General features: G+C 49.8%; 49 protein-coding genes and 1 tRNA gene (1 of these 50 running past the window's edge). 30 read left to right on the forward strand and 20 right to left on the reverse strand.

Features of this window, described 5'->3' with window-relative positions:
• Positions 1-77 precede the first annotated feature (77 nt).
• The gene (ttcA, locus tag PN498_RS12400; RefSeq protein WP_272063115.1) at positions 78-929 is read right to left on the reverse strand and encodes a tRNA 2-thiocytidine(32) synthetase TtcA; all 852 of its coding nucleotides are present in this window, start codon (positions 927-929) and stop codon (positions 78-80) included.
• Positions 930-1,099: 170 nt separating this feature from the next.
• On the opposite strand from ttcA, the gene PN498_RS12405 reads away from it, so the two are divergent.
• The 4 genes from PN498_RS12405 (at position 1,100) to PN498_RS12420 (ending at position 4,061) form a co-directional block, all read left to right on the forward strand.
• Positions 1,100-1,705, forward strand: a complete 606-nt coding sequence (locus PN498_RS12405; RefSeq protein WP_272063116.1) for a DUF3177 family protein — start codon at positions 1,100-1,102, stop codon at positions 1,703-1,705.
• Between the two features lie 315 nt (positions 1,706-2,020).
• Positions 2,021-2,323, forward strand: coding sequence for a DUF7734 family protein (locus PN498_RS12410; protein WP_272063117.1), 303 nt, complete (start codon positions 2,021-2,023; stop codon positions 2,321-2,323).
• A 373-nt stretch (positions 2,324-2,696) separates the two neighbouring features.
• Positions 2,697-3,272 carry a YdcF family protein gene (locus tag PN498_RS12415; protein WP_272063118.1) on the forward strand — a complete coding sequence of 192 codons (576 nt, stop codon included), beginning with the start codon at positions 2,697-2,699 and terminating at the stop codon, positions 3,270-3,272.
• Between the two features lie 111 nt (positions 3,273-3,383).
• On the forward strand, positions 3,384-4,061 hold the full coding sequence (locus PN498_RS12420) for a Mo-dependent nitrogenase C-terminal domain-containing protein (protein ID WP_272063119.1): 678 nt from the start codon (positions 3,384-3,386) through the stop codon (positions 4,059-4,061).
• 210 nt (positions 4,062-4,271) lie between these two features.
• Here the strand turns inward: PN498_RS12420 and PN498_RS12425 are convergent, their stop codons facing one another.
• From PN498_RS12425 to PN498_RS12435, 3 genes are all read right to left on the reverse strand, one after another.
• The gene (locus PN498_RS12425; RefSeq protein ID WP_272063120.1) at positions 4,272-4,604 is read right to left on the reverse strand and encodes a P-II family nitrogen regulator; all 333 of its coding nucleotides are present in this window, start codon (positions 4,602-4,604) and stop codon (positions 4,272-4,274) included.
• A gap of 137 nt (positions 4,605-4,741) precedes the next feature.
• Positions 4,742-5,914 (reverse strand): sodium-dependent bicarbonate transport family permease, encoded by a 1,173-nt coding sequence (locus PN498_RS12430; RefSeq protein WP_272063121.1) that lies wholly within the window; start codon positions 5,912-5,914, stop codon positions 4,742-4,744.
• A gap of 1,126 nt (positions 5,915-7,040) precedes the next feature.
• Positions 7,041-7,283 (reverse strand): hypothetical protein, encoded by a 243-nt coding sequence (locus PN498_RS12435; protein WP_272063122.1) that lies wholly within the window; start codon positions 7,281-7,283, stop codon positions 7,041-7,043.
• Positions 7,284-7,639: 356 nt separating this feature from the next.
• Here PN498_RS12435 and PN498_RS12440 point away from each other — a divergent pair, with 356 nt between their 5' ends.
• The 8 genes from PN498_RS12440 to PN498_RS12475 all read left to right on the forward strand — a co-directional run bounded on the left by PN498_RS12440 (position 7,640) and on the right by PN498_RS12475 (position 16,616).
• Positions 7,640-9,442: an FAD-dependent oxidoreductase gene (locus PN498_RS12440; RefSeq protein WP_272063123.1), complete on the forward strand. Its 1,803-nt coding sequence runs from the start codon at positions 7,640-7,642 to the stop codon at positions 9,440-9,442.
• 89 nt (positions 9,443-9,531) lie between these two features.
• Positions 9,532-9,879 carry a hypothetical protein gene (locus tag PN498_RS12445; protein ID WP_272063124.1) on the forward strand — a complete coding sequence of 116 codons (348 nt, stop codon included), beginning with the start codon at positions 9,532-9,534 and terminating at the stop codon, positions 9,877-9,879.
• A gap of 394 nt (positions 9,880-10,273) precedes the next feature.
• Complete coding sequence (gene hetR / locus PN498_RS12450) at positions 10,274-11,209, forward strand: heterocyst differentiation master regulator HetR (protein ID WP_272063125.1); 936 nt, start codon at positions 10,274-10,276, stop codon at positions 11,207-11,209.
• Positions 11,210-11,370: 161 nt separating this feature from the next.
• Complete coding sequence (locus PN498_RS12455) at positions 11,371-12,189, forward strand: phosphodiesterase (protein WP_272063126.1); 819 nt, start codon at positions 11,371-11,373, stop codon at positions 12,187-12,189.
• Between the two features lie 82 nt (positions 12,190-12,271).
• Entirely contained in the window at positions 12,272-14,467 is a 2,196-nt protein-coding gene (locus PN498_RS12460; protein ID WP_272063127.1) for a PAS domain S-box protein, read from the forward strand.
• A 202-nt stretch (positions 14,468-14,669) separates the two neighbouring features.
• Positions 14,670-15,083 (forward strand): hypothetical protein, encoded by a 414-nt coding sequence (locus PN498_RS12465; RefSeq protein ID WP_272063128.1) that lies wholly within the window; start codon positions 14,670-14,672, stop codon positions 15,081-15,083.
• A gap of 234 nt (positions 15,084-15,317) precedes the next feature.
• On the forward strand, positions 15,318-15,698 hold the full coding sequence (locus PN498_RS12470; protein WP_272063129.1) for an ArsR/SmtB family transcription factor: 381 nt from the start codon (positions 15,318-15,320) through the stop codon (positions 15,696-15,698).
• 306 nt (positions 15,699-16,004) lie between these two features.
• On the forward strand, positions 16,005-16,616 hold the full coding sequence (locus tag PN498_RS12475) for a cation transporter (RefSeq protein WP_272063130.1): 612 nt from the start codon (positions 16,005-16,007) through the stop codon (positions 16,614-16,616).
• A 449-nt stretch (positions 16,617-17,065) separates the two neighbouring features.
• Here PN498_RS12475 and PN498_RS12480 read toward each other — a convergent pair whose 3' ends face one another.
• A complete protein-coding gene (locus PN498_RS12480; protein WP_272063131.1) occupies positions 17,066-18,829 on the reverse strand; it encodes an Rqc2 family fibronectin-binding protein in 1,764 nt (587 codons plus the stop codon).
• A gap of 473 nt (positions 18,830-19,302) precedes the next feature.
• Between PN498_RS12480 and remA the strand changes: the two genes are divergently transcribed.
• The 4 genes from remA (at position 19,303) to PN498_RS12500 (ending at position 21,692) form a co-directional block, all read left to right on the forward strand.
• Entirely contained in the window at positions 19,303-19,563 is a 261-nt protein-coding gene (remA, locus tag PN498_RS12485; protein WP_272063132.1) for an extracellular matrix/biofilm regulator RemA, read from the forward strand.
• 108 nt (positions 19,564-19,671) lie between these two features.
• Positions 19,672-20,583 (forward strand): oxygenase MpaB family protein, encoded by a 912-nt coding sequence (locus PN498_RS12490; RefSeq protein ID WP_272063133.1) that lies wholly within the window; start codon positions 19,672-19,674, stop codon positions 20,581-20,583.
• 70 nt (positions 20,584-20,653) lie between these two features.
• The gene (locus PN498_RS12495) at positions 20,654-21,088 is read left to right on the forward strand and encodes a SufE family protein (protein ID WP_272063134.1); all 435 of its coding nucleotides are present in this window, start codon (positions 20,654-20,656) and stop codon (positions 21,086-21,088) included.
• Between the two features lie 25 nt (positions 21,089-21,113).
• Positions 21,114-21,692 carry a Uma2 family endonuclease gene (locus PN498_RS12500; RefSeq protein WP_272063135.1) on the forward strand — a complete coding sequence of 193 codons (579 nt, stop codon included), beginning with the start codon at positions 21,114-21,116 and terminating at the stop codon, positions 21,690-21,692.
• Between the two features lie 47 nt (positions 21,693-21,739).
• Here PN498_RS12500 and PN498_RS12505 read toward each other — a convergent pair whose 3' ends face one another.
• Positions 21,740-21,976 carry a hypothetical protein gene (locus tag PN498_RS12505; protein WP_272063136.1) on the reverse strand — a complete coding sequence of 79 codons (237 nt, stop codon included), beginning with the start codon at positions 21,974-21,976 and terminating at the stop codon, positions 21,740-21,742.
• A 1,082-nt stretch (positions 21,977-23,058) separates the two neighbouring features.
• Between PN498_RS12505 and PN498_RS12510 the strand changes: the two genes are divergently transcribed.
• Positions 23,059-25,224 carry a pentapeptide repeat-containing protein gene (locus PN498_RS12510; RefSeq protein WP_272063137.1) on the forward strand — a complete coding sequence of 722 codons (2,166 nt, stop codon included), beginning with the start codon at positions 23,059-23,061 and terminating at the stop codon, positions 25,222-25,224.
• A gap of 46 nt (positions 25,225-25,270) precedes the next feature.
• Here the strand turns inward: PN498_RS12510 and PN498_RS12515 are convergent, their stop codons facing one another.
• Positions 25,271-25,696, reverse strand: coding sequence for a GNAT family N-acetyltransferase (locus tag PN498_RS12515; RefSeq protein WP_272063138.1), 426 nt, complete (start codon positions 25,694-25,696; stop codon positions 25,271-25,273).
• Between the two features lie 429 nt (positions 25,697-26,125).
• Here PN498_RS12515 and PN498_RS12520 point away from each other — a divergent pair, with 429 nt between their 5' ends.
• The gene (locus PN498_RS12520) at positions 26,126-27,439 is read left to right on the forward strand and encodes an ATP-dependent DNA helicase (RefSeq protein ID WP_272063139.1); all 1,314 of its coding nucleotides are present in this window, start codon (positions 26,126-26,128) and stop codon (positions 27,437-27,439) included.
• 88 nt (positions 27,440-27,527) lie between these two features.
• Here PN498_RS12520 and PN498_RS12525 read toward each other — a convergent pair whose 3' ends face one another.
• Positions 27,528-28,205: an MBL fold metallo-hydrolase gene (locus PN498_RS12525; protein WP_272063140.1), complete on the reverse strand. Its 678-nt coding sequence runs from the start codon at positions 28,203-28,205 to the stop codon at positions 27,528-27,530.
• A 243-nt stretch (positions 28,206-28,448) separates the two neighbouring features.
• Here PN498_RS12525 and PN498_RS12530 point away from each other — a divergent pair, with 243 nt between their 5' ends.
• Positions 28,449-29,924, forward strand: a complete 1,476-nt coding sequence (locus tag PN498_RS12530; protein ID WP_272063141.1) for a site-2 protease family protein — start codon at positions 28,449-28,451, stop codon at positions 29,922-29,924.
• A gap of 53 nt (positions 29,925-29,977) precedes the next feature.
• The gene (locus PN498_RS12535; protein ID WP_272063142.1) at positions 29,978-30,403 is read left to right on the forward strand and encodes a hypothetical protein; all 426 of its coding nucleotides are present in this window, start codon (positions 29,978-29,980) and stop codon (positions 30,401-30,403) included.
• Between the two features lie 78 nt (positions 30,404-30,481).
• Here PN498_RS12535 and PN498_RS12540 read toward each other — a convergent pair whose 3' ends face one another.
• The 4 genes from PN498_RS12540 to PN498_RS12555 form a co-directional block, all read right to left on the reverse strand.
• Positions 30,482-31,027, reverse strand: a complete 546-nt coding sequence (locus PN498_RS12540) for an alpha/beta hydrolase (RefSeq protein ID WP_272063250.1) — start codon at positions 31,025-31,027, stop codon at positions 30,482-30,484.
• A 2-nt stretch (positions 31,028-31,029) separates the two neighbouring features.
• Positions 31,030-31,749: a hypothetical protein gene (locus PN498_RS12545; RefSeq protein ID WP_272063143.1), complete on the reverse strand. Its 720-nt coding sequence runs from the start codon at positions 31,747-31,749 to the stop codon at positions 31,030-31,032.
• Between the two features lie 231 nt (positions 31,750-31,980).
• Positions 31,981-33,225, reverse strand: a complete 1,245-nt coding sequence (locus PN498_RS12550; RefSeq protein WP_272063144.1) for an urease accessory protein UreH domain-containing protein — start codon at positions 33,223-33,225, stop codon at positions 31,981-31,983.
• A 6-nt stretch (positions 33,226-33,231) separates the two neighbouring features.
• Positions 33,232-33,996, reverse strand: a complete 765-nt coding sequence (locus tag PN498_RS12555) for a tetratricopeptide repeat protein (RefSeq protein WP_272063145.1) — start codon at positions 33,994-33,996, stop codon at positions 33,232-33,234.
• 366 nt (positions 33,997-34,362) lie between these two features.
• Between PN498_RS12555 and PN498_RS12560 the strand changes: the two genes are divergently transcribed.
• Positions 34,363-34,956, forward strand: coding sequence for a GIY-YIG nuclease family protein (locus PN498_RS12560; RefSeq protein WP_272063146.1), 594 nt, complete (start codon positions 34,363-34,365; stop codon positions 34,954-34,956).
• A 234-nt stretch (positions 34,957-35,190) separates the two neighbouring features.
• Here the strand turns inward: PN498_RS12560 and PN498_RS12565 are convergent, their stop codons facing one another.
• Positions 35,191-35,784, reverse strand: a complete 594-nt coding sequence (locus tag PN498_RS12565; protein ID WP_272063147.1) for a helix-turn-helix transcriptional regulator — start codon at positions 35,782-35,784, stop codon at positions 35,191-35,193.
• Between the two features lie 945 nt (positions 35,785-36,729).
• Here PN498_RS12565 and PN498_RS12570 point away from each other — a divergent pair.
• The 4 genes from PN498_RS12570 to PN498_RS12585 all read left to right on the forward strand — a co-directional run bounded on the left by PN498_RS12570 (position 36,730) and on the right by PN498_RS12585 (position 39,917).
• Positions 36,730-38,544, forward strand: a complete 1,815-nt coding sequence (locus tag PN498_RS12570; RefSeq protein ID WP_272063148.1) for an aspartate kinase — start codon at positions 36,730-36,732, stop codon at positions 38,542-38,544.
• Positions 38,545-38,681: 137 nt separating this feature from the next.
• Positions 38,682-38,753, forward strand: a tRNA-Lys gene (locus PN498_RS12575).
• Between the two features lie 277 nt (positions 38,754-39,030).
• The gene (locus tag PN498_RS12580) at positions 39,031-39,414 is read left to right on the forward strand and encodes an ArsR/SmtB family transcription factor (RefSeq protein WP_272063149.1); all 384 of its coding nucleotides are present in this window, start codon (positions 39,031-39,033) and stop codon (positions 39,412-39,414) included.
• 59 nt (positions 39,415-39,473) lie between these two features.
• Positions 39,474-39,917 (forward strand): ArsI/CadI family heavy metal resistance metalloenzyme, encoded by a 444-nt coding sequence (locus PN498_RS12585; RefSeq protein WP_272063150.1) that lies wholly within the window; start codon positions 39,474-39,476, stop codon positions 39,915-39,917.
• 118 nt (positions 39,918-40,035) lie between these two features.
• Here PN498_RS12585 and PN498_RS12590 read toward each other — a convergent pair whose 3' ends face one another.
• The 3 genes from PN498_RS12590 to PN498_RS12600 all read right to left on the reverse strand — a co-directional run bounded on the left by PN498_RS12590 (position 40,036) and on the right by PN498_RS12600 (position 44,953).
• Entirely contained in the window at positions 40,036-41,034 is a 999-nt protein-coding gene (locus PN498_RS12590; RefSeq protein WP_272063151.1) for a hypothetical protein, read from the reverse strand.
• Positions 41,035-41,272: 238 nt separating this feature from the next.
• On the reverse strand, positions 41,273-41,947 hold the full coding sequence (locus PN498_RS12595; protein ID WP_272063152.1) for a hypothetical protein: 675 nt from the start codon (positions 41,945-41,947) through the stop codon (positions 41,273-41,275).
• A gap of 699 nt (positions 41,948-42,646) precedes the next feature.
• Positions 42,647-44,953 carry a hybrid sensor histidine kinase/response regulator gene (locus PN498_RS12600; RefSeq protein WP_272063153.1) on the reverse strand — a complete coding sequence of 769 codons (2,307 nt, stop codon included), beginning with the start codon at positions 44,951-44,953 and terminating at the stop codon, positions 42,647-42,649.
• 340 nt (positions 44,954-45,293) lie between these two features.
• On the opposite strand from PN498_RS12600, the gene cobN reads away from it, so the two are divergent.
• The 3 genes from cobN to PN498_RS12615 all read left to right on the forward strand — a co-directional run bounded on the left by cobN (position 45,294) and on the right by PN498_RS12615 (position 51,506).
• On the forward strand, positions 45,294-49,136 hold the full coding sequence (gene cobN, locus PN498_RS12605) for a cobaltochelatase subunit CobN (protein ID WP_272063154.1): 3,843 nt from the start codon (positions 45,294-45,296) through the stop codon (positions 49,134-49,136).
• Positions 49,137-49,215: 79 nt separating this feature from the next.
• Positions 49,216-49,581, forward strand: a complete 366-nt coding sequence (locus PN498_RS12610; protein WP_272063155.1) for an ArsR/SmtB family transcription factor — start codon at positions 49,216-49,218, stop codon at positions 49,579-49,581.
• 590 nt (positions 49,582-50,171) lie between these two features.
• The gene (locus tag PN498_RS12615) at positions 50,172-51,506 is read left to right on the forward strand and encodes an ImmA/IrrE family metallo-endopeptidase (protein WP_272063156.1); all 1,335 of its coding nucleotides are present in this window, start codon (positions 50,172-50,174) and stop codon (positions 51,504-51,506) included.
• Between the two features lie 223 nt (positions 51,507-51,729).
• Here PN498_RS12615 and PN498_RS12620 read toward each other — a convergent pair whose 3' ends face one another.
• The 4 genes from PN498_RS12620 to PN498_RS12635 all read right to left on the reverse strand — a co-directional run bounded on the left by PN498_RS12620 (position 51,730) and on the right by PN498_RS12635 (position 56,185).
• Entirely contained in the window at positions 51,730-52,674 is a 945-nt protein-coding gene (locus tag PN498_RS12620) for a bifunctional helix-turn-helix transcriptional regulator/GNAT family N-acetyltransferase (protein ID WP_272063157.1), read from the reverse strand.
• A gap of 144 nt (positions 52,675-52,818) precedes the next feature.
• Positions 52,819-53,505, reverse strand: a complete 687-nt coding sequence (locus PN498_RS12625; RefSeq protein WP_272063158.1) for a GerMN domain-containing protein — start codon at positions 53,503-53,505, stop codon at positions 52,819-52,821.
• A gap of 70 nt (positions 53,506-53,575) precedes the next feature.
• Positions 53,576-54,376, reverse strand: a complete 801-nt coding sequence (locus PN498_RS12630; protein ID WP_272063159.1) for an LmeA family phospholipid-binding protein — start codon at positions 54,374-54,376, stop codon at positions 53,576-53,578.
• Between the two features lie 15 nt (positions 54,377-54,391).
• Entirely contained in the window at positions 54,392-56,185 is a 1,794-nt protein-coding gene (locus PN498_RS12635) for a proline--tRNA ligase (RefSeq protein WP_272063160.1), read from the reverse strand.
• A gap of 414 nt (positions 56,186-56,599) precedes the next feature.
• Here PN498_RS12635 and coaD point away from each other — a divergent pair, with 414 nt between their 5' ends.
• Together coaD and PN498_RS12645 are read left to right on the forward strand one after the other, a co-directional pair.
• The gene (coaD, locus tag PN498_RS12640; RefSeq protein WP_272063161.1) at positions 56,600-57,079 is read left to right on the forward strand and encodes a pantetheine-phosphate adenylyltransferase; all 480 of its coding nucleotides are present in this window, start codon (positions 56,600-56,602) and stop codon (positions 57,077-57,079) included.
• Positions 57,061-57,671, forward strand: partial view of a DivIVA domain-containing protein gene (locus tag PN498_RS12645; protein ID WP_272063162.1) — the 5' portion only. Its footprint extends 154 nt past the window's final position; only the first 611 of its 765 coding nucleotides appear in the window; its start codon is at positions 57,061-57,063; its stop codon lies off the right edge, out of view. The genes coaD and PN498_RS12645 overlap by 19 nt, the downstream gene beginning before the upstream one ends.

The following is a 57,671-nucleotide window of genomic DNA, read 5'->3' on the forward strand; positions in this document are numbered from 1 at the left end:
CCCCCCCCCCCCCCCCCCCCCCCCCCCCCCCCCCCCCCCTCCCATGTCATCTGCCGTGTAGCCCTGAATATTCTGTTTTATGCGATTGGAGAACGATCGCCTTCATCCATTTCTAAAACCTGAGCGATCGCCCGTTGATCCTCCAATGCTGTGAAATCAAACAAATTCACGTCGGCGAGGTGAGAGGCAGAAACGGTTTGTAAGCTGCGAAAAATAGAGTCTGTGCGTCCTGGAGAGTCCCGCTCCCACTGGGTCAGCATCTGCTTAATCTGCACTCGCTGTAATTTTTCCTGAGAACCACAGAGATTGCAGGGAATGATGGGAAACTGACGCTGCCGGGCATAGCGGGCAATCTCTTTTTCTGGGCAGTAGGCCAAGGGACGAATGACGATATGGCTGCGATCGTCCGTCAATAGCTTGGGCGGCATTGCCTTCATGCGCCCACCGTGAAACATATTCAAAAAGAAGGTTTCTACAATGTCGTCGCGATGATGGCCGAGAGCAATCTTTGTCACCCCTTCTTCCGAGGCAACTCGATACAGCACGCCTCGCCTCAGTCTGGAACAGAGTCCACACATCGTTTTTCCGTCTGGAATGACGCGCTTCACTACGCTGTAGGTGTCCTGCTCCACAATGCGAAAGGGGACGCCGAGAGCCGTCAAATAATCGGGCAACACATGAGCTGGAAAATCGGGCTGTTTTTGGTCCAAGTTGACGGCCAATAGTTCAAAGTGAACCGGGGCATTTCGTTGAAGGCTCATTAGCATGTCTAGCAGGGTGTAGGAATCTTTTCCCCCCGAAAGACACACCATAATCTTGTCCCCTGCCTGGATCATGCTGTAGTCGTGAATGGCTTTTCCGACTCGCGATCGCAACCCGGCCTGTAATTTTTTGAAGGTTTTAGACGTCGGAGGAACAGCAGCAGTCATGGGTGCTTGGATAGAAGGACACACCCTATTCTATGAAACGAATGACTGGATTTTGTGACGGCAAATTATCTGCCATCGCTGCCCTTGGCTTATGCCGTTTCCACAAACGCAAGTGATACCCTAATTAGGGCCTCTCTTCTTCTACAACCATGCCAAGTTTTTTCTCTGCCATGACTACTGAACTAGCCAACGTGTGGACGCTGGAAAAATTTGTGTGGGCAGATTATCGGTTAGCTGTTCTGTTTACTGTCCTTGTGCCGCTGGTTTTAACGGTATGGGCATTTGTAACAAAATCACCGGGCATTCAGATGTTGCTGACAATTTACTGGAGAGTTGCCAGCCTACTGATGATTACCGTGTATTTGATGATTGGAGGTCTGACGTTTAGCTTCATTTCAGGGTTAATGGCACGGGTGTTGATTCCGGTCAGTCTTTGGTTCTGGGAGGATCTGAACGAAGAAATTCAAGAACAGCCTAATTCGCCTTTGCGGTTCGTCTTTGTGGCATGGCGCTGGGCTGTGACTGTTTACAGCGCGGCAGGGGCAGTTCTTATAGCGTTCTTTTTACCCTGTGCATTTTCGAGGGCAAGGTTTGCAGGAGAAGCCTGCCAAGTTTGGTTGAAACCGCCCTTGCTATATAAGGAAATTCTGCACGGCGGCTATACCCACAGTTTTCTGGCTTTCTTCGGCGTCGTTGGGCTGATTGTTTATTTGCTGGCACTAGGATACTTCGTGTTTGTTCGTCTGGGACGGCAGGGTCGCTCCGCTATGAACTAGCCATGAACTAAGCCGCGTAGCAGCATAAGAGCAAAGCATCGCCTTTAGTGTTGTGACCGTTGCCAGTTCCGTTAGGACAAGACAGTGAGCCATCTGCCTATTCGCTTAAAACTCGATGCCATTGAGTGCACAAGTCTAAATGGCCAAAGCTATATCTATGCTGCCGCAATGGCCTGTAAAACCCTTGTTTTTGGCATCGGCGGTACTTTAATGCAGTACGGGATACTGTCCTACTTTTGATACCTCCTAATCGGTCCAGAAGTCTCTAAAATAGCCACAACCTGTTTAGATGACCGTGACTAGGGAGCAAGCTGCATGACTGATCAACCGCCCATTGCCCGCCTGGAGCAATATACTTTTCGTGTTCCCCAAGAAGTTTTACTGGTAACTGCTCGTGTGGATGATGATGAAGATTACGTTGTAGTTTTTCGGGGCTTTTCAAGTTCTCTGGTCAATCCCACAGCACCTGACCCGGAAATCCCTGTTTTGCCGGCAGAAGCTGTAATCGAATCGATTGATCGGCTGCAAGGACCCTACACTCCAGATAATCCTCAATATCTTGAGCAAAATATCGATTGGGAAGCGTTTAGCGATCGCCTTGCACAGATGGGACTTTAAGCAATGTGGAGTACCGCAGAGTTTCTTGAGATTTGGCTGTGCTAGAGAGCTAAAACGTTATTCTAAAGTAACCTGAGTAGCATCGCTTTTTGGGTATTTTATAGCAGTCTATTGGGGTGCTTCCCAGTTTTGCAATTTTGTCCTCATCCCCCAGCCCCTTCTCCCAACTTTGAAAGAAGGGGAGCCGGAGAAAGTCCCTTTCCCAATCCCGGGAGGGGATTTAGGGTGAGGGCTACAAAGGTCGGATGCACTCGTCTATTGTCCTAATAGGACAAGGCTGTAGGGTATTGGAGTCCTAGGCCAGGTATCAGAGTGATGCTTGCATTGGCTCAAAATAGCCCCACTTGTAGTTTGGTGTTAGTAAGGTACGTCGATGGGGAGAAGGCAACGGCAGTCCAAGCGGTCTTGGCAAACATGGCTAATGCTATTGATTATTCCTTTTGCCTGGGTTGGACAAAGCCAAGTTAAAGCCAAATTGCGGGAACCGCAGGCTATTTTGGTGCTGGGCGGAGCGGCGGAACGAGAACATTTCGCGGCTGATTTTGCTAGACAACATCCCGATCTAGAAGTGTGGGTCTCCTCTGGAACTAACCCTGAGTACGCTCAATGGCTGTTTCAAGAAGCAGATATTGCCTCTAACCGAGTCCATCTCGACTATCGCGCGGTGGATACCGTTACCAACTTCACGACTGTCGTAGAAGACCTTAAGCAGGACGGCGTTGAGAGCGTGTATCTCGTCACCTCGGACTATCACATGCGTCGAGCCGCCATCATTGCTCAAATTGTTTTAGGCCGTCATGACATTGCCTTTCAGCCGATATCGGTTCCTTCTGGAGAAAGTCAGTCTGAGCCATTGGTGCGGGGGATTCGGGATGGCGCAAGGGCCGTGTTTTGGGTATTCACAGGACAAACGGGTTCCTCTTGGCGAGAAATGTTGAGCAAACGTTGATGCAATCGCCCGAATTGTGATCGATCAGTTAATTTTCCACGTTCAACGGATGAGGAAGATACAATTAAGTCGCATTCAAAGGATGTATTGCTGTTCAGCTGATATTGTCTTATGGCATCTTCTACGATCGAGTCTCCGTATACGCCTGAACAGATCAAGATCTGGCTGAGGGGTTTACTTACCATCGCTTGGGCCGATGGGCATTTTGACGAAGAAGAGAAAAGCCTAATTACGGCGATGACTCATGAAGAGTTTGCGCCTAACCTTAGTTTTTTTGATGCATTAGAACCAGTTTCCCCAGAAGAAATTGGGCAGGTCCTGGGCACTCAACCAGAGGCAGCTGAGGACTTTTTGAGAATGGCAGTAATGGTCGCACTTGCCGATGGGGTCTATTCCACTGAAGAAGACCAAAAGCTACAGGGATTCTGCTCAGCACTTAATCTTGAGGATCAGATCCTAGAGGCTTTTCGAGCCACCGTTTACGATCGCAACGCCGGCGTTTCTGACGGTGAGCTATCCGAAGACCACCCGATAGAGCCCCTCAAGCCTGCTAGAGAATGGCTGGATCAGCTAGACGTAAAGGATCCACGCCTTGCCCGCTTCATTTGTAAGCTGGTCCCTGCTCAATGTCCTTTCGAGCGAGACGTCACCCTCTTTAAGCGCAAGATCGTTCATATCCCGGCTATGTGTAAATTGAATCCTCTGTATGATCAACTGGTCGGGCTGCGTTTTCGGGCCTTGTCTTACTTAGCAGACGATTGTGGCGAAGACGTCACGCCTTACATTTAGGTTGGCAATGCCTACAAGCCAAGACTGAAATTTCGCTGTCTCAGACTTCATTGTCTCTCGGCAGGGCAGTATCGCTGATGCAGTCATAGTCCACAAAAGCTTTCAGGAACTGAGTTTCTATATGCCCCTTTGTCAACAGAGGGCTTAATCCTTCCTGGCCATTAAAAAGCCGGGGGCATGCCCCCGGCTTTTTAATGGCCGTATTTCAATTCAACAGCCGTCTGGTCCACAGAATTTGTGCGCATACAGAACCTCCGCGTCACAGATGTAGGCAATGCCCGAATAATCGTCGAAAAACTCCAGTGCGATTCTGTCCGAAATCTTCAGAGCCATATCCCGATTTTCAGTGAGCACTTCGAACTTGATGTTTGCCTGGGTGTCGGAAACGCTAGGTTGTCCCGACGAGCGCACGTTGCGACTGCCTTTACCGCCAGTTTCTAACACCGTATAACCAGTCGCTCCGGCTTGGTCGATGATGTCAGCAATCTTTTTCAGCAGCAACTTTTCCGTAATGATAACAAGCTTGCTGGCTGGCTTAGCCATATTGGTTACCTCTTAACACGTGTATTCGTTGAACAGATAAAAACTCAGGAAAACGGCATGACCAAATATGATGCAGCCGATCTAGCCGCCGCGTTGGTCGCCGGGTCAGGGCACCGGCAGACCACGGCCTGCCTGAGTCAACCCCCACCCATCGTTGCTTGGGCAAGCCCAATAAAGAATGGGATACAAACAGCTAGGGCGATCGGGGTACCAACAGCTGTAGACGAGCCGATGTAGGCAGAGGGATTAGCTTTAGGAATACCGGCACGTAACGTGGGTGGCCCGGAGATGTCTGAGCTAGAAGCAGCGATGACAGACAACAGTACGACGCCGCCAGGGCTGAATCCCGTGGTGATGTGAGCAATGTAGCCTAGACCGAAGCCAATGAACCCATGGAGCAGCGGCGCTAACACGGAGTATAGAATATACCACTGACCGACCTTGCGCAATTCGCCCAGTCTTGACCAAGCTTCCATACCCATCACCAGCATTAGAATTGAAAGCAGGCCGCGAAATGGGGGATCGAAGAAGCCCTCATAGACTCGCTCAGGTTGAGTTAGAATCCCTAATGCCAAACCGAGTAATAGAGCTGAAAGAGCAGATCCCTGAAGACTTTCTTTGACGATAGGCCAGATCTTAACTCTGCCACTTGAAGCACCGCTCGATGGAGTAGAAGCTCCGCTTCCAGCACCGCCAGATTCGCCATGTCCACCTGACGCACTACGTGGAGCGACATTAGAGTATCCACCTGCGGCAACAGGCTGCATGCCGCTATATTCTTCCTTCCTGAGGTACTCCTCGTTTTTGATATATTTGTCGCGCTTCTGCTTGCCAGCGTAAATGCTAGCCAAGACGATCGCGGTCACCAGTGCTGGAATATCCATGAAAGGATAGAGAGCAGCAGACCAGGGTTCGTACTGCATGCCTTCCGATTCCAGCAGGGTGATGCCGGCTGCGAGAGTAGAGCCACTCACGGCACCGAACAAGCCTCCGGTCGCAATGGCATCTACAGTTTTGACGCCTGGCATTTGGGCCAACGTGTAGCGCGCGATGAACACAACCAGGATGCCGATAATCACAGCGAACACTGCGGGCAGCAGCATCTCTGCCAGATTGGCGTTGCGGATAGCAACGCCGCCGCTCAGACCAACCTTGATGAGCAGCATAAAGACAATGAACTTGTAGATCGAATCAGGAATAGTCAGCTTGCTATTAAGGGCAGCAATGACCATACCGCCGATCAGAAAGCCGAGCGTTGGGGACTGCAACTTTCCTATAAAGAGCGTAAAGAATTCGGACAAAAAATCCATATTGTAATTCCTCCTTGAATTCAACCCTTAAGGGGTCAGAACGGTAGACAAGCGGTGATATCGGCGTATGTTAAAACCGGACAACCGGAAGCACCCTGCACCGAGCGGTTAAAAAAAGCTAGAACGATTCAGGTCAAACACCATTGCACTTACCCAAAGCCGCAAACCAGGTGAGGACTGAGGGAAGCATGGCCAACCAGAGACCCAGATAGAGCCAAGTGTGGAAGCCCCTGCGATGTGCAGGCATTCCAGCGAGATATGCGAGATCAATGTGCGATGGGTTACCTCCTTTAATTTCCAGCAGGGATTTAACAAGTGAATGGTGGTAAGTGAACTAAGAAAACAGAGGTGAAGCGCTTCACCCCTATAAGGTCAACAGGTGTAACGCGAGTTCCTATCGATAGGGTGTTTAGAGGTGGCCGTCTTCCTCTAAACGAACAAAAGGCGACCGCGATTCAAATCGCCTTTCATAGATTCAGATCTATTGATTTCTGAATCTCTATGCGTATAAGTCTATCCTGAAAAGAAGGTGAAAATCCGTCGTTTTCTATGAGTTGTTAATAGATTAATCTATCCACAAGATAAGTTTTTCTTTTATCTTAGCGAGGTGGCCATATTTTTACTTGATGTGAATTTGCACTTATGGCCGGTATTAACTACCCCCATAAGTCAGAAATCTCAAAGAATTTTGGCGAAACTTTGAGTTGCGGTTTACTTCAATCCATCTTCAATCGCAGACTAACGGGACCCAATTTACAGTCACGTTCCCTCCGGTTAGGGCCATTACCAGTTTCGTTAGAACAAGGCCGCAAGCCATCTGGCTCCGGGCTAAGCACTAGATGCCATCGGGTACATAGACCTAAACGGCGACCTAGATGGCTAAAGCTATAAATCCGGTTATAGCAATAGAGAATTTGCCACAACTCATTCAACTTAATTTGTGGAAGACTGAATATTTGCGATCGCACTGTCCAGTCATGTCATAGATCGTTTGTTTGTTCTTGCCCCTTAAACACAACACCACCTCGTACCATTCGAAGCAACGGCGAAGCGCTGAAGTTGATAGCAAGAATTAACCCCTCACGATGTGAAATCAGAGGGTAGCGATAGTCACTATCGGGCTTTGTCAATCAACTTGAAGTTTAGGCGCTTCGCCAGGAGGTGTCGGCTCGACAGGTGGACTGTAGCGGGATATGTTGATCCAAAAAATGGCTAGAAGTAGACCCACACCTACACCCATCACAAACATCCATCCGTGTGACGGTTCTAAAACGCAGAGTAGGCGACGGTTACTGCCATAGACCTGGACAATCCAGCCTTCGTCTTTATCGGTTTTCGGCTGAGACTGCTTAGGCTCGAACTTATTCATAGTTTCCGTTCCATGCTTGTGTAGTTGTCGAATATCGCTTAGAGGTTCAGACCTGCAACTTACGGAAACACCTGTGAGGTTTATTCACTTGCAATGCAGTGCGTTACTACTGCGGCGGATTCATGGATTCCAATCATCAGTGATATCGCCTCACCCAGATTAGAATCTATGGATCTCCCAAGTTTCATATTCTTAAATTTATATCTCTTTTTGGTCAGCCACCTACCCCCCAAGCCGTAAAAATCAGCCCCGAGGACCTTTGAATTATTGAAATCGTTCGATAAGTCAACATTATCGCTACAAGACTTTTTGTTCTATTGTTGAATCCCCGTCAAGTAGAAGGACGTTCCAAAAAAATGATAATGCTAACGGCTGATGTGCTGGTTGTTGGAGGGGGAACTGGGGGAACCGCAGCAGCCATTCAGGCAGCACGGCGTGGTGCAAAAACCATCTTAATCAGTGAATTTCCTTGGTTAGGAGGAATGTTGACCGCAGCAGGCGTAGCGGCGCCCGACGGCAATGAGTTGTTAGCCTTTCAAACAGGCCTCTGGGGCGCCTTTTTAAGTGCGCTCCGGCAGCGGCAGCTGGGAGGATTAGATAATGCTTGGGTCAGCTTCTTCACCTATGAACCGAAGGTGGGTGCTGCTATCTTCCACGATTGGGTCGAGGCGCTGCCTAATTTGCAATGGATTTGTGGCAAGGTGCCCAAAGCCGTTGTGCGGGAGGGCGATCGCATTTCAGGTGTCCGGTTTGATGACCTTACGGTTCACGCGAAAATCACTCTAGATGGAACCGAATTAGGCGACCTGCTGGCCTTGGGTGACGTTCCCTATCGTTGGGGATGGGAGACTCAAAGCCAGTTTGAGGAACCCAGTGCTCCAGTCTCTTTGGACGATCCGAACGATCCGCTGCATGCCACCGTGCAGTCTTATCCGGTGCAAGCTCCCACTTGGATCGTCATTCTAAGAAACAATCAGGACGGTAGTCCCCCCATTCCGCACAGTCCCAACTATGACGCCAGCGTGTTTCAGGAGGCTTGGCAGGGCTATGGTAGCGAACGATTTTTGACCTATGGCAAGCTGCCCAACCGGCAGTTCATGATCAACTGGCCTCAGCGCGGCAATGATTATGGTGTTGGGCTGGCGCGATTGATTCAAGGAGAAACGGCATGGCGGGAATGGGCCGAAGAGGCGATCGCCCATAGCCAAAACTTTGCTCACTTCATTCAGTCCCAACTGGGACAGCATTATGAGTTGGCAACGGATGCGTTTCCCAAAGTGCAGGATCAGCTAGGTGGCGGGGCCTTTGCCCTGATGCCCTACTACCGAGAAAGCCGACGATTGGTTGGTTTAACAACGCTGACAGAATTGGATATTTTGCCGGTGCTCGGTGGTTTAGCGGCAGCGTTGCCCATCAACGAGCAGGGAGTGATGAGTGCGATCGCGATCGGCAACTATCCCAATGATCACCACTATCCTGGCTTCAAAATGCCGCTGGCTGCTAAGTCCGTCCACTGGGGCGGTCGCTGGATGGGAACGCCGTTTGCAATTCCTTATGAAGCGTTGATTCCCGCTGAGGTGGACGGACTGCTAGCTTGTGACAAAGGCATTTCAGTTTCGCACATTGCCAATGGCGCCACTCGGCTTCAGCCTGTCGTGCTCAACATTGGGCAGGCCGCAGGTATGGCGGCAGCATTGTGCCTAGAAATAGGCTATGAGCCACGCGATTTGCCGGTTGGAACACTACAAGCCGCGCTGTTGAACGAACCAACTGCACCCGCTACTGTAGTGCCTCTGCTGGATAATCTGCCCCAAGATGAGGCGTGGCGATCGCGACAGCAGCACTATCAAACTCACCCATGGGACTATCCCAAAACGGGACAGGTTAGCGAAAAAAATTCCCCTCCCGATCATTCAAGCATCTCCACTGCTGAGGCCCCTGAATTTCAAGGTTTGCTTCAATTCACTCAAATGGGAGAGACCTGGCAAGCTCAGCTGCGACTATCTGATGTCCGGGCTCTGTCTATCGTGACGCTCCATCCAAAAGTTCATGGCAGCTTAAAAAAACTTGAAACCAACCAGATGATTACGTTGCGAGGGTACCCTAACTGGTCGGCTGGGTGGATTCAGGCAGTTGAGATCAGCACTAGTTCACGATAATCAGAAGTTTTACGCACTTAACTTTCCTGAATATCAATTGACCTCTCTGAAACAGGAGATAGAAGCACCATAGAGGGGTCTCTAACACAATGGTTTACATACAAGGTTTTGCTAAATACTTTTTGACGATCAGCATCCTGGGATATCTCAGCGCAACAGGGGCATCTTTTAGTAGTTCAGAATACGTTAGCGAACACTCCGAAGGAAGTGAGACAAGTCACAGAGGCAGCGGACGTCTGGTAACTCAGGCACCGCAAGAGACTTTTGATACCCTACCGACCTATCGAGGAACGGGACGTGCCAAAGAGCAGGACGATCCGGCTCTTTCTCATCGGGGTAGCGGGAGAGTGCGTATTCACGTCGTTGACATGGACACAATCTCTTATCGGGGAAGCGGTCGAATTTCTCCTACACATCTCGATGTCGATTTTGCTTAAAACAGCTTCACAGCTTGTTCAACGCCCGTTTTGACCTATCAGGCTACCTACATAGCCGACGGAATGATCAGATGAGTTCTTGACTAGCGAGTTGGATTGCTGAGAGCAACGTTTAATGTCCGACGAAGACCCTTCGGTTTGTTTTCAGAAGACACTTATAAAAAACGTCATTTTCCTCCAGCAGCATCAGAAAGCATTGAAATTCTAAGAAGAGTCGCCAAAATACCTTAGGGATAGTAGCATCGTTAGCGATTCTACAATTAGGCTTTCTGATACCTCCATCTTTCAAGGGCTTAGAACTTTTCTCAAGCTGTTTAGCCATAAGCAACTGCTGGCCTTTGCCTGTAAGAGTTGTCTTTTAGTTAAACCTACTGGTGGTATTGGGTTTCGCGTTATGTTTAATGCATCGTATTCTGCCGTAAACAACGATATGGATTTAGTTCGCCAGCTCAGTCCCAGTGCGATTGACCAAATTTTGTTGTACCTAGCCTTCAGTGCCATGCGAACTGGGGGGCATCGGCACGGAGCATTTCTCGATGCTGCGGCGACTGCAGCCAAATGTGCGATCTATATGACTTATCTGGAGCAAGGCGAAAACTTGCGTATGACAGGTCATCTGCACCATATTGAACCGAAGCGAGTTAAGGCCATTGTCGGTGAGCTGCAAGAGGCGCTGACAGAGGGACGACTTTTGAAGCTGTTAGGGTCACAAGAACCCCGATATCTGATTCAGTTTCCCTATGTGTGGCTGGAGCAGTATCCCTGGCAGCAAGGGTCATCTCGGATTTCGGGCACCAGTCTCACGTCAGAAGAAAAGCGGGTTATTGAGAAGAAGCTGACAACAAAAATTCCAGATGCTCAGCTGATCAATGCCTTTCAATTTATGGAGTTGATTGAATTTCTGCATGAGCGATCGCAAGAAGATTTCCCAGAAGATCGCCGCAGTCAACTTAGCGAAGCACTAGCCGAACATATCCGGCGCCGACTCATCTATTCCGGCACCGTTAGTCGCATCGACTCTCCTTGGGGAATGCCGTTCTATGCTCTGATGCGTCCGTCCTATTCACCGCAAGATCAGGAAGAGCGGACGTTCATCATGCTGGAAGATACCGCTCGCTATTTCCGCATGATGCGAGAGTGGGCCGAACGTCAGGGCAAAACCGTTCGCATTTTAGAAGAACTAGACATTCCTGCCGACAAACTAGCAGATGCGATTACAGAGCTAGACGACACGATCCGAGCCTGGGCCGACAAGTATCACGAAACAGGCGGTCGTCCAATGGTGCTCCAGATGGCAGTCGGTTTGCAGGAGTCCGAAATCTCTGAATAGGGTTTACCAGCAAGGTCCTCAAAGAGAAACCTTCTCCTTACGTTTGTCGTGCATTCGCACAGAAATAGACCTAGGGGAGACGCTTGGTATGGCAGATGATTGTCTGAAAATTGGGCAAGCGAGTACGCTGGCGATGGCAACCTTGAGAGTGAGACCTAGGTATGATCATCGCGCAGATTTCTGACCTGCATGTACGACCTGAAGGGAAAAAGGCTTACGGCATCGTTGATACCAACTCTTTTCTGAAAGCCGCGATCGCCCAGCTAAATCGATTGAAGCCCCAGCCAGATATCGTAATCGCAACAGGGGATTTGGTTGATGAACGAACTGAAGCCGAATACAAAATGCTGCAGCAGATTCTAGCTCCGCTACAGGCACCTCTGTATTTTGCAATGGGTAACCACGACGATCGCACCGCCTTTCGCAATGTCTTCTCCAATCTGCCCTACATGCCTTCAGAAGGCTTCGTTCACTATGTGCTGGATGAATATCCCCTCCGGATCATCGTGCTAGATACCTTGGTGGATGGTGAAGGCTACGGCAATATAGACGCCGAGCGACTCCAGTGGCTTGCAGCTCGTCTGGATGAAAATCCGCACAAGCCAACCGTCATTTTTATGCACCATCCCCCGTTCTCGACCGGATTGATAGGGATGGATACCCTGCGCTGTCGCGGTAATGTTGCCCTGGCTGACCTTATCGCTCGATATGACAACGTGAAACGCATTGCTTGCGGTCATCTGCATCGCTCGATCCAAACCGTCTGGGCAGGGACGCTGGGCAGTGTTGCCCCGAGTGTGGCTCATCAAGTTGCACTCCGACTCACTGAAACCCAGCCATCCGCCTTTGTGATGGAACCCCCTGGCTTTCAACTGCATCTTTGGCATGAAGAGGCGGGTTTAGTGACCCATACTGCCTTTGTTGGAGATTTCGACGCCTATTCCTATCGCACAAAAGCGGCGATCGCTTTATACGTATAAAATCTGGTTTTTAGGAGGTCTATATGCATAAGGCAGGATGACACGACTACAATAAACCCCACGAGTTTTCTAGAAGTGAACGATGCCATTCAGTCGAGGTTGGCCGAAATTTCTTGCTAGCTTGTGGCAGGCGCGACTGTCACGGCGCATCGTGTTTTGGGTGTTTGTCAGCATTGTAGTGATTGAGGCGATTATCCTCGTCCCCTCTGTGATGCGCCGTGAACAAGAGCTGCTTAACTATTTGCGCTCGCTTTCTGCGGCCCAAGCAGAGGGCATTCTCAGCGTCAAGATAGATCTGGGAGCAGCTTCGGATGACCAAGTGATGGATAGCTTGGAATCTTTGCTGAGCAACGAGGTCATCCTGGGTGGGGCGTTATATCGAGCCGATGGCACCCTTGTAGGAACGTTTGGGGATGCTCCGGAGCTAACGGCTGCGGCAGTGATGGCTAATAGCAACCAGGATTACTTCTACAACCGTCGAATTCAGCGCTATGACGCTCTCTGGCAAATGTCGCCGCTGGAGGGTCGATATCACCTCATCATCCGCCATGATGCAACTTGGGTGGGTCGAGAGTTCTATGCCTTCATTGGGCGAATTTCTGGGTTAGTCCTAATTATTTCCGTGTTTGTGACCGGGGCAACCATGATAGTGCTAGAGCGGCTGGTGATCTCCTCCGTGCTAGCATTGCGGCAAGATTTGAGGCGGGTGGGTGATACGCTGCGGCAAAACCAGGATGCCCGATCGCTCTCATTTGCATCGGTGCGAAACGGTGCCCTACGCCAAGACGAATTGGGGGATGTCATCCTCACGTTTGAGGAAATGGTCAATCAGGTAGGGGCCGCGATCGCTGAACGCAACCAAGCCGAACTGGATCTGCGCCTATCAGAAGAGAAGTTTTCTAAATCTTTTTACGCTAGTCCCAATCCGATGAGTCTCAGTGTTTTGGAGACTGGAAAACTGCTAGACGTCAACGATAGCTTCCTAGCCCTCTATGGCGCGGCTCGCGAAGCCGTCATTGGTAAAACAGCAGCTAGTTTGAGTCTGTGGGATGACCCGAGCGATCGCGCTGAAATGTCAACTAGGCTCAAGTTACAAGGCTATTTGCGGAACCAGGAGTATCGCTTTCGGACAGCCCAAGGAACTCGCCGCACAGTTCTCTACTCGGCTGAGATCACTCAGCTCAACGGTGAAGCCTGTATTCTATCGGTCGCCAACGACATTAGTGAACGAAAGGCTGCGGAAGAGGCCCTGAGCGAGAGTGAACAGCGATTTAGGACGCTAGTTGAGCAGGCAACGGATGCTCTGTTTGTGGTTAATGCCGACCGGCAGTTTATCGATGTGAATCAAGAAGCTTGCCACACCTTGGGCTACAGTCGCGAAGAACTCCTACAGCTTTCCGTTCCAGACGTTCAGAAAGCGGTGTCTATCGATGATTTAGCCAGTGACTGGAAGCTGCCGCCAGGACAGGCAGTGACTCGTGAAGGCATTCATCAGCGCAAAGATGGCAGCCATTTCCCAGTGGAAGTACGACTAGGACGCATTGAGATTGGGGGGAAATCGGTCTTGTTGGCGATCGCCCGCGATATCACAGCCCGCAAACAGATGGAGCAGGCCCAAGCGCGGTTAGCGGAAATTGGTGAACTCGCAGCCATGATTGTGCATGAGGTTCGCAATCCCCTGACGACGGTCCTTATGGGACTGCACTCCTTTGAGCAAATGGACCTGCCCGAGCGGGCTAAAATGCGCCTCTCCTTCGCGCTGGAGGAATCTGAACGGCTACAGCGGTTGCTCAACGAGATTTTGATGTATGCCCGCGACCAACATCTCGATCTCGAACCGTTGGAACTCGGCCCATTTCTGCAATTGTTGTGTGATGAGTTTGGTCATCAGCCTGTTGCTGAAGCACGATCGCTGCACACGTTAGGACTAGAGCGGCCTTGTAAAGTGATGGGCGATCGCGATCGGCTGAAGCAGGTGTTCATCAACCTCATCAGCAATGCCTGCGAAGCTGCTCCAACTGACGGTACAGTGACGTGTTCGCTAGCTGTCGACGCCCATTGGATCACGGCCAAGGTCCACAATGAGGGTGAGCCGATTCCTCCAGATATCTTGCCGCAGCTAATGCAGCCTTTCTTCACCACCAAATCCACGGGAAATGGGCTAGGTCTAGCAATTACCCGTCGCATCATCGAAGCTCATGAAGGCACAATTCAGTTTTCATCCTCATCTGAAACAGGCACTACCGTAACCGTCCGAATACCTCGTCATGTAGATTAGTTGGTTCTAGACAATCAGAGCTGAGTTACATAACGAATCTCCAGGTGAACGTGAGCGATGCCCGGTGCGTCGGAAAAATCAGCCTTACGAATCAATAAAGAATGCATATGAGGTCTAACCAATAGCGTTCAATGGCAGCAGTCACTTTTGATTCTGATTGACGGCTGACTCGTACCCATCAAAGTATTGCAATCATTGTGCTATGGCTTTAAATCATTCGTTGACCAATGGCATCGAAACCGCTCTGCAGCAGCCCTGGACCTCGCGTTATGCGAAGCTGCTAGCTTTGGTACTGTTCTACGGAGCCACGGTTCATATTGGCAATATGGCTGGACTAACGGGAAACCCGTGGTTATCGACGCCCCTATTGTGGCGAGCGATGGATGTGGTGCTTTTGCTGTTCAACGCGCTCACGGCTATTGGGTTATGGCGGGGTACGGTGTGGTCGGTGTGGACCCTACTGGGTGGCATGACGCTCCTTCAGTTTTTGCCCTATACCCTGCTGCGATCGCACTTCATCCTCAATCCTGAAGATGCTCAAACATTGAATGGTCTATTAATCACAGAAGCCTTGCTTTTGGGCGTTTTTGGGCTGCTTATCTGGCTCAGAAAGTAACTCTGTTCCTGGCCCAACATGACTATTCTATGCCAATGCAAAACGGCTACGGACAAACAGTCATGTCCGATGAAACGTGTTTGATATAATCTTGAGAATGATTATCGTTGCAGTTTTCCCGTCATGCTAGAGGTTCAACATCTATCTGTCAGTTACTGAAGCGTTAGTACCCTAGAAGCTGGAAGAAGCACTGGTCATGCATCATAGTTGAGTCATGACCTCCTTGGTTTATTCGTGAACAAATCCAAACCCAAAGATGTATGTCAAGTTCGGTGTTTTAATACCGAGTTAGTTGCTCACGTTCAAAACACTCTGCCCAGTGAAGATATCCTTGAAACGGCTCAAATCGTCTTCGGAGCCTTGGCAGACCAATCACGGCTCAAAATCTTGTACGCTCTCAGCTACGATCAGGAGCTTTGCGTCTGCGATGTTGCGACCCTGCTAACCGTTAAAGTGGCGACAGCCTCCCATCACCTCCGTAAGCTGCGTGATCTCAAAATTCTTAAGTATCGCAACGATGGCAAGCTCGCCTACTACTCATTGCGTGACCAGCGGGTTGCTGACATCCTTCATCATGCTTTGAGGCAATTGGTAGGAGAGGAGATTCAGGTTTAGGTCTGAGATCTCAGTTTGAGTTCTGAAGACTCAGAGGTCTGGGCTTTGACCTGCACCCAATGCCTCATGCCCCGGACTCCTGGAAATCCTCCATATTCTGCACACTCCATACCTTTGGCGGTATGTATTTGAGTCAAGCACACCCCATTCCTCGTTCCCTATTCCCTGCTCCTCTAAGACACTGAGATGTACTTAATCAAGCTGCACAGGGACAAATCCCATCGTTCTTTCATTTAAACACTCAAATGAACGTCATAATGACTTACGCTATATTCAAACATTCTTTTGAGCGTTTGGATGAACGTCATGGCCGATCACTGTTGTCAACATAAAGAAGCAGCTCTGGTAAAGCTGAAACAACGGCAAGCTAGGGTGCTCTGGATCGTTTTAGCAATCAATCTGGCAATGTTTGTGGTGGAGTTTGGGGCGGGATTGCGAGCCGATTCTCTCTCGCTAACGGGAGATTCTCTCGATATGCTGGGAGATGCCTTGGTCTATGGCACTAGCCTCTATGTCATTCATCGCAGTGCAAAAGCACAGGCCGGGGCTGCCCTGCTGAAGGGTGTGATTATGTTTGGCTTTGCGATCGCAGTCTTCGCCCGTGCCCTTTACCAATTTCTGACTGAGGCTGCACCCACGGCTGAAATCATGGGATCCATTGGTTTGCTTGCGCTGACGGCTAACCTGATATGCCTGTTGTTGCTCACTCGCCATCGCCAAGACAATTTGAACATGTCTTCTGTCTGGCTCTGCTCTCGCAATGACATTGTTGCCAACACATCCGTCTTGGCCGCAGCGGTGCTGGTCTTGCTGACTCAGTCTCCCCTACCCGATTTGTTGGTGGGTCTGCTGCTCACTGTGGTTTTTGCTCGTTCTGCTGGAACTGTTTTGTCGCAATCTTGGCGGGCGATCGCATAATCACACGACTACCGCAGCCTAACGCCTTAGCTGTCTCAGGTCATTTCTTTTTTTAGAATTCTCCTAAACACCCGGATGCTGTTGAGTGCACAAGCCTAGAGGGCTAAAGCTGTCAATCAACGGGCATTAGGAGCAATGCGGCCACACCACAGATTCCAAACGAGACCAACAAATTCATAATAAAAAGCCGACCTCGGCAGAAGTCGGCTTAATTAAAATTGTTGCTCTCTCAAGTTGGAGAAAACGGTATCCTCAAAGAGGTACCAATGAAGCGGATTTCCCGTTTCTTCTCTCTCCACGTCGCATTGTATCAAGCCACACAGATTTTTTGTTATAAATCTTCAGGTTTTTCCTACAGGTTCCATAAGTACTTTTTAGAAAACAAGCTTCTTCGGTTCATTTTCTTGATATGCCGTTATGGAACGGTGACATGGGTGACCGCGAAAACGCTATGTATTTACTAAAACAGGAGCGGGAGGACTGGGGTGAGACTGGTCGCGGAGGGTGGTGGGCTGTCCCCAAAGGACGGTCTCGTGAGTATAGGTCACCATGCCAGGAAGCGCCCCCTTCGGTTTAAAGAGGTATCGCGGCTGCGTATAGACCACGGGCACTTGGTCAGCTTGTCGGGCGCGGCTGAAATAGGCTGCAACATCAGCAGTGAACTGCAAGTCTTCATCCGTGGGCACCTGACCTGCGTCGAGTCTCAGCAAGACGTGACTGCCGGGAATTTCTTGGGTATGGAACCACAGATCATAATCGGTGGCAGCTTGAAAAGTCAGCAGATCATTCTGGCGATTGTTCCGACCGACCCACACGTCAAAACCACTCGGTGTCAGGAACTTGCGAACGTTGAGGCTATCATCAGAGCGGCCTTGGCCTGGGCGATAGGTGGGGTCTTCAAGATAGCCCTGTTGAATCAGCTCATCGCGGATCTCTTGCAGCGCAACCAAATCGGCTTCCGACTCATACTGCACCGTCTGCTTAACGGCAGCATCCACTTGCTCCAGATAGGCGACTTCTGACTGAACGGCTTCGAGAAGCGGCGTGATGGCTTGGCGCGATCGCTTCAGCTTTTGATGTCGCTTATAAAGGGCCTGGGCATTTTGAATGGCATTTTTTTCAGGGCTGAGGGGAATTGTGACCTCTGCGCCTGTTTCAAAATCCTCTAGGCGGATTGAGTCCATTCCAGGTTGCCACTGATAGCTATAGGCCATCAGCAGGTCTGCCTGCTGCCGATAGTCGTCTGCCTGAACCGCTTGTTCTAAACGAGCAAGAAACGTATTTTCTTTCTGCCTGAGTTTCTTTAGAAGGGTTTTCAGTCGTTGGGTTAGCTGATTGTTGAGTCGATCAAACGCCTGCTGATTCAATTGATTGGTGTAGTACTCACGCAGCAAAGCCTGCACGGTCTCGGTTCCTGATTCCGTCTGGACCAAGACCGAGTAGCCCCTGTCGAAAAAGCTAGACTGGAACGTCTCAGATTTGAGACACCATAGCCAAGACTGCCACTGAGCAAACAGCCGCTCCCAATCGGCGGCTGTTAGAGAATCGACAGGCTGACCCAAATCCAGCCCAGCTTGATAAACCAGGTCTCTCACTAAAGCGGAACTGAGACCGCTGTAGGCTTTGAAAAAGGCCTGCTTGAGGGTGGTGGGAATAAGCAATATCCGCTCCTGCCAGCGCTGTTGAGATTCCTCTAGATTGGGAAAGGAACCGACAATGGCGGGCGGCAGAACGTAGGTTGAGCCGGTCGAAATGGGACGAACGCTAGATTGCGATTCAGAGACCTGATGAGCCGCAGTAACAATCTGGTTGTGGGCATTGACTAGAACCACATTGCTATATTTGCCCATCACCTCGACATATAGGTGCCACTGAATGGGATCTCCGGGACGACGGGCAAAGCCTAAATCTAGCGCTCGTTCCCACGGGGCGACGGGTTTGATTTCCGTTAGGGCGAAGCCGTTGAGCTGGTGCTTGAGTTGCTGACTGAAGGTGAAGGTATCAGGAACGCGGGGAGGTGGGTTGTCCATGTGAAGGCGAGCGGCTTGGGGATGCCAAGAAATGGTGAGCCAACCTCGCTGTTGAATGGTGCGGAGGGCGATACAAATCGTCGTGCGATCGCGCTGCACAACCTGCTCACAACGAGCTGGAAGCCAGTCAGACCGAAGCTCGGCACATACTGCCATCAAAGTTGTAAAATCCACGGGTTGCATGACTGGTTTTCCTTTCCTGCTGAAACTCGACGCTATCAAAACTCGGCAAAACTTACGCAGTTGAATCCGGCTTAGCCCTTTCAATCCCACATTGGGGAAAGCCGAATTTAATGTCTCCTAAAATGGGGGGATGCAGGGGATAGGGGTAAGTCCAATTGGCATCTTATGGAAGTGTGCCTTGACTCTTTAGATATGTTACAAGTTCCACCCAGCTCCCGCTGTTTCGGGCGCAATCCTAGGTTTTCGACATTTTTTTGCCTTGTTGCTCAGTTTTTTTATGGCTAACATGTGATCAACTTTCGAACTCTTTCGAACTCTAAGGCTTTCTCTCCTTAGCATTTATTCAGTCCGTGATTCTGCAGTCAGCCCACTGAGGATTGCTTTGTCTCCGTCGCTTCACTGACCCTTACCTGTGGCAAACCGTTACTGACGAGATTACTGCCTGATTGCCCAGTCGTCCAACAGGAGTCGCCATGGATATAAAGCTGCTCAACATTGGTTTTGGCAATATTGTCTCAGCGAATCGAGTGATTGCCATCGTTAGTCCAGAATCGGCTCCTATCAAGCGTATTATCTCTGACGCTCGCGATCGCGGCGAATTAGTCGATGCGACCTACGGTCGTCGGACTCGCGCCGTTATGATTATGGACTCTGGACACATCATTCTGTCAGCCATCCAGCCCGAGACAGTAGCCCATCGTTTTGTGTCTCATAAGGAACCTCAAAGCGCTTAATATTAGCCGTGTATCTGTAAGTACTCAGTGAAGCTTTCATAGCTCTCCGGAGCTTCCTAGCGTGTCGGCGGAAGAAGAAGCAGAGTTCTTCTTCGCAGTTGCTGCCTTATGAACACGCCTCATATTTCCCCAACCGCAGGATTACAGCAGGCCCCAGATGACTCTGCTGCTATCTGCCGTAGGCTGGCGGGCTTTGATTTCCCTTGGGAGCTGAACCGCGCCCTTGAAATTGCCATTCTTAAGACATTTTGCGTGCCTCGCATTTCCCATTTGCTACATCAAACGGGTGAATTTGAACGACGTCCTCAAAAGCGATATGACGATACCAGCCTGATTCTAGGCAACATTGTGAAATGGGGATATGACAGTCCCCGGGGGCGAGCCGCGATCGCGCGGATGAATCGTATTCATCAACGCTTCGATATCGACAATGAAGACTTTCTCTATGTTCTCTCTACATTCATCTATGAGCCGATCCGGTGGAATCAGCTTTTTGGTTGGCGTCCTTTTACGCCAGAGGAAGAAAATGCTCTCTTTCAATTCTGGAGGGCGGTCGGACATCGGATGAATATTCAGGGCATTCCTGATACGTCCGCAGCCTATGAGCAGTTCAACCAGCGCTACGAAGCTGAGCATTTTAAGTATCACGCGGACAATGCTGCGATCGGTGAGGCCGTGGTTGCTTTGATGAAAGGTTGGCTGCCCTCAGCTGCGGCTCCGGTGGTGCCCGTGGTCGTCAAGGCGGTTGCTAGCGATTCGATGCGGCGGGCGATGGGGTGGTCCAAACCGTCGCCGTTGGTGAGTCAAGCCATCTTCCAAGGGCTCAAGCTGAGACAAAAGCTGACTCAGCAATTGCCGGAACGAGAAGAGTCTAACTTCATTGTGGATACCCCGAATACGACTTATCCCGATGGCTATCAGCTCGAAAAACTCGGCCCGGATGCTCCTACGGTTCAAACAACGTCTTCTTCGAAGTGTCCGTTCATGCGAATGCGGGCTTTCCTAAAAGCCGATGCCTAACGGGCGATCGCTCCTTACAATGTAGGAAACACTCTTGAGTGGATTCTGTCGTTTGGTGCGATCGTCTGTCATGTCTGCCTCTTCTCCTGCTCGTCCCGCCTCGATTGACAAACTGGTGCAGCGCTTTCAAAAAGTGTCTGATCCCAAGCGTCGCTACGAACAGCTGCTGTGGCTCGCCAAAAAGCTAGATCCGTTCCCAGAAGCGGCTAAACAAGACGACAACAAAGTGAAAGGCTGCGTCTCTCAGGTCTACATCATTGCAGACCTGGAGGATGGCGCCGTGAAATATCTTGGCGACTCGGATGCTCAGATTACTAAGGGCCTGGTGGCCTTTCTCATTCGCGGGCTGAACGGTCTCACGCCGCAGGAAATCACCAATCTGTCTCCCGATTTCATCAAGGAAACGCAGCTAGACGTGAGCCTGACCCCCTCGCGAGCCAACGGGTTCTACAACATTTTCAAAATGATGCAGCAGAAAGCCTCAGAGCTAGCAGGCACAGAATAATTCATCCCTACACCCTGCCAACGCAATGACCGCCTCACCTCGTACCTTACTGACCGCTGATGACTATCTCAATCGGGATGATGGGATGGATACTCGGTATGAGTTGGTGGATGGCGAGCTTTTAGAAATGCCGCCAGACTCTCCTGAAAATCAGACTTTAGCCCGTTTTCTGTTGATTCAACTTTTACAGCATTTTCCGCTACAGCAGGTCGTTTACAATACTGAGGTTGAGGTAACGGGTCGCCTAGCCCGGTATCGAATTCCTGATTTGCTGGTTCACTCTGAAGAGTCTTTGGCTGCTCTGAGGGGGGCAGTTCGGTCTACTCTCACCCGTGATATGCCTCCACCTGCACTGGTGATTGAGGTTGTGAGTCCAGGGGAAGACAATCGCAAACGCGATTATCGCTACAAGCATACTGAATATGCCGCTCGGGCGATCGCGGAGTACTGGATTGTTGATCCAGAGGTTGGTCAAGTCACAGTATGCCAATGGCTTGAGGGACAATACGAAGATAGGGTCTTTAAAGACAGCGATCGCATTCCATCCGCGATCGTCCCAAACCTAAATTTGACCGTCCGGCAGCTCTTCGACTCGGCTCGGTAGGGACGTGTAGATCACGTCCCTACACAAAAATCGCGTCTCTATTGCCGTCAACCCGCTCTGCGCCTGCGGGTCATGACGCTGATGTATTCGCCGCTGCGACCGGTGGGCAACGGATCGCTCCAGGCGGTGCGATCGCAATAGCCCAAGGCAGCCAAGCGCTTCATCACCTCAATCAGCGCCGCATAGTCACCTAGCAGAATGTGACGCACGGTCTCCTGATTAAAGGACGGCAGGTTAAATGCAGTTGAGACCGAGGTGGTCTCTCCGTCAGTAGATTGAAACATCAACTTCTCCGTTTTCGGTAAGGAAAACGGGAAACTATCCAGCTCCCTAGGGCGCGTCATCAACCCCTGCCAGAGACCTTGGGGAAAAGCATGAACGCGCCCGCCTCAGATGCATAAACTAGGGGCTGAAACCCTCATCACTGAAGCATTGCAGATCTGAATGATGACAGTCCCTAGTTTGAAGGGCAAGATAGTTGGGTACGATAATCCCAGTCATCTCGACTTACCTGAGCTAAGTTTCGGGATGATTAGGGGATTTGAGAAGTTGCAGCTTCTCTTTTCCCCGCCTAGAATTGTCTCCCGCAAAAATACGGTATAGGATGCCGGGTCAGAGTTCAACCGTATTCAAGAGAAAACCTTGATGTAAGGGGTTAGGCTGTGTAGCAGCGCCATAAAACCCGTAGGGTGGGCACTGCCCACGCCCGACACCACCTTTAATAGCAATCTGGTTACGTTTTTAACGCTGGATTTTGGTGGGCAATGCCCACCCTACGGGGCTAGATGACTCCCGCAAAAATCGGTATAGGATGCCGGGTCAGAGTTTAACCGTATTCAAGAGAAAACCTTGATATAAGGGGTTGGGCTGTGTAGCAGCATAAACCTGTAGGGTGGGCACTGCCCACGCCCGACACCACCTTTGATAGCAATCTGGTTACGTTTTTAACGCTGGTTTTGGTGGGCAATGCCCACCCTACGGGGCTATAAGCTTTTGTCTCGCTTTGTGGCGTAGCCTGCACTCTAGGTTTTGGTGGGCAATGCCCACCCTACGGGGCTGCCCACGCCCGACACCACCTTTAATAGCAATCTGGTTACGTTTTTAACGCTTATTTTGGTGGGCAATGCCCACCCTACGGAGCTAGATGACTAAAGCTATATAGGGTGGGCACTGCCCACGCCCAACACTACCCTTCAAAATTCGCACTCCAACATCCCAATGCTCCTCTAGGTAGCCTCACCCGCAAAGGTGAGCTTAAATAGAAGAAATTTGTTGAGCCATGATCCGTAGATGTCGGGTGGGCACCACCCACGCCTAACATCATTGTCTAGAATTCAAAACTCAGAATTCAAAATTCAGAATCCCAATGCCGTCCAAGTACGCCCATCAGCGTCTCAGCACCAAAGATGTTCTGCGCCTCTACGCAGCCGGAGAGCGCGACTTTAGCGGTGCTATCCTACGGGGCTGCAATTTTCGGGGTGAAGACCTGTCTGGGGCTAATTTCAGCGGTGCAGACATTCGTGGCACCCTTTTTACTAAAGCAAATCTAATTGAAACTAACTTCTCAAAAGTTCATGCAGGTATCGAAACAAAATGGTTCTTTCTACAGGCATTTCTACTATTAGCTGGATCGATAATAATTTCGTATGTGTCTATAGTTGCATCAACTTTCTTACTTACAGAATTCTTGAATTACACAAAGATAAATTCTTGGTCTAATATTATTCCTGTAGTAACTCTTTTATTTTTCAACTTGCTGATATGTATGCATCTTGTAATTAAAGGTGCCACGATGCATACGGCTGGGATTATTTTGATTTCGTACACGGCCACAGTTGCTGTATCAATAGTATATTTAAACATGCTGAACGAGCAAATTAGTTCAAGCTATACAATTTCAGCCCTATCAGCTTTTACGGGTATTGGTACTATTACTGTCTCTTTTCTATATGTAGCTGCCGTCCCATTTACTGCATTATTTTTGACAAATAGAAGTCTTGCTTTGCTACCGCTTGCGATCACACCAACAATGGTATTTTCAACAGCTGGGATAGGAATAATCACAGTGATATTTTCTATCCTTTACTTGCTCTCAACTATTGCTATTGGGTGGCGTTCTCAAAATATTTATACATTTATTAGTGCACCTTTAGGTTTTAATTTGCCGCTAGCGATTGCCATTAAATCCATTCTCGGTGGAACATCTTTCAGGCAAGCAAATCTTTCTAGAGCAAAATTTGTAGAAGCAAGGCTTTCAGGAGCTGATTTCGCTGGTTCTCGAAAATCCGAAAGGGCAAATTTAACTCATGTCCGTTGGCATAAAGCAAAAGGTTTACATCTATCAGCATTCTCAAATTACTTACAAGTGAGACATCCTAGATTTTTTAGGCTTATTACTGAATTGGACGGTACAGAGCAAGATTTCTCATTTTTCGATTTAGAAAATCTCAATATTGCTGGAGCAAAATTCCACAAGGCTGTTTTGAAAGGAGCTTCTTTAAGCAATTCGATCTTAAAGAATGCAGAATTTCATAGCGCTAATCTCACTGAAGCCCAATGTGTCGGCACCGACCTCACCGCCGCTCAGCTCACCGGAGCCTGCCTCGAAGCTTGGAACATCGATGACACCACCATCCTCAAAGATATCGACTGCCAGTACGTGTTTCTGAAAGAGAAAGAGAATACGTTGGGGGTGCGTGAACGTTTACCTCACAACCCAGATAAGTGCTTTGAACCGGGTGATTTTGAAAAGTACTTCCGTGAGGTGATTGATGAGGTCAAACTTTTGATTAAAGGAGGTGTTGATCCTCAAGCGTTTAGAGCGGCATTTCGAGAATTGATGCAGCAGCACCAAATTACTCCGGAATCCGTTCGAGGCATTCAGCGCAAGAGAGCTGATGTGCTGGTCAGCGTTGCCGCGCCCCCCGATCAGCCCAAGCCTGAAATTGCCCGCACGTTTGACACCGCTTACGAGAAAGCGCTGCCAGCCTCGACTGCTCAAGCTCTGTTGGCATCTGAGCAGCGCCATAACCAAGACCTCATGTCCATCATTCGATCGCTTAAACCCTCAGAACAGTCGGCTCCAAATCTCACTATCCATACAAACGCCATGACGAATAGCAACAATCCCAGCATCTCTACGGGTGACGGCAGTTTCTATGCCGGACGCGACGCGAACATTACTAGCAGCACGGTCAATTTGGGCAAGATCAGCGGTCAGGTCAGTAATCAGATCAGTCAGATTCCTGAAAGTGCGCCCAACTCCGAGCAGCCCGACCTCAGAGAGCTGCTGACCCAGCTCCAAGCCGCCGCTGAAGCTGACACTGAACTCAGCGATGACGAAAAGGCTGAGGCGCTGGGCGAAGTGGCGAAACTGGCAAAGGCGGGCACCAATCCGCAGGAAAACGCCATGCAGCGGATGGCAAAGCGAGCGACCGTTACGTTGAAGTCCATCACCGAGCCGCTGACGGAGGCGTCGAAGTTGGCGACGACCTGTAAGACGCTGCTGCCAATCATTTTGACGCTGTTTTAAGCCGTGCCTGATGTTTTAGTGGGCACTGCCAGTCCTACGCCTCCTGTTAGCCATGTTCGGAGAACGAGCGTATTTGTTCTTCTGAGCGAGGCCATATATAGGCTGAGCGCTGTTTATGCCAACCTAGTTTTTCGTAAAAGCTGCTTTTCCCGGGTGCGGCTGTCAACATCGTAGTGAGAAAAGGCTTGAGGTCGTTTTCAAGTTCACCAAGAATTTGAGAGCCAATCCCATTCCTTTGATATTTGGGCAGCACAGCTAAATCCACTATCCAGCCATAGTAATAGCCGTCGTCAACTGTTCTACCGACACCAACCAATTCATCACTGATATAAGCAAAGCGTTTAAAGGAGCTTCTTTCGAATGAAAGTTTAACTTGTTCCGAAAGCCTTTCTCCCCATCCGACAGCTTTGAATATATCGGACACTTCCTTCCAGTTTATAGTTTCTATTGAAGTTGTATACCTGACGTTCATGTCAATACTTTTTAATCGCTAACAGTGCAGTTGTGCAGCGGCAGATAACCCTGCCCTCTAACCGATAACCTCTGTATCCGCCCGTACCAATGTAGTGTTAGGCAACGGCCAACTCAAAATTCTTAGGTCGATCGCATTATTTACGGAGGTCTTCCCCCCTTGTATTGCTGAAGGTGTGGCAGACTGTCTCCCCCTTGGTTGATGAAACCAGGAAAAAGCTTGGGTCGCCACACCTGTACAATCCTAGTAACTCCAACAATCGCCTGAGCTTCGAGCCCGCATTTAGTAAGGACGTGGGCAATGCCCACCCTACGTCTGCCGATGATTTTGGCGCTATTTTAAAAGCCGTGCTTGGATGTTTCGGTAGGCAAGTGCTCACCCTACTTTTGGCTGGGCTACCCTAACCTATAGACCCTTCAGGGCTGATTGATGCCTCAGCTTCAACCCCAATCAACCGCGATCGCCCCTGAGACGTTGACACTCACGGCGGAGCAGATTGCGGCGTTGGATGCACTGAATGATTTTGTGCAGAGCCAGGAAAAGCTGTACCTGCTGACGGGTTATGCCGGGACCGGAAAGACAACGCTGCTGCAAATTTTTATTGATGGGCTACGAGATCAGGGGGACGATCGCGCCATTGTGCTCAGCGCCTTTAGCAATAAAGCGACCAAAGTGTTGGCGGCGATGGCGGCTCGTTGGCAGTTGGAGATTGACGCCATGACCTGTTGCAAACTGCTGGGGTTGCGCCCGGTGGTGGATGAAGACAGCGGGAACCAAGTCTTTCAACCTGATCGCAAACAGGCCAGCCAAATTGATCGCTATCGTCTGGTGATTGTTGATGAGTGCTCGATGGTCAACGAGGAGCTATGGCGATTGCTGGTGAGCGCCGTTTCTAATCTGTACCGCAGCACGCAGATCCTGTTTGTCGGAGATCCGGCGCAGCTCCCCCCTGTCAATGAATCGGAGTCGGCCTGCTTTCGCGAAGTGCTGCAAAAGTCAGAACTCACCGAGGTCGTGCGTTACGGCGGCGCGATTGGGGTGATCGCTGAAGACATCCGGCGAAATTTGGAGCGCGATCACCTGCCGCATTTTCAAACCGATGCGAATCGCGATCGGACCGAAGGCTGCTTTGTGTTGCCGCGCCAGGCTTGGGAGCGGTTGCTGCTGAAGGCGTTTACCAGTGATGCCTATCAGATGAATCCCGACCAGGTGCGAGCACTGGCCTACACGAATCGTCGCGTCGCTCAGCTCAACCAAAAAATTCGTCGTGCCATTTATGGCGCTACGGCGCTACGGTTTGTTCCGGGGGAGCGGTTGATTGCCGTCAACACATGCCTGGACGAGGAGAACGTTATCTTACCCACCTCCGCTGAATGCGAGGTGCTAGAGGCCCGGCGCGGGCGAGAGGGCGAATGGCCTCTGTGGATTTTGCAGGTCAAAACAGAGGAAGCGGAATTTAGAACCCTGCGAGTGCTGCACGAGTCGGGCGAAAGTGAGATGAAGCTCAAGCTCGACCAGCTGGCCCGTGAAAGGCGGTGGATGGAGTTTTGGGATTTTAAGCAGCTGTTTCACGATGTCGATTACGCCTACAGCCTGACGATTCATAAAAGCCAGGGATCAACTTTTCAAGATGTTTTTGTTGATATTCCTTCGATGCGCGTGAATCAGAATGTGATTGAGCGCAACCAGCTTTGCTATGTGGCGCTCACTCGTGCCGCTCAGCGCGTCTTTCTATATCAGTAGGTGAGCTGGCCCTGATGCAGGTGCTTTATGGAACAGCGCCCACCATAGCCCCGCAATTTGAATCAGGTTGATTCATTGTAGAGAGAACCTACAGTAGGGCGATCGCGCCTTTTATGGCCTCAACATCAATGGCGGCTAGCTGCGCGTAGGCATCTTTAGCAATGGACTGACCCCGTAGGAAGCCTGTATTTGCAGCAGGACAACCGTAAGCCAGAGTTTTTTGGGAAAACCGAGCCTGTAGCTTTTCGACGTTGCGAAGTTGACGGGGCCAGTGAAACGTTTTGGCGAACCGCAGGGGCTGGAGTTGACCATCGCGATCAGGCAATAGGTGACGTCCTGTAAACAACACCCCACCCTGCTGGGCCCAATAGACGCAGGCGGAACCCGGCGAATAGCCGGAGGTCCAAAAGACCTCGCAGTCTGAACCCAGCGAATAGCTATCTCGATACGCGATAACGTTGGCGACTTCTGGAACAAGATAGGCTTCTTGCTCTTGGATAACCACATCGCACTGGAGAGCCGCTTGCAGAGATTTGGCCTCGCCGCTAGCATCGCGATGCGTAATGACCCACTGGCGCACTCCACCGTGCTCCGCAATAAATTGCAAAACTTCTGGAGTATTGGCAGGCGCATCAATCAAAAGATTGGCTGGATTACCCGTCTGATCCTTCTTTACAATGAGATAGGACGTTCCACCTAGCGTTGCCCGATTGGGGGAAAACGAGTATATACCTTCTAAGATGGAACGAGGTTGCTTGAAAGACACGGCAGGCTGTCTGACTCAGTAATAAGAATAGGGCTAACAGAGATTGACTTCTCTGAGGACGTATTCTCTTGAATAGTCATTTAGCCTAACATGCTATTCCAGCCCTGCTGGATGGACTGACAACTCCTTGGCACAATATAGGAAGGGGACGCACTATTGACTAAGTCATATCCGAAAGCTTTGATGGATTGTTTGTCAGACGCAAGCTTGCCCATTGTTAGACGAGCAGGAACGTAGGTTGTCATGCTTTTTTTATTGCTTCTGCTCAGTATCTTCACGTATTACGTCGTTAAGCGCAGCGTGGCGGGGATTACTCGCACGCCAACTTGGCTGCTGTGGCTGGTGATGATGATCCCAGCTTTTGTGCTGGCCTTTTGGAGTGCTAGCGATCGCGCCGACGAACCGTTTCCGATCGGCATCCTGTTGGGGCTATTCATTCTCTGTCCCGTGCTGTATTGGATGCTGATTCAGTGGGGCCGCATTCCCCAAAAGGCAAACGGCCAAGACTCGACTCGCAAATCAGCGGCGGCTGAAGTGTTGAAAGCGGCGGCTGAAAAAGCTGCGATCCCACCCATTGATAAAGAAGAGGAAGCGACTATCCAGCATTGCTTTCCCTGGTCCGTTTACTATCTCCAAAATATCGAATATCGCCCTCAAGCTCTGATCTGTAAGGGGCAGCTCCGGGCCTCTCCAACCGTTGCGTATGAGACGGTACGAGAGAACATAGAGGCCAACTTTGGCAAGCGGTTTCTAGTGATCTTCCAGGAAGGGCTGAATGGCAAACCCTTCTTCGCGTTAGTGCCCAACCCTGAGCGCAAGAAGGCTGACAAACCACCCCGTCCTGACAAACTGACTCGCCCTGGTTTAGCGATCGGACTTTTCGTTGCCACACTCTTCACCACAACTGCCGTAGGCGCGTTCATCAACGGCGTTACTGAAGAAGCCCTTCAGGGCGATCCGAATCTGTTTTTTAGGGGCTTGCCCTATGCGATTTCGCTGCTGATCATCTTGGGTATTCACGAGCTGGGACATTATTTGACGGCACGGCGCTACAAGATGAAGGCTACGCTGCCCTATTTCATCCCTATTCCTTTCTTTCTGGGTACCTTTGGCGCATTCATTCAGTTGCGATCGCCCGTCCCCAATCGTCGTGCTCTGTTTGATATCGGCATTGCCGGACCGATGTCGGGTTTAGTCGTTGCTTTGCCACTGTTGATTTGGGGACTGGCAAATTCTGACGTTGTCACCATGCCTGAAAATGCCAGTCTTTTGAATTTTGAAGCTCTCGACCCAGGAGCCTCGATTGCCCTTGCCCTTTTGAGCAAGTTAGCTCTAGGGAGTCAGCTGACTATAGACAGCGCTATTCATCTCCATCCGGTGGCGGTGTCAGGCTGCTTAGGACTGGTGGTCACGGCTTTGAACTTGATGCCTGTGGGTCAGCTAGACGGGGGTCACATCGTTCATGCGATGTATGGTCAGCGCAACGGCGCGATTATCGGCCAAGTCTGTCGCTTTCTAGTTTTAGGACTTACGTTTGTCCACGGAGAATTGCTGATTTGGGCGATTCTGCTGTTCTTTATTCCCGCCATTGACGAACCTGCTCTCAACGACGTGAGTGAATTGGACGATAAACGGGATCTTTGGGGACTCGTTGCACTAACGATTCTTGTCCTAATTGTGTTGCCCACCCCTGGACCGCTAAAGGCGCTTTTGTTCTAGGATGGATCCTTATCAGGCGTTTTTTGTAGGTTTGTGTTCCCAGTTGTGGTGTTATGACTCAAGAGATTACGCGCTGGCTAACCGAAATTCGCACATTACAGCAACAACTTGCAGACACCCGACAAGAACGGGATCAGGCTTATCAAAGTGCGGCTAATTGGCGTCAGCTCTATGATGCTGAGGCTAAGCAACGGCGCGAAGAGGCAAAAATCTCACAGGACAATATTTCGACCTTAAAGACTGAGTTGTCTGCGCTCAAGGCAGGTTACAAAGAGGCTGTCCCAGCGATATTCAAAGAACAGAGCGACGTTACAGACATTCAGACCGTTGAAGGACTCAGAGCTGAATTGATCAAGGCCCTGCAAACCTGCGATCGCCTACAAAAGGCTCTGGACAGCGAGAAAGCTGATCATGCCGAAACTCGTAAGATACTAACCTCAGCCCTGGGCGAAACCATCGACGCCTACAATCCCCAGTGACGAGGAAGCATTCAGGCGGCAGATCACTCTGGGGTCTACCGCCTGAATTCCCAACTCAAGTCTCCTAAACCTAACCGCCTAAAACTCAAGGGAGCCTAAGATATCGGCAAGATCTTCCAGGGGTTCCAGCACGTCGTGAATACGATTGTAGGTTTCGACTAAGCGATCGCCCCTTACCACAATTTCAGGGCTGGGGTAAACCTGCATCACCTCTAGCAGCGTAAATTCGCGATCGTCGCTGGAAGCGCCAATGAGTGCAGAACGCAAAGCCAGCTTTCCCGCTTCTCCAGAAGCTGGATGAATGGTTTCACTAACCTGGTCCAGCATCCACTCGCCGGGAGGAGAATTCAGCGCGTAGTCCAATGCAATGGGGCTCAATGGAATCGGTTGCTGCAAGGTAGACCGCAGAACGTCCGGCTCTTGCCCAGCCATCGTCAGTAGGTCCCCTAAATCATCAGAGGTTTCACCTGTTTCCACCAGCTGCTCCAGATCAGCAACGGGGACATCCATCGACAAAAACCCATAGGTAAGAACGACGGTTTCAGCCGCGATCGCGTTACCCGTGTTTGCTAACCAACCAACGGCCAAACATCCAACAACGGACAAGCATCCTTTAAGACCCATTTTCACGACTTTTCTCCTGACAAGATTAAGTTGCTGATAATGCCAACAACGATTCCAAAAACCAGTAGTGCGCCGCCTCGAAACAACCAGCGTCTCCAAACAGTAGACGATACAGCAGTGCTAGGTGTTTCCGTTGATTCTGCAATCTCGACCGATTCAGACTGCTCAGCCTCAGGTGGCACCGTTTCAGCGCCCTCCCCAACGGGAGCGGATGACTCGTCAGACTCTGCGATCGCGGGTGCGTCAGCCTCTGCTGTCGCTGTCGCGTTCGCTCTCCCGGCTACAGTAACCTCATAGCGAAGCTCGAAAGGACTAAACTCTGTTGTCCCCTGAGGTGCTCCTGACAGCACCAACTCATACGCACCCACATCAGGAAAGGTGACCTTAGCACCAGGAATATTGGTCAACCCCTCCGCTGATACTGGCGTCAGGTCAGGGGATTCAACCACAGTCTGATCAGAATCATAAAGAGTGAGACGGCACTCGCAATCCGCCAAAGGAATTAGGGTTCCTCCTGCTTTGGTAAGCGCAAACCAGACATCCGTTGGGGTACCTGCCAGAGGGATATCGTTTGGCTCAATGTGCAAAGTCGCACCCACATCGTCCTGAATTTGCACTTCATGAGCCAGCAGTGGAGTCGTCACTGTGGTAACTCCTGCCAAAATTCCAGCCGTCAATAGAGTGCGATAACTCATTAGAGGATTCATTCCGGTTTGGGACATTCTTTGGATCGGCTCAGAACGCTTTGAGGGCGTTCATATCGCCGTCGCCAGTTCCATAGGATTCAGCTCTTACCCCAAAGCATCTAGGTGCATAGGCCTGAATGACTAAAGCGACAATCACCCGCCACATCACTGATCTAAGGGCAAACCCGTCATTGCTCTGCCATGACAGTGCAGATGATGACAGTGCATAGTAAAAGCTTAGCGTTATTGCTTCAAAAGCTGAGGCGATCAAGATTGCTTTGGTTTTGCCGGAGTATAGAATCGCTCAAGTCTCAGAAGTTTCCAGACATAGGGCGATCGCACGGCCAGAACTAGCCCCATGAAGCCGGTCAACAGCATCGTGTAAATCAACGGGCGTCCGCTCCATTGCAGGCTGCCCAAGTAGGTCGAGCCAGCTAGTATGCAGTGAATGCCACCGAACAACAGAGCTGGAACGCTGAGCAGATGAAGCGATCGCCAACTTTTGCCCAGTTGTCGTTGAGCCAGATCAGTGCTGGTAAGAGTCAAGGGCAACATCAGCGCCAGTCCAATAACCCCCGCTACGATGCCCCACTGGTGCTGCGGCAGCATGAAACGAGCCGCCGCCAAATTCCAATTCCAGCTGTGCTCCAGCATGTGCAGCATATGGGCCGTCGCTAGGACAAATGCGCCGACGCCCAACAAGCGACGGCATTTGAGCGGATAAGCCCACAGCTTGCTTAAAGGACGAGCGATGAGAGCCAGTCCTAGGAACAAGATGGAGAAATGACCGGCATAGTCCACCATCAGGTCGCCTGTTCTCATCAGCGTCAATAGACCGATGAGAAGCGTGATCCAGCCACCCATTTGAAACAGCTGACTGGTGCGATCGCGGCTTAGCCAAGCGCTATAGGTTCCCAACCCAATCATGGTGGGCAGAGTGCCTAAACCAAAAGCGAACAGAGTTACAGCTCCCGCCAGGGGCGTACTAGTGGCTGCGGCTTTAATTTGTGCCGTGTACAGGAATCCGCAGGGGATTAAGCCCCAGGCCAGGCCTAAGAAGAGTGGAGTCCACCACTTCTGAGACTGTGAGGTTTGACTCATCGCCTGCTGCAAGCGGTTGTGGAGCGCACCTTGGAGGGGATGCAGCAAGGGCAATTTGGGCAGCAAATGAGGGGCAACTTGTCGCAAGCCCAAAAGAATGAGGAGACCTCCCGTCAAGAGAGCAATACCGCGTCTGAAGACGCTACCCACTCCAGCCACTTGTCCCCCGGCGACCAGCACTGAACCTAACCCTCCGATCGCGGCTCCAACCAGCACATAGCTAGTCAAACGACCCAGATTGAGAACCAGATGGAAAGCGAACTGCTGCATTCGAGAGGGTTGGCTGTCTTGTCCTTGAGATTCTGAACGAGAGGCCAGCGAAAAAGCCACTGTAATGGGGCCACACATCCCGACACAGTGACCAAAGCTTCCCAAGAAGCCGAGTGCGGCGATAAGTCCCAGTTCCAGCACGATCGCCTACCCTCCCAAGGTGAGAAACTGTTCTAGATCATCGGCAAGGCTGGGCGGCCAACGTCGAATGGTGCGGACCCAGTCCATATCCTGATAGCGCTTATCTAAACCTGAAACTGCAACCCATTGACTCTCGGCTTCACCTCGTTTTTCCGTAGCCCAAAGCCCAGCTGTCAGCGCTGCTCGGGCATCGGCAAAGTTAGGATACTTGCGAACCACAGACCGTAAGACCTGAATCGCTTTTGAGCTGTCTCCGACTTCATACAGTGCGAGGCCGTAGTTGACCCGAGCCAGGGCAAAGTTAGGGTCTACATCCGCTGCTTTCTGATAATCGGCGATCGCGGCCTCCCAATCGCCTAAGCCAGCTTCGGCATTACCTCGATTATTCAAGGCTCCTGCTTCATCAGGGTCTAATGCCAAAACTCGGTTGTAGTCTGCGATCGCGGCATCCCAGTCCCCTTTGACCTCATAGGCAGCACCACGATTGAGGTAGGGATCCACTTCCTCGGGCGCTAGGGCGATCGCCTGAGTGTAATCAGAGATAGCGTCATCCAGATGGTATTGACTCACTCTCACTAGCCCTCGATTGCTCCAGATCGCAGCTTCATTGGGCAGATACTCCAAAAGCTGAGTCCAAAAGCGCTCAGCCTCCTCATAATCGCCGGATTGACTAGCGATAAAAGCCTTCTCCCGCAGCGTCGCGATAGTCTGAATCTCGGATTGGGTGTAGGGGACAGGCTCAGCGGCGATCCCAGGCCCTATCCATCCCATGACCAGGCACAAACACAAGCAGATACTCCACAGCAATCTCATAACTATCTTCGGGGGATTCAGTAGGACATCCGCAAACTTTAGCGGTCTTCTACAGCCTACCGATTTGGCTGTCAAGATTCATAGCAACACCCCAAAAATGTCGATTGATAGGAACTATAGCGGCATGCACTTACATCAAGCACACCTTATTCCCTGCTCCCTTAAGACACTGAGATGGACTTGACCAAGCTGCACAGCTATAAATCTTTCCTTTACCATCCATTGCCTCACTGCAACCCTGTAAATTGATCTCAAGTTGCGCAACTCCTATTAGCGTTAGCGCAGTATCATCGAGTGGCAAAAGCGCTAGATGTAGATCATTGCATGTCAGACTATCAGCCGTCTCTCTTGTCGAACCAAGACCTGAAAGCTGCCGAGGTTTCCTGGGCCTATAACCGTCCCGATGAACACCCTGGGCTGACCGCCAGCGAACTGACGACTTGGAAACGCACGATCTTTCACTTCCAGCAAACCATTTGTCAAACTCCTGCTGCCGCTCAGGGGAGCCTGTTTATAGCTGATCAGGCGTCTCCAGTTGAACACATTGATCCCTTCTCGCTGCCCCAGCGCAATGCTGAATTTTGGCGCGATCGGTTCGAGGATACTGGCAATGCTGCTCTCTACTTTGTCGTCGATCACGAAGCCAGCATCCTGCTCTACGTGGGTGAAACGGTCAAAGCCAACCAGCGATGGAAAGGGACTCATGATTGCAAGCGCTACATTCTGAACTACGTCTCGGCCCACCGCACCCACGAGTTACCCGTTCAGGTCAATATTGGCTTTTGGCCCTATGCGCCTGAAGCCCGCAAATCGCGACAGGCATTAGAATCTGAGTTGATTCGTCAATGGCGATCGCCCTTCAATAAAGAAAATTGGCGCAGGTGGGCTACCCCCTTTGTCGGCGAATGCGGCTCTTAGGAATGAATGAATTTTAAGTTCTCAGTTTTGAGTTTTGAATGATTGAGTCATCGGCAAATCCAAAGCTCAAAGTTGATACTTAAATAAGTTCCCGTTCCTTAGGGCGCGTCATTAGTTAAAGACAGGCTGCTTTCGGTACAGAACCATCCCAGATAATTTCTGGGGATGAGAAACTTTTTTGAATAAGGTTTTCCTTGGAAAACCTTATTCAAAATTCAAATGGGACTGTGTCCTTTATCCGAAATCGTTAGACTGGGTCCGTCGTTTGGCATGAACACTCCGCATGTGTTTCTTGACGGTGTTGATTGTGATGTAGAGCTTCTTGGCAATTTGACTGTAGGTACAGCCGTCTTGATAGAGCAACCAGACTTCTCGCTCTCGCGGCGTTAGTCCCCAATCCTGAACTTCGTCGAGGATGATGTCTTGCACCATGTGCTGGCGGTCTTCCAGGACTATCGAGAGGCAGGGCTTGTCGAAGCCTTCCAACTTGAGCCAGCGGCTACGGATGCGGAGGGCGATCGCCCCTTTTGTGAAAATGTCAAACTCAATTGCCCAGTTCTGATTGGGAAACTGATTGCGGCACTGCTGCAAAACCTGAAATATCAGCGAGATTTCCTGCGGCATAGAGGATGAGTCAACAGTATCTTCTGCCAGCTTCTCAAGCTGATCTCTCAGACTTTCAGTCGCATAAATGACGTCGCCCTCTTCTGTGATAATGAGGACGCTACCAATATGATTTTCAAGAGATAAGCCTTCCATCTGCAAAATTTGAGATTGAGTTAACGATCTGGATTGAACGGGTGAGGTCAACAGAGATTTTGAACTCACGGGGGACATGGCTCCCTGGCAAAGAGATAGTGTGCTCATCATGATTCACTTAAAAAATAACGTTCAATCGCAGCAGCTTCAGCCTGTGCGATTGAGGCTAGGCAGAGAAAAATCTTCAAGAAAATGATTTTGAAGTCTCCATCTGAAACTTCAAAAAATCAGGTTTGATTCCAGAAAATTACCAGTTCTTCTTCATATAAATCTCCCGTGGCTTGGAAGAATTCTGCATACCAGAACGCCTGTGTTGGAAGAAAAAAGAAAAAATTAGATCCTAAAGAGATGAAGTTCAGGTATTAGATGACTTGAACAAATAGAGTTGAAAATAACTTTACTGAAAACTGCAAGCCGATTTGCACTTTTCTGCCTACAAATATTCAAAATATTTGATAAGCCAATTACTTGCCGTTATACAAAAGTAAATGTACAGAGATAGAAGCCGTCTTTTACGCAGTACGATTTTTGGGATGATCGGCTTTAAGGGTGTAAGATCATTTCCCTAATTTCCAGATTTTGGACTAAAGCATTGTTCCTTGCATTCGCCCCCTAAACCCCCAACTTTGAGGAACTTCGACCTCAGCCCCCAAAGTTTGAAGGGTCAGGGGGGCCAAAGCAGTTAGCGCAAATTCAACTGCAAGATCTAAATAATCTGGGTCTACAGACCAGGACTCTAGGAAAGAATTTACTGCTAGTTAAGGTGTCATTAGCGCAGCGTAATGCACCACTTAACCAAGACAGATAAGCTTTCCCAGGGTTTTGAATGGTAAGCCTAATTCTGCCGTAGTGTACTAGCAAGTCAGTAACAAAGCATTTTGATTCCCAGCAACATGCGGTAATCTTGGGAAGCATTAATTGACTAATCGATGCTTAAGAGTACTAGGATATCTGCTGATATGTTTAGTATCCAAGGCATCCGTTAAATCACAATCAACTAAATTAGCTACACCTATGGCGCTCGTTGTTCAAAAGTTTGGGGGCACATCCGTTGGGTCTGTAGAGCGAATTCAAGCTGTCGCCCAACGAGTTATGCAGACCGTTGCGGCTGGTAATCAAGTCGCTGTCGTCGTTTCAGCGATGGGTAAAACCACCGATGGCTTAGTTAAGCTGGCCAATCAAATTTCGGAAACGCCTAGTCGGCGCGAAATGGATATGCTGCTATCCACTGGGGAACAGGTCTCCATTGCGCTGCTAAGCATGGCGCTTCAGGCTGCAGGACAAGACGCCCTTTCTCTGACCGGTGCCCAGGTAGGAATTGTGACTGAGGCGGACCATACCCGCGCTCGTATCCTCAATATTCGTACTGAGCGCATTCAACGTCATCTAAACGATGGCAAGGTGGTAGTGGTTGCAGGTTTTCAGGGCATTAGCCAGCGGATCGATATTGATTTTGAAATCACAACGTTGGGACGAGGTGGATCAGATACCTCAGCTGTGGCCTTGGCAGCGGCTCTGGGAGCTGACAAATGTGAAATTTACACGGATGTCCCCGGCATTCTGACCACGGATCCGCGCTTAGTTCCGGAGGCGCACCTGATTAAGGCCATTACTTGTGATGAGATGTTGGAACTGGCTAGTTTGGGGGCTAAGGTTCTGCATCCCCGTGCCGTAGAAATTGCCCGCAATTACGGCATTCCCTTGGTCGTTCGCTCTAGCTGGGTGGCAGATCCGGGAACCCATGTAGTAGCACCGTCTCGTCAGCCGAAATCGTTAGAGGGCTTGGAACTGGTCCATCCGGTCGATGCGATTGAATTTGATCTGGACCAGGCCAAGGTCGCACTCTTGCGGATTCCCGATCGCCCCGGCATTGCCGCTCGTTTGTTTGGAGAACTTGCTGACCAGGATTTGAATGTAGACCTGGTTATTCAGTCTATCCATGAGGGCAACACGAATGACATTGCTTTCACAGTCCTGGAAGCGAACTTTGCCAAAGCCGAAGCGGTTGCCGCTGCGATCGCTCCTGTCCTCAGAGGCGACACAGCTGACTCGTCTCAAGCAGAGGTTTTTGTCGATAGGCAGGTCGCCAAAATTAGTATCGCCGGGGCCGGCATGATTGGACGTCCAGGCGTAGCAGCCCAGATGTTCTCAACCTTGGCAGAGGCCGCTGTCAATATTCAGATGATTTCCACATCTGAAGTGAAGGTGAGCTGCACCATCGATAGTAGCGATTGCGATCGCGCCATCAGTGCGCTCTGTAATGCTTTTCAAGTAACTTGCTCTCCCTTGCGAGATGCCAGCCAAAAGTCTCTAAGTCCTGTTCCAGAAGTTCGTGGGGCAGCTTTGGATCAGAAGCAGGCTCAAATCGCTATTCGGCATGTTCCTGATAGACCCGGTATGGCTGCTCGTATTTTTGCTTTATTAGCAAAAGCAGGCATCAGCGTTGACATGATTATCCAATCGCAGCGCTGTCGCATGATTGGGACTGTGGCAACCCGGGATATTGCCTTTACTGTGGCTCAAGCGGAGGCGGCTCAGGCAAAAGCAACCGTTGCCGGAATTGCGGATGAAATGGGATGCGGTGACATTGTGGTGAATGATGCGATCGCCAAGGTCAGCGTCGTCGGGATTGGCATGATCAACACTCCAGGGGTAGCTGCCCGTATGTTTGAAGCCTTAGCACAGCAGCGGATCAACATTCAGATGATTGCCACCTCGGAAATCAAGATCAGTTGCTTGGTGGCTGAAGATGATGGCGTTCGCGCTCTCAAAGCGGTTCATGATGCATTCAAGCTGTATGGCACTGAGAAGGTGGTCGTACCGGCTTAAGCGGATGTGTTGCGCGTAGGGGCGATCGCACTGCTCACAACAATGGCAGCCGGAAAACTTTTTGAAGGGTTGGCGGCAATTGTCATAATAGTGTGATACTGTAGATAACCGCGATTGAGTTCACATTCAATCCTTTAGGGTCGCTAGCTCAGCGGTAGAGCACTCGGCTTTTAACCGATTGGTCCTGGGTTCGAATCCCAGGCGACCCATTTTTGAAGAGCCAGTGACAGCCACCCTGAGCAACGTCGGTTCAGGTTTAAGCAAAACTGTGGTTTTTCTTCCTGCCATCACAATTCACCGTCTCCTGCAGGGGCATATCAGGCTTGACCATTCCGCTGTTTCAGGACTAAAGATGCCAAGACGGAAAGCGTGGTCACTTAAGCGTCCTTGAATCGCGATCGAAAGTCCACAATCACGAATCAGCATGAGTCGTTTGCTCTCGACTCTCGACTTGACAAATTCAGGTGTTTCGACAATTATCGAAATATGGAAGCTGAACAATCCACTGAACAATCTATCGCAGTCATTGCTGCCGCTTTTGCCGCGTTGGGACAGCCCTCCCGACTTAAGATTGTGCGGCTGTTACTGTCAGCCTATCCCAAAGGTTTGCCTGCGGGAGATATCCAAAAAGAACTCGGTATCGCGGCCCCGACGCTTTCTCATCATCTCGATAAGTTACGTCAGGTGGGCATTGTTGCTGCCATAAAAGAGCGTCAGTGGATCTGGTACAGCGTCCGTTCAGAGTCCTTGAAGCACCTCATCGACTTTTTATACGAGGAATGTTGTACCCGTAATCAGGTAATCAATTTAGACAATATGGATTTTGCTGAAACGGATAATAGCGACGACAATCCTGAATGCTGTCGCTAACGCGCCAAAAAAATTTAGCCTTTATTTCGATAATTGCAGAAATACCAAAGGAATGACTCATGGCTACCTTTAAAACTCACGTTGCCTTACGAGTAACGGATCTGGATCGTTCCATTGCTTTTTACCGAGCGATGTTTGATGCTCAGCCCGTCAAGCACAAAACGGATTACGCCAAATTTGATCTAGAGAATCCAGGACTAAATCTAACGTTGAATGTAAGCAACGATATTAATCATCACGGTTCGTTGTCTCATCTGGGGGTTCAGGTTGATAGCTCACAGGCGGTTAGGGACGCAATTGCTCGCTTCGAGACCGCAGGACTTGCGACATTTGAAGAGCAGAATACCGACTGCTGCTATGCCCTACAAGACAAAGTCTGGGTGACCGATCCGGATGGTAATCGCTGGGAAATCTTTGTTGTTAAGTTAGCGGACACAACGCCAGAAGACAATCTTTCAGGAGTCGGTGCGGCAGTGCAATCGAAAAGCGCCTGCTGCGGTTGATTTCTGGATTGGAGCGATCCGCCTCAATCCGTTTTAGGGAAACAGGTTTAGGGACACAGGCGACGCATTTAGCGAGTCTTACGTTAAGGCAACCCGAAGTGCGATCGCCCAAAATACTTCAGAGGCTTTCAGGAAACACCTCTGGAGAAAACATCTTCCAGAGTGCCCGATGGTAGGGCTGATAGTATTTGATTTGCTCCGGCTCAACGCACTGGATAAAGGCTTTCTCCATCAAGCTGATCATCTGTCGCACTAATTCCCAGTTCACGTTAAAGGTGGGATAGAGCATGACACAGAGGGGAAACAACTCCTGTGCGATCGCTGAAATATTTCTTTCCAACACCGATGTCCAAAGGTAAATTTGAAACATCTCGACATCACGAACACTGGAAATACGAACAGGCTCACTATCAAGCCGACCGCTATAGCAGGTGTAATTGGGATAGAGCTGATTGACCCGCTGCACAATTGAATGAGCGATCGTAGTGCAATTGGGCAAGAGAGCCTGCACCGTTCTCAGTCGTGGATTGTCATAAGTATAGTTACCAGCAGCCTCATAAGCTCGTTGCAGAGGCATATAGAGGTGATCGTCGATCACTTTGAAGTATTGTTGAAGCGTTGTCGTTTCTGACTCCGGAGCATTTTTCAATAAAAGCTGACCACAGTAGTGAAACTGCATACTGACAAAGCCGATAACTCTGGGATCTACAGCAGTATACTGCCGACGAATATCACCAATATTTTTTGACACCAATACTGAAAAACGTCCTGGTGTCACGTAATTTGAATAAGCCGTAATCGTTTTTTCAAAGATTTGATGAATATCCTTTGAAATCTTCCAAGGGTCGATTAAATCTTGGTCAATATCGTGTCTTTCCATCTCATCTTTCAGAAGAGATTCTGTTTTATTCCAAGCTTGAGCACTGACCGATCGCAGCTTAGAGGTTAAGCACTGAACAACATCATCCTTACAAGATCGCTCATCTCGCTTGGTTAAGGTTTCGTTCCTCGCAGCTACTTTCCCAACATACTTTTTTGCCCATACTTCAGACAAAGAAGGTACGAGAGCTTCAACAGAAACCTCTGTATCTGAATCTAAAAACGACTGGTAGACCACGGTAAACTCACTAATTTTGTTTCAGTAAATCAGCTTTTACAAAGCCGGCAGCGAAAATCCATTTGAATTTAAAGATCAAGCCAGAAGTTACACAGAGGACATGCGATAACGCTATCTCTGGACATGACAGGTTTTCAGGAAATTGATTTCAGTAGCAACCAACGTATTATTTGGAAGATACTTTAATAAAATTTAGTATACCGTATGTGATAAGGCTGTGCATACTGAATGGTCTCCCTTAAGACAAGCGATCGCAGACCGCTTGAAGGCCAGATAGATCAGCGTCTAGGCTCGACCTCCCTTCATATTGAAATGGATTATCTAAATCGCGAATCAGTCTTAAGAGGTAGGCGAATGCGGTAAAGAGTAGAGAGGATACTACCAGATTTTGTATAAACGATATCGTTTCAACAAGTAATAAAGTGACTGTTGCACCTAGCAAGAAGAACTCTAAGAGAGCATAAGCAGGCTTTAGGAAATCAGTATCTCGAATCCGGCGAATTTGGTAAACCAGCAGGCGAATCTTGGACTGTTCGCTCTGTATTCGACTGATAACGGGAACATCTCTAACTTCTAAGATGCCAGTCAATTGGCAAGTAAGCCGTTCTAATGAATGATCGATTGATTCGATGGGCTGACCGTCTTGTAGCCAGGCCAAAATAGCCTGAGCGATCGCTCTCAACTCTTTTCTCAAAGGTTCAGGCGCATAGTCAGGATACCTATTGGCAACAAGAAGATTGGCGTCTTCGATCGCTTCAATAGCCGTGGCAAGCTCGATAGGCATATCTGCACTAGACGAGTAATCTCGTAAAGTGCCACTGAGCATAAACGCAATTACGAATGAAGCCGCTGCGAATAAAGTTCCAGTCAGAGGATCAAACGTCCAAATGTCCCACCCCAGCCAATGAATCAAAAGCTTTATGAGACTGAATGAAGCCGTTAAAGGAAAAATGGTCAATAATAACTGCCACTTCTTCACAGTATTTTCAAATTAACAGCCAATAGTTCGCCAACTAGCATCGCTACGCGGAATTCAAAATCTAGAATACTCTGCGAGAAGAGCAAAGCTCTACAAAACTAAGGCAGACAAGCTTCCACAGTGGTTTGAATAGTGAGCATATTTCTGCCGTAGTGTACTAGTGCGCTTAACTTTAATAATAAATTCAATAATGCGTTAGCGGTAATAATAGAGCGGCAGCAGCACCCAGAACGTTTTTTCAGGGTTTTCCTCATATCTAAAAGCAAAGATGTTTAGAGCTACTTCGATATCAGCATTACCAAATTATTGCTGTTATCTATTGCATTGCTCCCCATCAAACATTAAGAGGAAAAGTGAAAAACAGATTGAATGCTGCTGCCGTTGATGAAACCGAATCAGATGCTAAATCGATATTCAACCTCCTACTTAACGTGACTGTATTTTTGACTTCGGACTCGGAGCTAACTGCTCCTTAATGACTAATATAAAACGGTTTTTGGCCTCCTGAAGTGGCTGAAACCAAAGTTTATGCTTCGGTTAAGGGATGTCTTTGTTATGTTGAGTTGTATGTGGAACTACTCGCTTACTTGAATAAAGCTCTGGGCAAGTAATTTTTGGAGGTTTTCGGCCCAATCAAGCAACGGGTGTCGTGCTTAGGCTGCTGACCTTCGTAAGTAAAAACTCTGGCTCTAGGGGCAATGTCAGACAATCGTCAATCCCAACAAGGCTGGTTTGAGAGTTTTGGCGAGTGTTCAAAAGAGCGAGAATCTTGACCTTAGACGTTACTAAAGACTTCCGTAGTGCGCTGACCAATCGTCTCCCATCAATACTGCTCAAGTTCATATCGATTATGACGATGGTTGGTTGTAATAGAGCAACTTGCTCAACGACTCGGGATCCTTCAATCATCCAAATCACCTGATAATCGGCTGCTGTGAGCAGATCACAGACGACTCCAGCTATCTCTTCCTGCTCCTCGACCAACACAATCCGCCCTACTGCAGGGGCTGTTGTGTCGGGAACATCATCAGGGCTGAGCTGAGTGTTTTGCAAGGAGGGAGAAGGGTTCAACCGTTGAACAGGCACACGTACCGTGAAGACAGATCCAACACCAACGCGAGAATTGACCGAAATGGTCCCGCCGTGAAGTTCAACCAGTTGCTTCGTTAGAGCTAGTCCCAAGCCAGTGCCGGAATACTGCCGCTGGCGACTGGTCTCAAGCTGCTGAAATTTTTCAAAGAGTTGGGGGATTTGCCGTTCTGAAATGCCAATCCCTGTATCTTCCACTTGGAAAACCGCCGTTTGCCCATCTCGTTGCACCCGTAAATTAATGGTGCCGCCATCACGGGTGAATTTAATGGCGTTGCTCAGCAGGTTATCAAGAATCTGCTGAACTCGACGCGGGTCTCCTGTAAATGTCTCCTGCTCTCGGGAGAGCGCGGTTTCAAGATTTAATTCAATTTTGTGATCGCGAGCTGACTGGCGAAAGGGTTCCAATGCCTGTCGAGCCAAGGTAATCAGCGAAAACGTCCGGACCTCCAAAATGCTGCGGCCTGACTCAATCTTTGACATCTCTAAAATGTCATTAATAACAGCTAATAAGCGCTCACCGCTATCATGAATCGTTTGAAGGTAGGTGCGCTGACGCGAATTGAGCTCCCCAAAAGACCAGCGCAGTAGAGTGGCTGACATACCAATAATGCAGGTCAGTGGTGTTCGCAATTCATGGCTCATCGTGGCTAAAAACTCACTTTTCGCCAGATTTGCCGACTGTGCCGCTACCAAAGCATCTCGCAACGCTTGGGTGCGGTTAACGACACACGCTTCTAAGGAATGGGTCTGTTCCTGAAGCTGAGTGTAGAGGTCTGCTTGTAGTACCGCGATCGCAATGTGGTCGGCGATGTACTGAAGCAGCGTCATCTCACGAGGTTTCCAATATCGAGGTGACTGACACTGATGGGCAATCAGCAATCCCCATAGCTCCCCCTGCAATAAAATCGGTGCAATGATTTGGGCCTGGACCTGTACGCTTTGCAGAAATTCCAACAGGCAAGGGGTATCACGATAGTATTCCTGCACGTTGTTAACGGCAATGGGAGTAGCTTTCGAGTATTTCTGACGACATTTTGTGTACTCGTTAAAGCAACTTTTTTCTTCGGAATTCATTACAGACTGAATCTGTTGAGATGCCAAAGATTCGTAGACGATATCTCCTTGCTTAGCGCTGTCTGGTCGAGAAGACCGAAGCGATTGCAAGTCTAGTGGCAATGACGCCGTTGACTGGAACTGATAGATCACCAGCCGATCCGCTGATATGAACTGCCGTGCCTCCTCCACAGTTGTAGACAGAACGGAGTGCAGATCTAGGCTATGACGGATTTTCGTAATCACCTGGTTTAACAGCAGGCTTTGCTCAAGCTGTTGATCTAGCGCTTCCCGAAACGTTTCATCGGAAGTCGCAGTAGGCGTGGACTCACGCGATACGGATTGTGTGGGTGAATCTTCTGCCGACAGCAAATCCGGCATCAGCGCCATGAATAATTCAGAACACGAATCGTCTGAGCGATCGCTCAACTGTTGGCGGCCATAGTTGAGTTGCTTGCGAACCTCATCGGCAACTTCGGCAGTCAAAAGACTGTCAATAATCCGCTTGAGTTTGTGAGGATGAATCATCAACCCAGAAGACACCGTTGAGTTGTGGTGGTTGAGGGTCGATTCAACTAGCTTTCCAACCAGTAGGCCCTGCGTTGTCGGGGTCACCAACAAAGCCAGCTCTTGCCAGCCCTGTCCCTGATCCCAGCCATTGGGTAAGTCGGCCTCGGTCACCCAGACTGCCTCTGGATGACTAGCACCGTTGGAGAGTGATCGCCGCAGCGCTTCATAAGCCCTGTATGGCAAAAGCCGGTTGGCAAGAGCTGAACTGTCTAGCAATTGAGTCATGACCTCACAAAGTCAGGAAGATAATTCCTTAACTCAGCACTTACTGAGGTTGAGGGAAAAAAAGACTTAAAGTAATTGGAATTCAGTGAATCCGTCCAGCGAGCGGCTAGTCTACGAATACTGTCCAACGCATTGTCAATACTGAACCAAGGCATTCCGGTAAGAAGTCCGGCACACTGCATCCCTCCTTGAATCTGACGACGATCCGTTCGCCAATACCTGTATCCCGCTGCAAACGCACAAACAAACATGGAAGATATGGTAGCTTTCGATGAACTATAGGCTTCACAGACACTAGAGTTCTTTCAGATTTGGTCGTCGCTCTACAACTTTCATTCTTATGCATCGATTGGCTGCAACCACTGGAGGCTGGACACCTGACACGGATGGTGTCATTTTTGTCGAACAGACGCCCGCTTCAATTATCTTCATGACTGCCGCTGACACGGATATTCAGTGTCTGTCACAAATTATTTTTCAGCAGCCAGAGAGTATGCCGAAACTCAGGGTCGTCAACCTGTTACAGCTACAGCAGCAGTTGGCTATTGATACCTATGCCGATACCGTTTTGGTCCATGCCAGCGTCATTGTTTTGCGGCTGTTGGGTGGACGGGCTTATTGGTCTTATGGGCTAGAAGTGACAAAAGCTGTTGCCGAGGCTCAAGGGATAGCTTTAATTGTCTTGCCAGGAGACGATCGCCCCGATCCTGACTTGATGGGCCATTCAACTGTACCGCTACGAGTTGCCAATACACTCTGGCGTTATCTGACCGAGGGGGGAATTGACAACATTCGTCATGGCCTGATGGAGATTTGCGATCGCTACCTCCAAACCCAATTTTCTCCACCAGGTCCTCAGCCTTTACCCAGAGTGGGACTTGATGCACGTTGGAACGTCTCTTCGCATCTTGAGAACAAGTCCACTGATTTACCACGGGTGGGCATCTTGTTCTATCGCGCCCATGCGCTAGCCGGTAACACCGCGCCTATCAAAGCGCTCTGTGTAGCTCTTGAGGAGCGGGGACTAATGCCCGTTCCCATATACGTCTCTTCATTGCAGGACGAAGAGGTGCAGGCTGAATTGGTTTCGCTATTGAAAGCCCAAGGTGAATCAGGGGTCCGCCTACTGCTCAACACGACAAGTTTTTCCGTTGCCAAACTTAATTCCACCCAACCCTGTCTTGACCTCTGGCAACAGCTGAATGTGCCTGTCCTGCAAGTCATCCTCAGTGGCGGCACCCAGGACAACTGGCAACAGAATTCGATGGGCCTGAGTCCGCGAGATATTGCGATGAATGTGGCCCTGCCAGAGGTCGATGGTCGCATCATTACACGAGCCGTTTCTTTCAAGACCGTGACGGCTCGCAATGAGCAAATAGAAGCCGATGTTGTGACGTATGCCCCAGTGCGCGATCGCGTTGAGTGGGTTGCCGATTTGGCTGCCAATTGGATCACGCTGCAACAGACGCCTACCGCACACCGGCGGGTAGCTCTGGTGCTGGCAAACTATCCCAATCGAGATGGACGTCTTGCCAATGGGGTTGGCTTAGACACTCCCCAAAGCTGTATCGAACTCTTGAAAGCTCTCCAGACGAACGGTTATTCAGTTCCAGGCATTCCTGCGACTGGAGAAGACCTGATCGACCAACTGACGCAGACTGTGACGAACGATCTTGAAAGTCAGGGAATGCGCCAGGTTCGACAGTCATTGAGCATGGCGGATTATCAAGCCTTCTATAAAACTCTACCGCTGACCGTTCAGCAGGAAGTACAAGCGCGATGGGGGACACCTGAGGAGGAGCGATCACGCCAACCCATGAGCCAATCTAGGCTGGCCGATTCCTGGCCGATTGCCGGATTCTCATTAGGCAATATCTTTGTTGGCATTCAGCCCAGTCGAGGTTATGACCAGGATCCCTCGCTGAACTACCACGCGCCGGATCTGGAGCCAACCCATGCTTATTTGGCTTTCTATGGGTGGCTGCGACATCGTTTTCAAGCTCACGCCATCATCCACATGGGCAAGCACGGCAATCTGGAATGGCTGCCAGGAAAGGGTATTGGTCTCTCTCAAGACTGTTATCCTGAGGCGGTTTTTGGGCCGATTCCTCACCTGTATCCATTCATCGTCAACGATCCGGGGGAGGGTGCCCAAGCAAAACGCCGTGCTCAAGCCGTCATCGTCGATCATCTGACGCCACCCCTCACACGAGCAGAACTGTATGGTCCCTTACAGCGACTAGAAGGACTGGTCGATGAATATTACGAGGCTCAGAGTTTGGATCCAACGCGATTAGCACCCATTCGCGATCGCATCCTCACCCTGCTTCAAGAAACCCAACTTCTGACCGATCTAACGCTTGAGAATGACGCTTCTGAACCCTCACCGACAGACGAAACCTTTGCAAATCTATTACCCACAGTAGACGGTTACTTATGCGAGTTGAAGGAAGCGCAGATCCGAGACGGTTTGCATATCTTTGGGCAGTGTCCTCAGGGTCGGCAGCTTAGAGATTTGATGGTCGCGATCGCTCGGCATCCATCTTCAAAACGGCTAGGACTGACGCGGGCGATCGCTCAGGATTGGCAACTCAACATTGATCCTCTGACCGATGATTTAGGTCAGCAGTGGACTTTGACTGAACAACGGCCAGCGATCGCAAAGGCGGGTGACTTGTATCGCTGCCGTACGGTGGGGGACGTCGTTGAGGTGCTTGAAAATCAGGCTGCAAGCTGGGTCGAAACGACCCTCCAAGATCAGCCCTTTGTGCCCGCGTTGACGTCAGCTGATTATCCCGCCACTCTCCAAGAATTGAGTTGGATCCGAGAGTACTTGCTGCCGACACTGCGTCAAACGCCTCAAGAAATTCAGGCGGTGTTGGCTGGATTGAACGGACAGTACGTGCCCAGTGGTCCCGCTGGCGCTCCCACCCGCAACCGCCCAGACGTTTTACCTACCGGACGCAACTTTTACTCCGTAGATATTCGCGCCATTCCCACAGAGAGCGCTTGGGATGTCGGACGTCAGGCGGCTGAGCTTTTGGTCGAGCGATATACCCAAGACAACGGTGACTATCCTCAGGCGATCGGTCTCTCGGTTTGGGGCACGTCAACCATGCGGACGGGCGGTGATGACTTAGCAGAAGCCCTAGCGCTGCTCGGGGTACGTCCAGTTTGGGATGGTCCTTCTCGTCGGGTAGTTGATTTTGAAGTCTTGCCGATTTCTGTGCTGGGTCGTCCCCGGGTGGATGTTACGCTGCGAGTTTCAGGCTTCTTCCGGGATGCCTTTCCTAACCTGATCGACTTGTTTGATCAGGCGGTGACCGCAGTCTCCCAACTCTTAGAAGCGCCGGAGGACAATCCCCTCGCGGCAAAAGTGGCTAGCGAGATACAGCATTGGCAAATGCAAGGCTTGGAGCCTGAGCAGGCAGCTGAGCGATCGCGCTACCGTGTCTTTGGTTCAAAACCGGGTGCGTATGGAGCTGGGCTACAGGGATTAATTGAGGCTCAGAATTGGACCGATGATCGGGATTTAGCTCAGGCTTACATCAACTGGAGCAGCTACGCCTACGGACGTCAGGCCCAGGGACGATCTGCTCCTGAGGCATTCGAGGCGCGCTTACAAACGCTACAAGTCGTGCTGCATAACCAGGACAACCGCGAACACGATCTGCTCGATTCGGATGACTACTATCAGTTTCAAGGGGGTCTGACGGCAGCTGTCCGCAAGGTTTCAGGGCGATCGCCTCAGGTCTATTTTGGCGATCATTCAGTGATTGAGAATCCTAAAGTGCGATCGCTCCAACAAGAAATCGCTCGCGTCTATCGTTCTCGTGTGGTCAATCCCAAATGGATTACAGGGGTTAAACGCCACGGCTATAAGGGAGCTTTTGAAATGGCTGCGACTGTAGACTATCTCTTTGCCTATGACGCGACGACTCAATGTGTGGCGGATTACATGTATGAAGGTGTCGCAGCAGCCTATTTACTCAACGAAGCAACTCGTCAATTTGTCCAACGAAGCAATCCTTGGGCGTTACGAGATATGGCAGAACGCCTCTTAGAAGCTCACCAACGCCAGTTCTGGCAGCGGGCATCGACTGATACGTTGAACATTTTGAGAGAAATTGTCCATGCGGCTGAAGCAGACATCGAGTCTCGTCAGGATTCCACCATAGGATAGAGCACAGGAAGTTGCTACTCTTCTTTTGGCTGCTAGAATAGCGGGGATCGCCTTTCACACATCGTTTGGAGTCAATCTTATGGAGCCTGTGCCCATAGATGTGGTTCAGCAGGTAGCAGCCTACTTCGGCATCCTAAGCGAACCCATGCGCCTTAAGATTTTGAATCTGCTACGGGATGGCGAAAAGTGCGTTCAGGATCTAGTCGAAGCGACTGCGACCAGTCAAGCTAATGTCTCAAAGCATTTAAAGGTGATGATGCAGGCGGGAATGCTGTCTCGTCGAGCTGAAGGAACCGCCGCCTACTATAGCGTGACGGATGACTTGACCTATGAGTTGTGTACCTTGGTATGCGATCGCCTCGCCACCCGAATTGAACAGCAAGCCCAGAGCTTCCGCTCCTTCAGCCTCGCCTCATCCCACATCAACGGACATGGCAAAGGCTAGAAGCTTGAGAACGCTAAAAGGATATTTGGAAATACGGAGACTCAAAGACAGGTAGGGTGGGCAGTGCCCACCTCACACTACGCCTAGGAATTAATAGACCGTTTGCATAAGCCCTGCTGAAGATGTGTATATCGCATAAACTGTGCCGTTCATCTCTTGACGCTATGAAAAAGCGCAATAAGAAGTTCAATCCCAAACGCAAAATACGCAAAATAGACAAGTGTAATTTTGACAATCTCTTAGCGCTTTCAAAGCAAGTTCAGTATGGCGGCAATCCTGAACACAAAAAAACCCGGGTGATTTCAATCTGATACCTCCTAGCGGCTTGAGACCCGGTAAATCTCTTTGTGATTCTGTCGGCATCTTCACTCAGCGTGAAGCTTTAGGGTTGCTACAGAAAGGAATTAAAACTGGGTTAGTGAGTGAGCGCTATATAGGGCAATGGCCGAAAAATGTCTGGTCAGTTATGGATGATGGTATTCCGTTAGAAGCACAGCTTGAGTCAGCCGAATGGGGAACTTATCATGGTTATCCTATGCAAGCTGAGGATCCCCTTTCTGAAGAGGTGATTAAGCAATGGAGGATTCGGAGTGAGCGCCCTAGGTCTTGAGTTTGAGTGGCTGACCAGCGGAAATGGCTTGCCCGAGATTCAACAAACGATGGGCCTGGTCAGATTGATAGCAGGTGATATCAATCTGACCAGAAATGAGGATATCTGGTCTAGAACAATTCGCGACACTGTTCTGGTTTCTGCCTATCCTCTTGCTGAATGGATAGCTTCCTCTTGGTGGAGATTACTCTACGAGCCTCTTCCAGCCAGAGGAACAAAACCTTCAGTAGATTGGAGAATGGCTCATGAAATCACGGCAGCGAATCATGGATTTATCTGGCCTAGAGTAATCCTCGCTTCAGATACAGAATGGATGCAGGTCTGGTCTACGATATCCAACACCTCCGATCAACAGTCCGTTCGATATATCAACAGCCTTGCTCAACCTTTCCTTATCAAGCTGATTGAGTTTGAACAAAAGGCAAGAGCTTTTATTGAATCTGTAATCTCTCGCCTTGCTGCAACAGAAATTTCAAGCACACCTTTAGCAAATCTTTGGCAGGAGGTTCAAGAAGAGTTGTCTGAACCATATGCTAGGCGATATCGTCGCTGCGAAGCTGAACTCGGTTTTGATCCTGATGAATGCCCGGAAGAGCTTGTCAAAGACGCTTTAGATTTTGCTGAGCGGATGGGGGGTATGCCCTTATCAGAGATAGCACCTGCCTACAGCCGCAATATATCAGAGGCGAAACCGCTCAGCGCGGCTATTAACGACCTGACTCAAGCATCAGGTTTGGAGGGAAAACCGGAAACTTTCATCACCCAAGCTGGTCGACAAGAGATTTCAAAGGCACCCTGGCAAACGGCAAACGCAAGAGCATCTGCTCTACGTAACCAAATAGGTCTTGGAGATGCTCCTGTTAGAGACAACAAACTCTATGATTTGCTGGGTCTACAGCAATCTGAATATGAAACGTGGATCCCTCTAAGTCGGCAGACTGTTGCTCTTGCCGTTCCAACAGCAACTGCTGGATTGAACTTTCATTTTAGAAAGAGGCACCCAGTCGCGAGAAGATTTGAATTGGCTCGGTTTATTGGTGATTTTATGCTCTACGGTGCTGAAGAAAAATCGTGGCTTGCAAGCACCGACCTGAGGACTTCTAGACAAAAATATCAGCGTGCTTTTGCTGCCGAATTCCTTTGCCCTCTTGATGGCTTACTTGACTACTTGGACGGTGACTACTCAGAGACAGCGCTAGAAGATGCTGCTGAATATTTCAGTGTTAGCCAACAGACGGTCGAGTTGATACTTGCAAATAACAGTTTGATGGCTACTCCTCAGCCAAATCATTGTGAGGATAGCCTTCCATACTAACTTTGGGTATTAAAACCAGAAGGCCAAAAAAGCAGAATTGCGCCTTCATACAGAAGGGATTATAGCGTTCTAATGTATTTTCATTAAGATACTGAGGCGATCGCTAAGGTGCACGTTTTAAGTCACAGCCGTCGCCAGTTCCGTTAGGACAAGACGGCGAGCCATCTGGCCTATGCTAAGTACCCGGATGCCATTGGGAATGCACAAACCTAGATGGCTACAGCTATAACTTTAATTCCATTTGGATGTTACAGCGTTCATAAGGAGAGGGATGTCTAACCACTTTTCGAAACCCTAATTTTTGATAGAGGTTGATGGCTGCTTCGAGTGCTGTATTGCTCTCTATAAAGACCGTTTCCGCACCTAACTCACGCGCTTTATTAATGGCTGTTTCCCCTAACAATTGCCCAATACCCTTACCTCTGGCACGAGTTGTGACCGCCATCTTTGCCAATTCATAGGTGCGATCGCTCTCTTTGATCAAGGTACAGGTTCCTACAACGTGATCGGCATCAAGTGCCATAAAAATATAACCACCTGGCTCCAGAATTTTTTCCTGCGGGTTCATTAGAACCGTTCGATCAGCCTCTTCAATCTCAAAATATTGCTCAATCCATTCGTAATTCAATTGCTGGAAATCGTCGTAAAATTCTGGTCCATAATCCACAACTTTTACAGCCTGACATTTCCTTTGTTTTCGCACCTTTTGAACCCGCTCGAAGAAGCTCTGATGAGCCAGTAGAAATTCGACTTCTTCGATCGCTGCCCATAAGTCATTCTGAGTTTCCTGTAGAAGCTGCGCGATCGCTTCTCTCACATCAGAACACTGTTCATCCAAACGCGGAACAATGGCCTTTCCAGCCGCTGAGAGTTTGACAATGTTCACCCGTGCATCGGTTTGACTTTTCTCAGTGCTGACCAGATCTTTTTTTGCCATTTCTTTGACGATTTGGCTGACGGAGGGGTGAGAATGCCCAATTGCTTGAGCAATCTCAGTTACAGAAGCGCTTTCAACTCTAGCCAACGTATAAAAGACGGGGAACCATTTGGCGTCTAGCGAAACATCGTAGAGGTCGTAGACCTTTTCAGCATCCTCAGCAAACTGTCCTGAAAGCCGTCTCAGGCGACTCCCCAGTGCCAGACTGCCAACTCTAGAGTAAAAGCTCATAGTAAGAAGGTAGTTACGTAAGCACTTACATATTAATTAGAAAACCACTAACGAACAATACAGTTTGCTTTACATTGAATGTCTAAATATCCAAGCGCCTTATCTAGTGAGTGATAAAAGCTTCTTCTAAAGGTCCATTTGGGGTTAGTCAGCCAACGTTTCTACACCAAAGTCACTCTCTAGATCACTACGAGTGATGGGTTGACGCACTTCTAGCCCTTCGCCTCCTAGAAGCGTCAGTGGCTCACCTTCTACCGAAAGCCAAACTGGAGATTCTGGTTCCAAAGCTGTGGCTGTGTAGACGACTTGGGCCAGACGACCAATCATGGACGCACTGCCTCCACCATAGGTGAAATCCTCAGACAGATTGACATAGACCCCCTCAGATTCGACAGACAGTGCTAGTAGTTCGGTCTCAGGCGGAATGCCTGTAGCAGCACCGGCACTTTCAGGCCCGTCCATTAAGCTAGCAAAGGCAAGTTCTAAGGTGTCAGACGAAGATGCCTCCGCTGGCAATTCGATAGAAGAGGAGTTGAGCGCAACAGCATCCCCTTCAGATGACAGCCAGTACAGAGTTGCTTCTTGGCGAGGCGAAGTAACATCTGCCTCTGGTGGATCGGGCACCTCTACAGGGGGAGAAGTGGGTGCGTCAACCCCTTCTGGAATCGCTTCTCCTTCAATTTCAATTTCTGGGAATTCGACAACAGGCGTTTTGGGCGCAATTGATCGCCACGTCAGCCAAGCAGTTGCGCTGCCTGCACTCAAGATGACTGCGGCTAACCCTAAGATGACCCCTAACGATGGGCGATGACGAGGAGATTTGTCTTCCATTGCTCAAACTCTCATTGGTACTGCCAGAATGCCATGCGTTTATTGTGGCTTAGGCATTGATTATGCCACTTCAATCCTCAAAATTGAGCAAAGCTGATGCGGGGTCAATGCGTAGAAAAACGACGATATCTAACGTCTCCGGCTGTAAATCAAGTCGTAGTACACGAGCAACAATGTCAATCTCTTCAAACTGTTTCAAAGTCAGTTCAGAGTTGATTCCGGCTGTAAAAGCGTCGATAAGCTGACGCGGAACAGGCTGTTCGTCAACCGTAACGGTTGGTTCTACTAAAACCAATTGATGACCGTCTATTACTTCCAGCCCGGTCTCGACGAGTGCTTGTACTTGCTCTTGCTGTACTCGGTCTTCGATATCAACAGTCACTTGCACCCGATTTCCAGATAAAAACTGAATTTGAGGATTGGCAAAACCATAGCGATCCCTTTGACGATCGCTCACCCCTGGTAAGTCAAATTCCAGCGTATCGAGGAGAGTTTGAATCCGCTGCGATCGCAACAGAACATTCAGATCGTCGGCTCTAAAGATAAAATGGCTGGCCGCTTGAATGGGTTCATCCAGTGCTAGCTCACCTGACTGCAACGCGGGGAGATCAATATCAATGGGATCAGTTTCAACATCAAAAACATCGATTCTCAGTTCAGGGATAGGATAGACACCACGCCCCGCAATCCGTACCCGTTCGACCCGACCACCCGTCAGCCGAAAACTGGGGGTATTGTCAATGCGAACGTCAATGAGATCAGCCTGATGAATTCGTTCTCGAATTAAACCTTCGGCAACTTGGTCTGCCACCAGACCGACAGGCGAAATTAGTGTTAGCAGACTGGACAAAATGATGGTGACCCATTCCATAGTCTTGGGCTGCCTCTACATCCATGACAATAGTGTCGATACAACCTCTGATAGCGCAATATCTTGGGCATCTTGGGTCGCGCGCTTAACGACCTCGACTTTGCCATTCTTCAGCGATCGCCCCGTCACGATCCGGAACGGGATGCCCACAAGGTCTGCATCTTTGAACTTCACCCCTGCTCGCTCGTCGCGATCATCTAATAACGTTTCCACGCCTGCTGCATTGAGGTCAGCATAAAGCTGCTCCGCTGCCTTCATCTGGGCATCGTCGCCAATGTTGGGAACGACAACAATCGCTTGGTAGGGGGCAATTGCGATCGGCCAGATAATGCCGTCTTTGTCGTAGGACTGCTCCACCGCTGCCTGCGCCAAGCGAGAAACTCCAACACCATAGCAGCCCATCCACAGCGGCAGTTCTTCACCCGATTCAGCAGTATAGGTGGCTCCCATGGCTTTGGAATATTTTTGGCCGAGCTGAAAGATATGACCAATTTCGATGCCTCGCGCAGACTGGAGGATTTGCTCAGGATCATGAACGGCGCGATCGCCGACTTGGGCCTCTCGCACATCAACAACCCGTTCAGGCAAGGCATATTCTTGATTCCAGTTGCCTCCAACCGTGTGGTAGCCCGACTCGTTGGAACCGGTGATGAAATCCTTTAGCTCAACAGCTGTTTCATCCACCAGGCGCAAAAATTTAGGCTCCAGATTCTTCACCCCAGATTGAACATAGTCATCAGACAGATCAGGCGCAATGTAGCCCAAGGGCAGAGGCTTTGCAGCCCACTTTCCTTGCGCGGCTTCGTCGGGCACTTCCAACGTAATTACAGTACTCGCTCCATAGCGATCTGCTAGCTTGGACAATTCGTTCTGTAACTTTGTATCGTTGACATCCTGATCGCCTCGAATGCTGATCAGGACGAGCACTTGATGGCTGTTGTCGTACGTGACTTGATATAAGACATTTTTGACGATCTGAGTGGGCGAGCACTCAAGAAAGTCTGCAAGGGTTTGAATCGTTGGGGTATTGGGTGTTTCCAGTTTTTCGTAGGTGTTGAATGTCGAAGGTACGACATCAGCAGGCAAAGAGATCGCTTTCTCAATATTGGCCGCATACTGTCCATCTTCGGTGTAGAGCACCTCGTCTTCGCCCGCCTCGGCCAGCACCATAAACTCAGTGGAGCCGGATCCCCCGATCGCGCCAGAATCAGCGTCCACCGCTCGAAATTCCAAGCCACAGCGCTGCAAGATGTTGCTGTACGCCGTGTACATATCGTTGTAGGTCTGCTTCAGGCTATCTTCATCCGCATGAAAGGAGTAGGCATCCTTCATGATGAATTCCCGCCCACGCATCAGCCCAAAGCGGGAGCGAATCTCGTCGCGAAATTTAGTCTGGATCTGATAGAGATTGAGGGGTAACTGCCGATAGGAGCGAATCATATCGCGAGCGATCGCGGTGATAACTTCCTCATGGGTTGGCCCCAGGCCCATCTCCTGCTCACGGCGATCGATTAAGGAGAACATGATGCCTTCGGCTTTAGTATAGGTATCCCAGCGCCCTGACTCTTTCCACAGTTCCGATGGTTGTAGCTGAGGTAATAAACACTCCTGTGCTCCAGTCGCGTTCAACTCATCCCGTACAATCTCAGATATTTTGGTCAATACCCGCCACAGTAGGGGCAGATAAGCATACACACCGCTCGCAATGCGTCGCATATATCCGGCTCGCAGCAATAGCTTATGACTGGGAATTTCTGCCTCGGCTGGATCTTCTCGCAGGGTCACAAACAGCATCTGAGAGAGGCGCATGGAACAATTCTCCTAGCAAGGGATATCGAGGCCAAATATCTCACAGCATTGTATAGCAGTCATTCGCTCATTTCAGGAAAATGCCACAGGCTATCTTAAGACTGCTATAGCCATTGCTAGCTCTGTTAGAACAAGACAGCTAGCCATCTGGAGATGCGCTCAGCACGCGGATACTATTAGGTGCACAAGCCTAAAGCGAAGCAGCTTATGACAGTCGAGTCAGCAAAATTCCTATCGTGGAAGGATGATCTCCACTTGCATATCCAGTTTCGATTTTCACTGTAGCCGATCCAGCTGCATGATAATTTTTGCAAATAGTGAGATAGTTTACGGCAAACCCAGGGTTATGCACACAATATCACTGTGAAAGTTGCCATCTAGCCTCATCTATTTCTGCATTAGGTTTTGATTTCTGTGATTGCGATTTACCCTGGAAGCTTCGATCCGATAACGTTTGGGCATCTCGATATCATTACGCGAGCGAGTCGACTATTCGAAAAGGTGATTGTGGTGGTGTCGGCTAATCCGAATAAGACGCCGTTATTTGCGGCTGAGAAGCGCATTCAGCAGATTAGTGAATCCGTGGAGCACTTAGACAACATCGAAATTGACTGCTTTAACGGGCTGACGATAACCTATGCGAAAATGAAACAAGCTCAGGTTTTACTGCGAGGATTACGGGTGCTGTCTGATTTCGAAAAAGAATTGCAGATGGCTCATACGAATAAGACTTTGGCAGACGATTTAGAAACTGTTTTTTTAGCCACTTCGACCGAGTATGGCTTCTTAAGCAGTAGTCTGGTGAAAGAGATTGCTAAATTTGGGGGACCAGTTGATCATCTGGTGCCTCAACACGTTGCCCGGGACATATACCGATGCTACGCCAAGACTTAACCTCCATCAACGCTTCCAATAACCATGCTGCCGACAGCTCAGCGGTCTCATCTGACCAGTCTGAACGCAACAGCGAGGCAGTATATCGGCTGGACATACAACAGTCCCTCAATGTTCTGGAAGAGCTGATTCTAGCGAGTCCTCGCATCCCTTTTTCAGGCAGAACGCTGGTGGACGAGGATCAATTGCTGGAACAGTTGGATCGAATTCGCTTGAATCTACCTACCGTTTTTCAAGAAGCGATCCAGATCTTGCATCAGCGCGATCGCATTCTGAATGAAGCCAATCAGTATGCTCAGGAGTTGGTCAACACTGCTGATAAAGAAGCCGCTAGACGATTGGATGACCTAGGCATCGTACAGCAGGCTGAGACCAGGGCACACCAGGTGAAACAGCAGCTCGAAGAAGAGTGTGACACGTTGCGATCGCAAACCCAGTCCGATATTCAGGATTGGCAAGAAGCTGCGCAACAATACTGGGAGAAGATCAAGCAACAGACCGAAATGGAATGCCAGTCTTTGCGGAACGATGCAGATTTATACGCGGCTGAGGTTTTGCAGCGAATTGAGCAGCAGCTATCGGATATGATGAG

It is taken from the genome of Oscillatoria sp. CS-180 (assembly GCF_028330965.1).
Classification (GTDB): Bacteria; Cyanobacteriota; Cyanobacteriia; order Phormidesmidales; family Phormidesmidaceae; genus Halomicronema.

Coding starts and splice junctions, on each gene's coding strand:
- PN498_RS12495 (WP_272063134.1), top strand. CDS start 20,654: ATGTCTGCCTCTTCTCCTGCTCGTCCCGCCTCGATTGACAAACTGGTG.
- PN498_RS12505 (WP_272063136.1), bottom strand. CDS start 21,976: ATGTTTCAATCTACTGACGGAGAGACCACCTCGGTCTCAACTGCATTT.
- hetR (WP_272063125.1), top strand. CDS start 10,274: ATGTTTAATGCATCGTATTCTGCCGTAAACAACGATATGGATTTAGTT.
- PN498_RS12635 (WP_272063160.1), bottom strand. CDS start 56,185: ATGCGCCTCTCTCAGATGCTGTTTGTGACCCTGCGAGAAGATCCAGCC.
- ttcA (WP_272063115.1), bottom strand. CDS start 929: ATGACTGCTGCTGTTCCTCCGACGTCTAAAACCTTCAAAAAATTACAG.
- PN498_RS12585 (WP_272063150.1), top strand. CDS start 39,474: ATGGCTACCTTTAAAACTCACGTTGCCTTACGAGTAACGGATCTGGAT.
- PN498_RS12500 (WP_272063135.1), top strand. CDS start 21,114: ATGACCGCCTCACCTCGTACCTTACTGACCGCTGATGACTATCTCAAT.
- remA (WP_272063132.1), top strand. CDS start 19,303: ATGGATATAAAGCTGCTCAACATTGGTTTTGGCAATATTGTCTCAGCG.
- PN498_RS12435 (WP_272063122.1), bottom strand. CDS start 7,283: ATGAATAAGTTCGAGCCTAAGCAGTCTCAGCCGAAAACCGATAAAGAC.
- PN498_RS12530 (WP_272063141.1), top strand. CDS start 28,449: ATGCTTTTTTTATTGCTTCTGCTCAGTATCTTCACGTATTACGTCGTT.
- PN498_RS12410 (WP_272063117.1), top strand. CDS start 2,021: ATGACTGATCAACCGCCCATTGCCCGCCTGGAGCAATATACTTTTCGT.
- PN498_RS12540 (WP_272063250.1), bottom strand. CDS start 31,027: ATGGGTCTTAAAGGATGCTTGTCCGTTGTTGGATGTTTGGCCGTTGGT.
- PN498_RS12520 (WP_272063139.1), top strand. CDS start 26,126: ATGCCTCAGCTTCAACCCCAATCAACCGCGATCGCCCCTGAGACGTTG.
- PN498_RS12480 (WP_272063131.1), bottom strand. CDS start 18,829: ATGCAACCCGTGGATTTTACAACTTTGATGGCAGTATGTGCCGAGCTT.
- PN498_RS12475 (WP_272063130.1), top strand. CDS start 16,005: ATGGCCGATCACTGTTGTCAACATAAAGAAGCAGCTCTGGTAAAGCTG.
- PN498_RS12440 (WP_272063123.1), top strand. CDS start 7,640: ATGATAATGCTAACGGCTGATGTGCTGGTTGTTGGAGGGGGAACTGGG.
- PN498_RS12490 (WP_272063133.1), top strand. CDS start 19,672: ATGAACACGCCTCATATTTCCCCAACCGCAGGATTACAGCAGGCCCCA.
- PN498_RS12425 (WP_272063120.1), bottom strand. CDS start 4,604: ATGGCTAAGCCAGCCAGCAAGCTTGTTATCATTACGGAAAAGTTGCTG.
- PN498_RS12445 (WP_272063124.1), top strand. CDS start 9,532: ATGGTTTACATACAAGGTTTTGCTAAATACTTTTTGACGATCAGCATC.
- PN498_RS12630 (WP_272063159.1), bottom strand. CDS start 54,376: ATGGAATGGGTCACCATCATTTTGTCCAGTCTGCTAACACTAATTTCG.
- PN498_RS12580 (WP_272063149.1), top strand. CDS start 39,031: ATGGAAGCTGAACAATCCACTGAACAATCTATCGCAGTCATTGCTGCC.
- PN498_RS12555 (WP_272063145.1), bottom strand. CDS start 33,996: ATGGGATGGATAGGGCCTGGGATCGCCGCTGAGCCTGTCCCCTACACC.
- PN498_RS12420 (WP_272063119.1), top strand. CDS start 3,384: ATGGCATCTTCTACGATCGAGTCTCCGTATACGCCTGAACAGATCAAG.
- PN498_RS12570 (WP_272063148.1), top strand. CDS start 36,730: ATGGCGCTCGTTGTTCAAAAGTTTGGGGGCACATCCGTTGGGTCTGTA.
- PN498_RS12560 (WP_272063146.1), top strand. CDS start 34,363: ATGTCAGACTATCAGCCGTCTCTCTTGTCGAACCAAGACCTGAAAGCT.
- PN498_RS12610 (WP_272063155.1), top strand. CDS start 49,216: ATGGAGCCTGTGCCCATAGATGTGGTTCAGCAGGTAGCAGCCTACTTC.
- cobN (WP_272063154.1), top strand. CDS start 45,294: ATGCATCGATTGGCTGCAACCACTGGAGGCTGGACACCTGACACGGAT.
- PN498_RS12430 (WP_272063121.1), bottom strand. CDS start 5,914: ATGGATTTTTTGTCCGAATTCTTTACGCTCTTTATAGGAAAGTTGCAG.
- PN498_RS12620 (WP_272063157.1), bottom strand. CDS start 52,674: ATGAGCTTTTACTCTAGAGTTGGCAGTCTGGCACTGGGGAGTCGCCTG.
- PN498_RS12510 (WP_272063137.1), top strand. CDS start 23,059: ATGCCGTCCAAGTACGCCCATCAGCGTCTCAGCACCAAAGATGTTCTG.
- PN498_RS12465 (WP_272063128.1), top strand. CDS start 14,670: ATGGCTTTAAATCATTCGTTGACCAATGGCATCGAAACCGCTCTGCAG.
- PN498_RS12535 (WP_272063142.1), top strand. CDS start 29,978: ATGACTCAAGAGATTACGCGCTGGCTAACCGAAATTCGCACATTACAG.
- PN498_RS12600 (WP_272063153.1), bottom strand. CDS start 44,953: ATGACTCAATTGCTAGACAGTTCAGCTCTTGCCAACCGGCTTTTGCCA.
- PN498_RS12455 (WP_272063126.1), top strand. CDS start 11,371: ATGATCATCGCGCAGATTTCTGACCTGCATGTACGACCTGAAGGGAAA.
- PN498_RS12515 (WP_272063138.1), bottom strand. CDS start 25,696: ATGAACGTCAGGTATACAACTTCAATAGAAACTATAAACTGGAAGGAA.
- PN498_RS12460 (WP_272063127.1), top strand. CDS start 12,272: ATGCCATTCAGTCGAGGTTGGCCGAAATTTCTTGCTAGCTTGTGGCAG.
- PN498_RS12415 (WP_272063118.1), top strand. CDS start 2,697: ATGGGGAGAAGGCAACGGCAGTCCAAGCGGTCTTGGCAAACATGGCTA.
- PN498_RS12405 (WP_272063116.1), top strand. CDS start 1,100: ATGACTACTGAACTAGCCAACGTGTGGACGCTGGAAAAATTTGTGTGG.
- PN498_RS12625 (WP_272063158.1), bottom strand. CDS start 53,505: ATGGAAGACAAATCTCCTCGTCATCGCCCATCGTTAGGGGTCATCTTA.
- PN498_RS12545 (WP_272063143.1), bottom strand. CDS start 31,749: ATGTCCCAAACCGGAATGAATCCTCTAATGAGTTATCGCACTCTATTG.